Annotated in this window: 52 protein-coding genes and 1 tRNA gene (2 of these 53 cut by a window edge); 26 read left to right on the top strand and 27 right to left on the bottom strand. The window is 66.1% G+C overall.

What is annotated here, in order from left to right:
- A protein-coding gene (locus LZ605_RS10175) for an alpha/beta hydrolase family protein (protein WP_249844712.1) crosses the window boundary here: on the top strand, positions 1-504 show its 3' portion. The gene continues 1,485 nt to the left of window position 1, outside the view; only the last 504 of its 1,989 coding nucleotides appear in the window; the start codon falls outside the window, past its left edge; the stop codon is at positions 502-504.
- Between the two features lie 57 nt (positions 505-561).
- Here the strand turns inward: LZ605_RS10175 and LZ605_RS10170 are convergent, their stop codons facing one another.
- Positions 562-2,316, bottom strand: coding sequence for a peptide MFS transporter (locus LZ605_RS10170; RefSeq protein ID WP_249844711.1), 1,755 nt, complete (start codon positions 2,314-2,316; stop codon positions 562-564).
- A gap of 255 nt (positions 2,317-2,571) precedes the next feature.
- On the opposite strand from LZ605_RS10170, the gene LZ605_RS10165 reads away from it, so the two are divergent.
- The 3 genes from LZ605_RS10165 (at position 2,572) to LZ605_RS10155 (ending at position 8,194) form a co-directional block, all read left to right on the top strand.
- Positions 2,572-4,536: an OPT family oligopeptide transporter gene (locus LZ605_RS10165; RefSeq protein ID WP_249844710.1), complete on the top strand. Its 1,965-nt coding sequence runs from the start codon at positions 2,572-2,574 to the stop codon at positions 4,534-4,536.
- 229 nt (positions 4,537-4,765) lie between these two features.
- A complete protein-coding gene (locus LZ605_RS10160; protein ID WP_249844709.1) occupies positions 4,766-6,844 on the top strand; it encodes an alpha/beta hydrolase family protein in 2,079 nt (692 codons plus the stop codon).
- 93 nt (positions 6,845-6,937) lie between these two features.
- Positions 6,938-8,194, top strand: a complete 1,257-nt coding sequence (locus tag LZ605_RS10155) for a DUF819 domain-containing protein (RefSeq protein ID WP_409461097.1) — start codon at positions 6,938-6,940, stop codon at positions 8,192-8,194.
- An 88-nt stretch (positions 8,195-8,282) separates the two neighbouring features.
- On the opposite strand, the gene LZ605_RS10150 is transcribed toward LZ605_RS10155, so the two are convergent.
- From LZ605_RS10150 to LZ605_RS10130, 5 genes are read right to left on the bottom strand one after another with little or no spacing between them, the layout of a single operon-like run.
- Positions 8,283-8,762 (bottom strand): hypothetical protein, encoded by a 480-nt coding sequence (locus LZ605_RS10150; protein WP_249844708.1) that lies wholly within the window; start codon positions 8,760-8,762, stop codon positions 8,283-8,285.
- Between the two features lie 46 nt (positions 8,763-8,808).
- Positions 8,809-9,069, bottom strand: a complete 261-nt coding sequence (gene minE, locus LZ605_RS10145) for a cell division topological specificity factor MinE (RefSeq protein ID WP_053516176.1) — start codon at positions 9,067-9,069, stop codon at positions 8,809-8,811.
- Between the two features lie 2 nt (positions 9,070-9,071).
- Positions 9,072-9,881 carry a septum site-determining protein MinD gene (gene minD, locus LZ605_RS10140; RefSeq protein WP_107230195.1) on the bottom strand — a complete coding sequence of 270 codons (810 nt, stop codon included), beginning with the start codon at positions 9,879-9,881 and terminating at the stop codon, positions 9,072-9,074.
- 37 nt (positions 9,882-9,918) lie between these two features.
- The gene (minC, locus tag LZ605_RS10135) at positions 9,919-10,761 is read right to left on the bottom strand and encodes a septum site-determining protein MinC (protein WP_249844707.1); all 843 of its coding nucleotides are present in this window, start codon (positions 10,759-10,761) and stop codon (positions 9,919-9,921) included.
- A complete protein-coding gene (locus tag LZ605_RS10130; RefSeq protein WP_010483371.1) occupies positions 10,707-11,303 on the bottom strand; it encodes a GNAT family N-acetyltransferase in 597 nt (198 codons plus the stop codon). Before LZ605_RS10130 ends, minC begins: the two co-directional genes overlap by 55 nt.
- Before the next feature lie 150 nt (positions 11,304-11,453).
- On the opposite strand from LZ605_RS10130, the gene LZ605_RS10125 reads away from it, so the two are divergent.
- The 4 genes from LZ605_RS10125 to LZ605_RS10110 all read left to right on the top strand — a co-directional run bounded on the left by LZ605_RS10125 (position 11,454) and on the right by LZ605_RS10110 (position 15,075).
- Positions 11,454-12,650 (top strand): sensor histidine kinase, encoded by a 1,197-nt coding sequence (locus tag LZ605_RS10125; protein ID WP_107230197.1) that lies wholly within the window; start codon positions 11,454-11,456, stop codon positions 12,648-12,650.
- Positions 12,650-13,291 carry a response regulator gene (locus LZ605_RS10120; RefSeq protein WP_249844706.1) on the top strand — a complete coding sequence of 214 codons (642 nt, stop codon included), beginning with the start codon at positions 12,650-12,652 and terminating at the stop codon, positions 13,289-13,291. The genes LZ605_RS10125 and LZ605_RS10120 overlap by 1 nt, the downstream gene beginning before the upstream one ends.
- Before the next feature lie 234 nt (positions 13,292-13,525).
- Complete coding sequence (locus LZ605_RS10115; protein WP_107230198.1) at positions 13,526-14,599, top strand: SRPBCC family protein; 1,074 nt, start codon at positions 13,526-13,528, stop codon at positions 14,597-14,599.
- A gap of 104 nt (positions 14,600-14,703) precedes the next feature.
- Positions 14,704-15,075 (top strand): DUF423 domain-containing protein, encoded by a 372-nt coding sequence (locus LZ605_RS10110; RefSeq protein WP_019659313.1) that lies wholly within the window; start codon positions 14,704-14,706, stop codon positions 15,073-15,075.
- An 81-nt stretch (positions 15,076-15,156) separates the two neighbouring features.
- On the opposite strand, the gene LZ605_RS10105 is transcribed toward LZ605_RS10110, so the two are convergent.
- From LZ605_RS10105 to LZ605_RS10080, 6 genes are read right to left on the bottom strand one after another with little or no spacing between them, the layout of a single operon-like run.
- Positions 15,157-15,966, bottom strand: coding sequence for a M15 family metallopeptidase (locus tag LZ605_RS10105; RefSeq protein ID WP_249844705.1), 810 nt, complete (start codon positions 15,964-15,966; stop codon positions 15,157-15,159).
- Between the two features lie 9 nt (positions 15,967-15,975).
- The gene (locus tag LZ605_RS10100; RefSeq protein ID WP_249844704.1) at positions 15,976-16,569 is read right to left on the bottom strand and encodes a PH domain-containing protein; all 594 of its coding nucleotides are present in this window, start codon (positions 16,567-16,569) and stop codon (positions 15,976-15,978) included.
- Complete coding sequence (locus LZ605_RS10095; RefSeq protein ID WP_249844703.1) at positions 16,566-17,855, bottom strand: alpha/beta hydrolase family protein; 1,290 nt, start codon at positions 17,853-17,855, stop codon at positions 16,566-16,568. Before LZ605_RS10095 ends, LZ605_RS10100 begins: the two co-directional genes overlap by 4 nt.
- A 2-nt stretch (positions 17,856-17,857) precedes the next feature.
- Positions 17,858-18,037: a DUF4177 domain-containing protein gene (locus LZ605_RS10090; protein ID WP_107230201.1), complete on the bottom strand. Its 180-nt coding sequence runs from the start codon at positions 18,035-18,037 to the stop codon at positions 17,858-17,860.
- Positions 18,037-18,216 (bottom strand): Arc family DNA binding domain-containing protein, encoded by a 180-nt coding sequence (locus tag LZ605_RS10085; RefSeq protein WP_249844702.1) that lies wholly within the window; start codon positions 18,214-18,216, stop codon positions 18,037-18,039. Before LZ605_RS10085 ends, LZ605_RS10090 begins: the two co-directional genes overlap by 1 nt.
- Positions 18,217-18,261: 45 nt before the next feature.
- A complete protein-coding gene (locus tag LZ605_RS10080) occupies positions 18,262-19,143 on the bottom strand; it encodes an SPFH domain-containing protein (protein WP_057496216.1) in 882 nt (293 codons plus the stop codon).
- A 142-nt stretch (positions 19,144-19,285) separates the two neighbouring features.
- On the opposite strand from LZ605_RS10080, the gene purT reads away from it, so the two are divergent.
- On the top strand, positions 19,286-20,473 hold the full coding sequence (purT, locus tag LZ605_RS10075; protein WP_249844701.1) for a formate-dependent phosphoribosylglycinamide formyltransferase: 1,188 nt from the start codon (positions 19,286-19,288) through the stop codon (positions 20,471-20,473).
- Between the two features lie 129 nt (positions 20,474-20,602).
- On the opposite strand, the gene LZ605_RS10070 is transcribed toward purT, so the two are convergent.
- Together LZ605_RS10070 and LZ605_RS10065 are read right to left on the bottom strand one after the other, a co-directional pair.
- Entirely contained in the window at positions 20,603-21,808 is a 1,206-nt protein-coding gene (locus LZ605_RS10070; RefSeq protein WP_249844700.1) for an endonuclease/exonuclease/phosphatase family protein, read from the bottom strand.
- A gap of 37 nt (positions 21,809-21,845) precedes the next feature.
- Positions 21,846-22,601 (bottom strand): arginyltransferase, encoded by a 756-nt coding sequence (locus LZ605_RS10065; protein WP_249844699.1) that lies wholly within the window; start codon positions 22,599-22,601, stop codon positions 21,846-21,848.
- 156 nt (positions 22,602-22,757) lie between these two features.
- On the opposite strand from LZ605_RS10065, the gene LZ605_RS10060 reads away from it, so the two are divergent.
- A complete protein-coding gene (locus tag LZ605_RS10060; RefSeq protein ID WP_249844698.1) occupies positions 22,758-23,333 on the top strand; it encodes an EF-hand domain-containing protein in 576 nt (191 codons plus the stop codon).
- A 59-nt stretch (positions 23,334-23,392) separates the two neighbouring features.
- On the opposite strand, the gene LZ605_RS10055 is transcribed toward LZ605_RS10060, so the two are convergent.
- The 4 genes from LZ605_RS10055 to LZ605_RS10040 all read right to left on the bottom strand — a co-directional run bounded on the left by LZ605_RS10055 (position 23,393) and on the right by LZ605_RS10040 (position 27,104).
- Entirely contained in the window at positions 23,393-24,610 is a 1,218-nt protein-coding gene (locus LZ605_RS10055) for an RNA polymerase sigma factor (protein WP_249844697.1), read from the bottom strand.
- A 107-nt stretch (positions 24,611-24,717) separates the two neighbouring features.
- Positions 24,718-25,227 carry a pathogenicity-like protein gene (locus LZ605_RS10050; RefSeq protein ID WP_249844696.1) on the bottom strand — a complete coding sequence of 170 codons (510 nt, stop codon included), beginning with the start codon at positions 25,225-25,227 and terminating at the stop codon, positions 24,718-24,720.
- Between the two features lie 4 nt (positions 25,228-25,231).
- A complete protein-coding gene (gene tesB / locus LZ605_RS10045) occupies positions 25,232-26,152 on the bottom strand; it encodes an acyl-CoA thioesterase II (RefSeq protein WP_409461101.1) in 921 nt (306 codons plus the stop codon).
- 175 nt (positions 26,153-26,327) lie between these two features.
- Complete coding sequence (locus LZ605_RS10040; protein WP_249844695.1) at positions 26,328-27,104, bottom strand: enoyl-CoA hydratase/isomerase family protein; 777 nt, start codon at positions 27,102-27,104, stop codon at positions 26,328-26,330.
- Positions 27,105-27,138: 34 nt separating this feature from the next.
- On the opposite strand from LZ605_RS10040, the gene LZ605_RS10035 reads away from it, so the two are divergent.
- Complete coding sequence (locus LZ605_RS10035) at positions 27,139-27,585, top strand: copper chaperone PCu(A)C (RefSeq protein ID WP_249844694.1); 447 nt, start codon at positions 27,139-27,141, stop codon at positions 27,583-27,585.
- 71 nt (positions 27,586-27,656) lie between these two features.
- On the opposite strand, the gene LZ605_RS10030 is transcribed toward LZ605_RS10035, so the two are convergent.
- From LZ605_RS10030 to uvrA, 3 genes are all read right to left on the bottom strand, one after another.
- A complete protein-coding gene (locus LZ605_RS10030) occupies positions 27,657-28,382 on the bottom strand; it encodes an enolase (RefSeq protein ID WP_249844693.1) in 726 nt (241 codons plus the stop codon).
- A gap of 97 nt (positions 28,383-28,479) precedes the next feature.
- Positions 28,480-28,887 carry an acyl-CoA thioesterase gene (locus LZ605_RS10025; protein ID WP_188218600.1) on the bottom strand — a complete coding sequence of 136 codons (408 nt, stop codon included), beginning with the start codon at positions 28,885-28,887 and terminating at the stop codon, positions 28,480-28,482.
- Positions 28,887-31,886 (bottom strand): excinuclease ABC subunit UvrA, encoded by a 3,000-nt coding sequence (gene uvrA, locus LZ605_RS10020; RefSeq protein WP_249844692.1) that lies wholly within the window; start codon positions 31,884-31,886, stop codon positions 28,887-28,889. Before uvrA ends, LZ605_RS10025 begins: the two co-directional genes overlap by 1 nt.
- A gap of 316 nt (positions 31,887-32,202) precedes the next feature.
- Between uvrA and rplU the strand changes: the two genes are divergently transcribed.
- The 3 genes from rplU to cgtA all read left to right on the top strand — a co-directional run bounded on the left by rplU (position 32,203) and on the right by cgtA (position 34,039).
- Positions 32,203-32,511 carry a 50S ribosomal protein L21 gene (rplU, locus tag LZ605_RS10015; RefSeq protein WP_005408557.1) on the top strand — a complete coding sequence of 103 codons (309 nt, stop codon included), beginning with the start codon at positions 32,203-32,205 and terminating at the stop codon, positions 32,509-32,511.
- 18 nt (positions 32,512-32,529) lie between these two features.
- Positions 32,530-32,793 (top strand): 50S ribosomal protein L27, encoded by a 264-nt coding sequence (gene rpmA, locus LZ605_RS10010; protein ID WP_005415704.1) that lies wholly within the window; start codon positions 32,530-32,532, stop codon positions 32,791-32,793.
- Between the two features lie 193 nt (positions 32,794-32,986).
- On the top strand, positions 32,987-34,039 hold the full coding sequence (cgtA, locus tag LZ605_RS10005) for an Obg family GTPase CgtA (RefSeq protein ID WP_107230214.1): 1,053 nt from the start codon (positions 32,987-32,989) through the stop codon (positions 34,037-34,039).
- Positions 34,040-34,258: 219 nt separating this feature from the next.
- On the opposite strand, the gene rpsT is transcribed toward cgtA, so the two are convergent.
- Entirely contained in the window at positions 34,259-34,528 is a 270-nt protein-coding gene (gene rpsT / locus LZ605_RS10000; protein ID WP_005408560.1) for a 30S ribosomal protein S20, read from the bottom strand.
- A 117-nt stretch (positions 34,529-34,645) separates the two neighbouring features.
- Here rpsT and murJ point away from each other — a divergent pair, with 117 nt between their 5' ends.
- The 7 genes from murJ to LZ605_RS09965 all read left to right on the top strand — a co-directional run bounded on the left by murJ (position 34,646) and on the right by LZ605_RS09965 (position 44,382).
- The gene (gene murJ / locus LZ605_RS09995; protein WP_249844896.1) at positions 34,646-36,250 is read left to right on the top strand and encodes a murein biosynthesis integral membrane protein MurJ; all 1,605 of its coding nucleotides are present in this window, start codon (positions 34,646-34,648) and stop codon (positions 36,248-36,250) included.
- Between the two features lie 75 nt (positions 36,251-36,325).
- A complete protein-coding gene (locus tag LZ605_RS09990; RefSeq protein ID WP_249844691.1) occupies positions 36,326-37,273 on the top strand; it encodes a bifunctional riboflavin kinase/FAD synthetase in 948 nt (315 codons plus the stop codon).
- Positions 37,270-40,101, top strand: a complete 2,832-nt coding sequence (ileS, locus tag LZ605_RS09985; RefSeq protein WP_249844690.1) for an isoleucine--tRNA ligase — start codon at positions 37,270-37,272, stop codon at positions 40,099-40,101. The genes LZ605_RS09990 and ileS overlap by 4 nt, the downstream gene beginning before the upstream one ends.
- Positions 40,101-40,625, top strand: a complete 525-nt coding sequence (gene lspA, locus LZ605_RS09980; protein ID WP_249844689.1) for a signal peptidase II — start codon at positions 40,101-40,103, stop codon at positions 40,623-40,625. Before ileS ends, lspA begins: the two co-directional genes overlap by 1 nt.
- Before the next feature lie 27 nt (positions 40,626-40,652).
- On the top strand, positions 40,653-41,603 hold the full coding sequence (ispH, locus tag LZ605_RS09975; RefSeq protein ID WP_249844688.1) for a 4-hydroxy-3-methylbut-2-enyl diphosphate reductase: 951 nt from the start codon (positions 40,653-40,655) through the stop codon (positions 41,601-41,603).
- A 227-nt stretch (positions 41,604-41,830) separates the two neighbouring features.
- A complete protein-coding gene (locus LZ605_RS09970; RefSeq protein WP_249844687.1) occupies positions 41,831-43,714 on the top strand; it encodes a M61 family metallopeptidase in 1,884 nt (627 codons plus the stop codon).
- Positions 43,711-44,382, top strand: coding sequence for a lysoplasmalogenase (locus LZ605_RS09965; protein ID WP_249844686.1), 672 nt, complete (start codon positions 43,711-43,713; stop codon positions 44,380-44,382). Before LZ605_RS09970 ends, LZ605_RS09965 begins: the two co-directional genes overlap by 4 nt.
- Positions 44,383-44,454: 72 nt before the next feature.
- On the opposite strand, the gene LZ605_RS09960 is transcribed toward LZ605_RS09965, so the two are convergent.
- From LZ605_RS09960 to LZ605_RS09950, 3 genes are read right to left on the bottom strand one after another with little or no spacing between them, the layout of a single operon-like run.
- Positions 44,455-47,244 (bottom strand): TonB-dependent receptor, encoded by a 2,790-nt coding sequence (locus LZ605_RS09960; RefSeq protein ID WP_249844685.1) that lies wholly within the window; start codon positions 47,242-47,244, stop codon positions 44,455-44,457.
- 11 nt (positions 47,245-47,255) lie between these two features.
- Complete coding sequence (locus tag LZ605_RS09955; protein ID WP_249844684.1) at positions 47,256-48,224, bottom strand: FecR family protein; 969 nt, start codon at positions 48,222-48,224, stop codon at positions 47,256-47,258.
- Positions 48,221-48,682 carry an RNA polymerase sigma factor gene (locus LZ605_RS09950; protein WP_249844683.1) on the bottom strand — a complete coding sequence of 154 codons (462 nt, stop codon included), beginning with the start codon at positions 48,680-48,682 and terminating at the stop codon, positions 48,221-48,223. The genes LZ605_RS09955 and LZ605_RS09950 overlap by 4 nt, the downstream gene beginning before the upstream one ends.
- Positions 48,683-49,045: 363 nt before the next feature.
- Here LZ605_RS09950 and LZ605_RS09945 point away from each other — a divergent pair, with 363 nt between their 5' ends.
- On the top strand, positions 49,046-50,050 hold the full coding sequence (locus LZ605_RS09945; RefSeq protein ID WP_249844682.1) for a 2-hydroxyacid dehydrogenase: 1,005 nt from the start codon (positions 49,046-49,048) through the stop codon (positions 50,048-50,050).
- Positions 50,051-50,100: 50 nt separating this feature from the next.
- Positions 50,101-50,176 (top strand) — tRNA-Thr (locus LZ605_RS09940).
- A gap of 286 nt (positions 50,177-50,462) precedes the next feature.
- Here LZ605_RS09940 and LZ605_RS09935 read toward each other — a convergent pair.
- Positions 50,463-52,046: a TIGR04141 family sporadically distributed protein gene (locus LZ605_RS09935; RefSeq protein WP_249844681.1), complete on the bottom strand. Its 1,584-nt coding sequence runs from the start codon at positions 52,044-52,046 to the stop codon at positions 50,463-50,465.
- A gap of 525 nt (positions 52,047-52,571) precedes the next feature.
- On the opposite strand from LZ605_RS09935, the gene LZ605_RS09930 reads away from it, so the two are divergent.
- Positions 52,572-52,919 carry an Arm DNA-binding domain-containing protein gene (locus tag LZ605_RS09930; protein WP_249844680.1) on the top strand — a complete coding sequence of 116 codons (348 nt, stop codon included), beginning with the start codon at positions 52,572-52,574 and terminating at the stop codon, positions 52,917-52,919.
- Between the two features lie 399 nt (positions 52,920-53,318).
- Here LZ605_RS09930 and LZ605_RS09925 read toward each other — a convergent pair whose 3' ends face one another.
- On the bottom strand, positions 53,319-53,579 hold the full coding sequence (locus LZ605_RS09925; RefSeq protein ID WP_249844679.1) for a hypothetical protein: 261 nt from the start codon (positions 53,577-53,579) through the stop codon (positions 53,319-53,321).
- Positions 53,580-54,413: 834 nt separating this feature from the next.
- Between LZ605_RS09925 and LZ605_RS09920 the strand changes: the two genes are divergently transcribed.
- Entirely contained in the window at positions 54,414-54,770 is a 357-nt protein-coding gene (locus tag LZ605_RS09920; protein WP_249844678.1) for a hypothetical protein, read from the top strand.
- Positions 54,771-55,121: 351 nt separating this feature from the next.
- Positions 55,122-55,988, top strand: the 5' portion of a protein-coding gene (gene cyoA, locus LZ605_RS09915) for a ubiquinol oxidase subunit II (RefSeq protein WP_107230228.1). 174 nt of this gene lie beyond the right edge of the window; only the first 867 of its 1,041 coding nucleotides appear in the window; its start codon is at positions 55,122-55,124; the stop codon falls past the right edge of the window.

Genomic DNA, 55,988 nt, shown 5'->3' with positions numbered 1-55,988 from the left:
ATCGCCGATGGCCGCCGAATCTGCATCTACGGCGCCAGCTACGGTGCCTATGCGGCGATGATGGGGGCTGCCCGCGAACCCGGGCTGTACCAGTGCGCGGCCGGCTATGTGGGTGTCTACGATCTGCCGATGATGTACACCCGTGGCGACATCCAGGACCGCGGCTCAGGCGTGACCTACCTGCGCGAATGGTTGGGCGACCCGGCCAAGCTGGGCGCGGTATCGCCGGTGAACCTGGCCGAACGGATCAAGGTGCCGGTGTTCCTTGCCGCCGGTGGTGAAGACAAGCGCGCGCCGATCCAGCACACCGAGCGCATGGAAGCGGCCCTCAAGCGCGCCGGTACGCCGGTGGAAAGCCTGTACTACAAGACCGAAGGCCACGGCTTCTACACCGAGGCGCATCGCAGCGAGTACTACGACAAGCTGCTGGCGTTCCTGTCGCGCAGCCTGGGTGGCAAGACCGCCACCACCACGCCTGCGGCCGGCAAGGACAAGGCGCCCTGAGCTGACAGGGCGGCGGATGATCGTTCCGCCGCCCTGGTTTTTGCGCACGCGCGGGGTTTACTTCACCCCGTGCATCATCTTCTTCAGCAGCGGCGCGGCGATGAAGGCCGCCAGCGCGCAGCCCAGGCCGATCCACATCAGCAGCCAGAACAGGTGCGCGTAGGCACCGGCCGCGGCCACCATGTCCAGTGATTCGCCTTCGGGCACCTCGATCGCGGCCAGCTTGCCGAACAGCGCGGCCAGGGTTTCCGAGAACGCGGTGGCCAGGAACCAGGTGCCCATCATCAGGCTCATCACCCGTGGCACCGCCAGCTGGGTCACCGCCGACAGGCCGACCGGCGACAGACACATTTCGCCGCTGGCCAGCAGGAAGTAGGCCAGCACCAGCCACCACACGCTGGCCATCTCGCCGGTGGCACCAACCTGCTGTGCGGCCAGTGCCAGCGGCACGAACGACAGCGCGCCGATCACCAGGCCCCAGGCCGACTTCACCGGCTTGCCGGGTTCCCACCCGCGGCGGTCCATCCAGGTCCACAGCGCGGCGAAGGCCGGTGCCAGCAGCACCAGGAACAGCCCGCCCAGATAGGTGAGCGAGCCGGCGGTCTGCGGAATCACCAGGCAGTCGCGCACCAGCAGCACCAGCATCAGCACGACGATGGCGGCGAAGAAGGTACGTGGTGCGGCTGAGCCCGGGCGGCGCTCGGACAGCCGCGCGCTGACCACAAAGCCCAGCGGTGCCAGCAGCAGCGAGAGGATCGACCACGGCAGCGGCGTGCCGCCGGTGATCACCAGCGACGGCACGATGTCCTTGGTCAGCAGGCGGTCGGTGAAGGTCACCCACGAGCCATAGGACTGCTCGTACATCGTGAAGAACACCAGCGCCATGAAGATCAGCACCATCAACGCGATCATCTGCTGGCGCTGTACCGGCGTGCACTTGGTGCCGGTGAACCAGGCAAACCAGACCAGCACGCCGCCCAGCACCACCAGCATCAGCATCAGCGCCAGGCTGATTTCACCGCCCAGCGCGAACGCACCGTTGCCGGCGGCCCACATCAGCCACGCCACCGGCAGCACACCGAGCACCGCGCACAGATAGATGAGCCATTCGCGTGGCAGGCCCAGCACCTTCTGCTTCAGCGCGGCCGGCTGCGGCGGTTCGGCGTGGCCCTGCAGGTATTTCTGGCCCCACAGGAACATCGCCAGGCCGGCCAGCATGCCGATACCGGCCGCGCCGAAGCCGTACTTCCAGCCGTAGGCCTCGCCGAGGAAGCCGCACACCAGCGAAGAGAACAGCGCGCCCAGGTTGATGCCGGCGTAGAACAGCGAGAAACCCGAATCGCGGCGCGGGTCGTCCTTGGCGTACAGCTTGCCGACGATGGTGGAGATGTTCGGCTTGAGGAAGCCCACGCCCATGATGATCAGCGCCAGCGACAGGTAGGTCACTGCCAGCGCCGAGGTATCGCGTACCACTTCGCCATTGACCCGGTACGCCGCGTGGCCCTCGAATGCCATGCCGAGGTGGCCCAGCACCAGCAGGATGCCGCCGAACAGCACCGCCCGGCGCATGCCCAGCCAGCGGTCGGCCAGCATGCCGCCGAACACCGGGATGCAGTAGACCAGGCCACCGTAGGCGCCGAGCAGGTCCAGGCCGGCCTTGTCGCCGAACAGGTGGTACTTGGTCAGGTACAGCAGCAGCAGCGCCTTCATGCCGTAGAAGGAGAAGCGCTCCCACATTTCGGTGAAGAAGCAGACGTAGACGCCCTTGGGATGGCCCAGGAAGTCGTCGGAGGCGGTGGCGGCAACGGTCATCGACGGCGGGGACAGCGGAAAGGGCGCGATTATAGAAGGGGATGGCGCGGGGCATGGCGCTTATGCCAAATGCGACTTAATCCCCTCCGTCCCCTTTTTGCCGCAGGTGTTGGCCGGCCTTGCCGGATCGGCCGGTTGGCCTTGCCATACCGGCCGGAGAGGGTGGCAGGCCCTGGGCGGCGGTGACCAACCGCACTGGACTTGCCGCCCCCTGAACGCTAGCGTGCAAGGGATTTTTTGCCAGCAGGGGCTTCCATGAACCACGACGCTGCGCCCAAGCAGCTCACCTTCCGCGCAGTGGCCCTGGCCATCGTGCTGGCGGTGGTGCTGTCGGCGGCCAACGCCTACCTCGGTCTGTTCGCAGGCCTGACCATCGCCACCGCCATTCCCGCCGCGGTGATCTCCATGGGCGTGCTGCGCCTGCTGGGCGGTGGCTCCATCCTCGAAAACAACATCGTGCAGACCGGCGCCTCGGCCGGTTCGTCGATCGCCGCCGGCGTGATCTTCACCATCCCCGCCCTGGTGATCATGGGCTACTGGCCGGACTTCAAGTACTGGTGGGTGCTGGGCATCGCCGGCCTCGGTGGCCTGCTGGGCGTGCTGTTCTCGGTGCCGCTGCGCCGTTCGATGATCGTTGAAGACCCGCTGCCGTTCCCGGAAGGCAAGGCCGCCGCCGAAGTGCTCAAAGCCGGTGAGAACCCGGGCCCGGGCCTGAAGATCCTCGGCCTGTCGGCGGTGATCGGCGCCTTCGTCAAGCTTGCCGCGGAAAGTGGCCTGCGCCTGATCCCCGATGCCTGGGCCACCTCGGCCTATGTCGGCAGCTCCAAGGTCACCGCCTTCATCGGCACCAACCTGTCGCCGGCGCTGCTGGGCGTGGGTTACATCGTCGGCCTGAACGTCGGCATCGTGGTGGTGTCCGGCTCGATCCTGACCTGGCACATCGCCATTCCGATCTACCAGGCGTTCTTCATGAACACCGATCCGGGCCTGGCGGCCTCGGTCGCCACTGCTTCGTCCACCGAGGCCGCGTTCGCCATCTGGGGCGCGAAGATGCGCTACCTGGGCGTGGGCGCGATGCTGATCGGTGGCATCTGGACCCTGATCTCGCTGCGCAAGTCGCTGCTGAACGGCGTCAAGAGCGGCTTTGCTGCCGCCCGCAAGAGCGGTGGCCCGGCGCTGGCGCACACCGAGCGCGACCTGCCGATGAAGTGGATGCTGGTCGCGCTGGTGGTGTTCGTGCTGCCGTTGCTGGCCCTGTACCAGGCCATCGTCGGCCAGTGGCACGTGTCGATCCCGATGACCCTCATCATGATCGTCGCCGGCTTCCTGTTCGTCTCGGTCTCGGCCTACCTGGCCGGCCTGATCGGCTCGTCCAACAACCCGGTCTCGGGCATCACCATCTCCACCATCCTGTTCGCCTCGGCCGTGCTGGTCGTGCTGCTGGGCGCCGATGGCCTCAAGCCGGTCGGTGCCTACGGCGCGCCGCTGGGCGCGGTGGCGGCGATCATGATCGGCGCGGTGGTGTGCTGCGCCGCCGCAGTCGGTGGTGACAACCTGCAGGACCTCAAGGCCGGCTACATCGTCGGCGCCACCCCGTGGAAGCAGCAGTTGATGCTGGGCATCGGCGCGTTCTCGTGCGCGCTGATCATGGCGCCGGTGCTGAACCTGCTGGCCACCGCCTACGGCATCGGTGTGAAGTCCGAGCTGCATCCGAACGCGCTGGCCGCGCCGCAGGCCAACCTGATGGCCTCGGTGGCCAAGGGCCTGTTCGGCGGCGAACTGCCGTGGACCTTCATCGGCATCGGTGCCGTGGTCGGTGCCGTCATCATCGCCTTCGACAGCTGGCTGAAGTCGCGCAACGCCCGCTTCCGCGTGCCGGTGCTGGCGGCTGCCATCGGCATCTACCTGCCGCTGGAACTGATGGTGCCGATCTTCCTTGGCGGCCTGATCGCCTACCTGGTCGAGCGCTTCCACAAGGTGCGCGCCGACGATGAAGAAGGCCGTGACCGCGTGCACAAGCCGGGCGTGCTGTTCGCCGCCGGCCTGATCACCGGCGAGGCGCTGATGGGTATCGCCATCGCGATTCCGATCGTGGTCAGCAGCCGCGCCGACGTGCTGGCCGTGCCGTTCCACCTGCCGGGCGCACAGTGGATCGGCCTGGCCGTGCTGTTCCTGGTCGGCTGGCTGATCTACCGCACCGGCAAGCACGCCAAGGCGTAAGCAATGGGGTCGGATCCCCAATTCAATGGGTAGTGCCGGCCGCTGGTCGGCAACGCCGGAATTCGGTGATACCCCTGGTTGCCGGCCAACGGCCGGCACTACAGCAAACCCCGCCACGGCGGGGTTTGCTGTTTCTGGCCGCTGCCCACCCGCAGGCATGACCGATGGCCTTGGCAGCCCTGGCCACGCGGGCCTACCATCGGTTTTTTGCCGTCCTGCGGAGACCCCGATGAAACTGCGTCATGCCCTGCTGCCACTGAGCCTGCTGGCCGCCCTGCCCAGCGTTGCCGCTGCCCGTGGCCTGGAAGTCCGCGACATGGTGGCGATGGACCGCGTTTCCGCGCCGGTGCTCACTGCCGACGGTGGCACCGTGGTGTTCGCCAAGCGCAGTGTCGATGCCAACCTGAAGGCCTCCACCGCGCTGTTCGCGCGCAACCTGCGTACCCGCGACGCGGCGCCGCCGAAGCAGATCACCCCGGCCGGCTGGAACGTCAATTCCGCTTCGCTGTCGGCCGATGGCCAGACCGTGTATTTCCTCAGCGCCAAGAACGGCAGCCAGCAGCTGTACGCGCAGCCGCTCAACGGCGGCACGCCGCGCCAGCTGACCGATTTCGCGGTCGATGTGGACAGCTACCACGTGTCGCCGCAGGACGACCGCGTGCTGTTCAGCGCCGGCGTGTTCCAGGCCTGCGCCTCGGACCTGGCCTGCACCGCAACCAAGCTGAAGGAAAAGAAGGACGCCAAGGCCAGCGGCCAGGTCTGGGATTCGCTGTTCGTGCGCCACTGGGATACCTGGAACGACGGCCGTCGCAACACCCTGTTCGTGGCACCGCTGCCGGCGGCCAAGGCCGGCCCGGTCAAGGGCGCTTCGGCGCTGAGCGCCTCCATTGACGGGGATGCACCGTCCAAGCCGTTCGGTGGCAACGATGATTTCGTGTGGTCGCCGGATGGCGCCAGCGTGGTGGCCAGCATCCGCGTGGCGGGCAAGCAGGAGCCGTGGTCGACCAACTTCGACCTGTACCGCTTCGACGCCGCCGGCAAGCAGGCGCCGGTCAACCTGACCGCGTCCAATCCGGCCTGGGATGCCGGCCCGGTGTTCAGCGCCGACGGCAAGACCCTGTTCTATCGTGCGATGAAGCGTCCGGGCTTCGAGGCCGACCGCTTCGGCCTGATGGCGATGGACCTGGCCAGCGGCAAGGCCCGCGAGATCGCCCCGCAATGGGACCGTTCGGCCGGTGGCATCGCCCTGTCCGCCGACGGCGCCAGCATCTACACCACCGCCGACGACCTCGGCGAACACCCGCTGTTCCAGATCGACGTGGCCAGCGGCAAGGCCACCAAGCTGATTGGCGACGGCAGCGTCACTGCGGTCGACGTGGCCGGCAACAGCGTGGCCATCACCCGCAACAGCCTGAAGAGCAACGACCAGGTGCTGGTCGGCCTGCTGCCGGCCGCGGGCCAGCCGATCGGCGAGCTGCGCGCGCTGACCCCGGCCGCCGGCGACGTGCTCAAGGACGTGTCCTTCGGTGACTACGAGCAGTTCGAGTTCAAGGGCTGGAACAACGACACCGTGCACGGCTACGTGGTCAAGCCGCACAACTACCAGGAAGGCAAGTCCTACCCGGTCGCGTTCCTGATCCACGGCGGCCCGCAGGGCAGCTTCGGCAACGGCTGGAGCTACCGCTGGAACCCGCAGACCTATGCCGGCCAGGGCTACGCGGTGGTGATGATCGACTTCCACGGCTCCACCGGCTACGGCCAGGCCTTCACCGATGCGATCAGCCAGCACTGGGGCGACCGCCCGCTGGAAGACCTGCAGAAGGGCTGGGACGCGGCGCTGAAGAAGTATTCCTTCCTCAACGGTGACAAGGCCTGTGCGCTGGGCGCCAGCTACGGCGGCTTCATGGTCAACTGGATCGCCGGCAACTGGAACAGCCCGTTCAAGTGCCTGGTCAACCATGACGGCGTGTTCGACCAGCGCATGATGGGTTACGCCACCGAAGAGCTGTGGTTCACCGAGTGGGAGCAGGGCGGTACCCCGTACCAGAAGGCGGCGAACTACGAGAAGTTCAACCCGGTCAACCACGTCGCCGACTGGAAGAAGCCGATCCTGGTCATCCATGGCCAGCAGGACTTCCGCATCCCGGTCGAGCAGGGCCTGGCTGCGTTCACCGCCGCCCAGCGCCAGGGCATCGAATCGAAGTTCCTGTACTTCCCGGACGAGAACCACTGGGTGCTGAAGCCGAACAACAGCATCCTGTGGCACGACACCGTCAATGCCTGGCTGAAGCAGCACATCGGCAACTGATGGTTGCAGCGCCGCCCTTCGGGGCGGCGCTTCTGTTTTCGCCGGTGGGTGCCGACCGTTGGTCGGCACACCTTCCACCAACAGCAGCCGAGCATGGCTCGGCTCTACAAGAGCACCTGCATGATCCAGAACGACATCGTCGTCTTCGGTTTGATCGCCGCCACCCTCGGTGCCGTGTTCTGGACCGCCTCGCGCGAGCAGGGCCTGTGGAAACGCTTCTACACCTTCGTGCCGGCGCTGCTGCTGTGCTACCTGATTCCCGGCATCTACAACACCGTCGGCCTGATCGACGGGCAGAACACCAAGCTCTACAACCCGATCGCGCGCGACATCCTGCTGCCGGCGGCGCTGATCCTGCTCACCCTGGCGGTGGACATCAAGGGCATCCTGCGGCTCGGCCCGAAGCTGGTGCTGATGTACCTGGGCGCGTCGGCCAGCATCATGCTCGGCGCGGTGGTGGCCTTCCTGCTGATGCGCGCGGTGCATCCGGAAACCGTGGCCGGTGACACCTGGGCCGGCATGGCCGCGTTGGCGGGCAGCTGGATCGGTGGCGGCGCCAACATGCTGGCCATGCGTGAAGTGTTCGACGTCAACGCGACCACGTTCGGCCAGTTCGCGGTGGTCGACGTGGGTGTCGGTTACGTGTGGATGGCCGCGCTGATCTTCCTGGCAGGTCGTGCCGCGAAGATCGATGCACGCAGTGGCGCCGATACCTCGGCCATCGACGAGCTGAAGGAGCGCATCGCGCGCTTCCAGGCCGAGCACGAGCGCATTCCCAGCCTCACCGACCTGATGCTGATCGTGGCGGTGGCCTTCGGCGGCGTCGGCCTGGCCCACGCCATCGGCGCGCCGCTGGCGGCCTGGTTCAAGCTCAACGTCAGCTGGGCGGCGCAGTTCAGCCTGGACGCACCGTTCGTGTGGGTGGTGGTGTTGTCCACCACGCTGGGCCTGGGCCTGAGCTTCACCCGCGCACGCACCCTGGAGGGCGCCGGCGCTTCGCGGCTCGGCTCGCTGCTGCTCTACTTCCTGATCGCCTGCATCGGCATGCAGATGGACCTGCTGGCGCTGCTGGACCGGCCGTGGCTGTTCCTGCTGGGCATCATCTGGATCAGCGTGCACATCGCGCTGCTGTGGTGCCTGGGCAAGCTGCTGAAGGTGCCGTTCTTCTACTTCGCCATCGGTTCGCAGTCGAACATCGGTGGCCCGGCCTCGGCACCGGTGGTGGCCGCCGCGTTCCATCCGGCGCTGGCGCCGGTCGGCGTGCTGCTGGGTACGATGGGCTATGCCACCGGCACCTACCTGGCCTACATCGTCGGCATCACCCTGCGCGCGCTGGCCGGGCAGGGGTGATTCCGTTAGTGCCGGCCGCTGGCCGGCAACCGGGTGATGCTCCACCGGTTCATGAGGTTGCCGGCCAGCGGCCGGCACTACCGATGCTCTATGCCACCGGCAACCCGCGTTCGATCAACCACGCTCTCGCGTCTTCGGCGTCCTGCTCGAACCACGCCTTCGTAGACCCCAGTCGATACGTATACCCCCACGCATCCATGTCGGCCATCAACTGCTGGCTGCCGACACCGGGCAGCTGCGCGGCCAGCACGATCTGCAGGTAGCAGGTGGCGTCTTCTTCGGGCACCGAATCGGTGGCGTCGGTGTGCACCTGCGCGCGCCGCTCCGGCGGCAGCACGATCAGGTGGCAGGCTTCGTGCAGCATCGAATGCACGGGGGTGTCATCGCGCACGTACACGTTGCTGGCGATGATGCCCGCCTCGGGCTCGCCCCAGTAGCTGCCGGGAATCGGCTCGCCGTCGGCCACGTGGTGCAGCTGCAGGCCGTGCGCGGCGAGCAGGCGCTGCGCATCGGCGAAGGCGATGGCGCCGACGCGGGTGACGTTCGGTTCGGGTGTCGTGTCGGTCATGCGGGTCAGCCGGCCCCGCCCATGCTGGCACGGGCGGGGCAGGGGATCAGGGCTTTTCCGGGCCTTCGGGCAGCGCCACGGAGATGTCCAGCACATCGTGCTGGCCATCCTTCACCAGGTCGACCTTCACCGCATCGACGTCGATGTTCACGTACTTCTTGATCACTTCCAGCAGCTCACGCTGCAGCAGCGGCAGGTAGTCCGGGCCACCGCGGTGGCTGCGTTCCTGCGCGATGATGATCTGCAGGCGGTTCTTCGCGGTTTCGGCGGTGGTCTTCTTCGCTTTGAGGAAATCGAACAGGCCCATGCTTACCCTCCGAACAGCTTGCTGAAGAAGCCCTTCTTCTCGACGGTGGTGAAGCGCATCGGGCGATCTTCGCCGAGGATGCGCGCGACGGCGTCGTCATAGGCCTGGCCGGCAGCGGATTCGACATCCAGGATCACCGGTTCGCCCTTGTTGGACGCGTTGAGCACGTCGCCCGACTCGGGGATCACGCCGATGGCCTTCAGGCCCAGCACTTCCTCGACGTCGGCGATGCTCAGCATCTCACCGGTTTCCACGCGCAGCGGGGTGTAGCGGGTCAGCAGCAGGAAGGCGGGCACGTTCTGGCCGGATTCGGCCTTGTGGGTCTTCGAGTCCAGCAGGCCGATGATGCGGTCGGAGTCGCGCACCGAGGACACTTCCGGGTTCACCACCACCACCGCACGGTCGGCGAAGTACATCGCCAGGAAGGCACCCTTCTCGATACCGGCCGGCGAGTCGCAGATGATGTAGTCGAAGCCGTCGGCGGCCAGGTCCTTCAGCACCTTGCCTACGCCTTCCTGGGTCAGTGCATCCTTGTCGCGGGTCTGCGAGGCGGCCAGCACGTACAGGTTGTCAAAGCGCTTGTCCTTGATCAGTGCCTGCTTGAGGGTGGCTTCGCCGTGCACGACGTTGACGAAGTCGTACACCACGCGGCGTTCGCAGCCCATGATCAGGTCGAGGTTGCGCAGGCCGACGTCGAAGTCGATCACCGCCACCTTCTTGCCGCGCCGCGCCAGGCCACAGGCCAGGCTCGCGCTGGAAGTGGTCTTGCCCACGCCGCCCTTGCCGGAGGTGACTACGATGATTTCAGCCAAAGGACTTCTCCTGGTTCTGCATTGATTTGGGGCTGCGTCAGTCCAGCGCAGCGATCTTGATCTGGTCCTGTTCCAGCCACACCTGCACGGCCTTGCCGCGCAGGGTGTCCGGGACATCGTCCAGTACCTTGTAGTGGCCGGCAATGGCCACCAGTTCCGCATGGAAATCACGGCAGAAGATGCGTGCCGCGGTGTTGCCCTGGGCCCCTGCCAGCGCACGGCCGCGCAGGGTGCCGTAGATATGGATGCTGCCATCGGCGATGACTTCGGCGCCGGCGCCGACGGTGGCCATCACGGTCAGGTCGCAGTTTTCCGCATACAGCTGCTGGCCCGAACGCACGTTGCCCAGCTGCATGCGGCCCGGCTGCGGTGCGGCGGCATCGGCCACCTTGGCCACCGGCGCGGCCGGGGCCGGCTTCGGTTCGGCGCGGGGCGCGCGGCGGGGTTCCGCTGCGGGCGGCGGCGCCGGTTCGGCCTCGGCGCGCTCGTACTGGGCGCGGAACTTGGCCAGCAGCGGCAGGCCGAGCTGCTGCGAGAGCAGGTCGACCGCACTGGTGCCATAGGCCAGCGCCACCGGCAGCACGCCGGCGCTGCGCAGGCCATCCACCAGCGCCTGCGCGGTGGCCACGTCCGGCACCTGGCTCAGGCCACCGAAGTCGAGGATCACTGCAGCGCGGCCGAACAGCTTCGGCGCGCGGGTCACGCGCTCGCGCATTTCCTGCACGAGGCGTTCGACATCAAGGGTGCGGATGCGCAGGTTGGCGATGCCCACCTGGCCGATCTTCAGTTCACCGGCCTGTTCGTAATCGAAATTCACCGCCACGCTCAGGTCCCCGTCGGCCGCTGTGCCTGCGCCGGCAGCTGCCGGGCGCGTGTCCATGCCACATCCGGCAGCTTGCCGCCATAGGTCTCCTGCACCCACGGGTAGCTGCACAGTTCCTTGGCCAGCATGCTGGCGCGCACATCGACCTGCGGCATGGTGTTCTGGCCCAGCTCGCGGAAACCGAAGCTGCCATGGAAGAGCAGGGCGGCATCGGCGCCATGGTCGAGGAAGACTTCGCAGGTCATCTGCGGGTAGCGCAGCTCGGCAAAGCTCTGCGCGTCGGCATAGAACGCACGGCCGACACCACCGCCACGGCGGCGGCTGGCGACCACGATGCGGTCGATGTAGAAGAACGGGGTGTCCAGCTGCTGCTTGAACCAGGCGAAGTTGCTGCTGTCGTGCTGGCTGTCGCTGCCGAAGCCGATCAGGAAGCCGGCCAGGTTGCCGTCGCGCTCGGCGACGCGGAAATACTCAGCGGTTTCATAGAACAGGCGCAGCCGGGCAGCATCCAGGGGAAGGATGGCCAGGCCAGCGTTGTTGTTCAAAGCCAGGACGGAATCGAGCTCGTGCTCGCGCACGTCGCGGATGACAATCGACATTGTGACTCCGTGGGGTAACGCGGTTGGTCCATCAAGGGACCCTGCGCACGATTATTGCATGCCCGGGGTGGGCTGCGGCATGAACAGGCGACCGGGCAGGCATGACTTCCGTGGGGTGCGGCGCGCAGGCCGGGCCCGTAGAGTGCTGGCATGTTGGGAGCCCTCAGCCATACCCGCGTCCTCCGCCTGGCCGGCCTGTTCACCTGGGTCATGGTCGGCCTGCCGCTGGCCTATTCGCAGTTCGAGAACCTGCACAGCCGCAACGACATGGGCGGCTGGGCGATCCTGCTGTTCGTGGCCTACCTGTCCTTCGGCACGGCGTACTACTGGTTGACCCGCATCCTGCGCAGCGACAGCCACACCAGCTGGCTGGACCGTGGCCTGCTGTTGCTGCTGACGGTCTCGGCACTGGGGGTCAGCTTCCTCAGCGGTTCGGGCCTGGGCAGCATCCTGATGATGGTCGCCGCCGGCGTCATTCCGTGGATGCTGTCGGTGCGGCTGGGCGTGCTGTGGCTGCTGGTCAGCCAGCTGGCCGTCGCGCCGGTGTACTACATGCTGCTGCGCTTCCCGTTGTTCGAGGCGGTGATGCAGTCGCTGCTGTATGGCGGCTTTTCCATGTTCATCTTCGTGACCAGCCTGGTCGCCCGGCAGCAGACCGAGGCCCGTGACGAGCAGCGCCGGTTGAACTCCGAACTGCGCGCGACCCGGGCCCTGCTGGCCGAGAGTGCGCGCGTCAACGAGCGCACCCGCATCTCGCGCGAGCTGCACGACCTGCTCGGCCATCAGCTGACCGCGCTGACCCTGAACCTGGAAGTGGCCGGACACCTGGCCGAGGGCCAGGCGCTGGAGCACGTGAAGCGCTCGCACGCACTGGCCAAGCTGCTGCTGGGCAACGTGCGCGAGGTGGTCAGCCAGCTGCGCGAGACCGGTGCCATCGATCTGGCCGCGGCGCTGCGTCCGCTCACCGAGAACGTGCCTTCGCTGGACATCCAGCTGGAGATCGACGACCCGCTGAACGTGGAAGACCCGCAGCGGGCGCACGTGCTGCTGCGCTGCACCCAGGAGATCATCACCAACGCGGTGCGCCACGCCGGCGCCCGCCATCTGTGGATCAAGGTGTACCGTGAAGCCCCCGACCGGGTGGTGGTGGAGGCCCGCGACGACGGTGTCGGCGCGGATATGGTCAATGTGGGCAACGGCTTGCGCGGGATGCGCGAGCGCCTGCAACAATGTGGTGGCCAGCTGCAGATCGAGACCCGTCCCGGCGAAGGCTTCCGGGTACGCGCGACGGTTCCGGCAACGGTGCTGGTGGCGGCCCTTACCAAGGTTCCTGAAGGAGTGCGTTGATGATTCGCGTCTGCCTGGTCGACGACCAAACCCTGGTGCGGCAGGGAATCCGCTCCCTGCTGGCGCTCGACGACGGCATCGAAGTGGTGGCCGAGGCCGGCGACGGCCGGCAGGCGGTCGAGCTGATACCGCAGGTGCGCCCGGACGTGGTGCTGATGGACATGCGCATGCCGGCGATGTCCGGTCTGGAAGCGCTGCAGGTGCTGTCGCGGCAGGAACAGCTGCCGCCGACCATCATCCTCACCACCTTCGACGATGACCAGCTGGTGCTGGCCGGGCTCAAGGCCGGTGCGAAGGGCTACCTGCTCAAGGACGTCACCCTGGAGCAGCTGGTCGGTGCCATCCGCACCGTGGCCGACGGCGGCTCGCTGGTGCAGCCGGCGGTGACCCAGCGCCTGCTGTCCGGGCTGGAGCACATGCGCAACGAATTCGTCAGCCTGGACCGCCCCGATCCGTTGACCGACCGCGAGACCGAGATCCTGCGCCTGATGGCCAGCGGCTTCTCCAACAAGGAGATCGCCAACTCGCTGGGCGTGGCCGAGGGCACCATCAAGAACCACGTGTCCAACATCCTTTCCAAGCTGGGCGTGCGCGACCGGACCCGTGCCGTGCTGAAGGCGTTCGAACTTCAGCTGGTCTGAGGAAAATCGTTTTCATACAAAGACTTGGGTGGCCATGCGGGGGTCGGGCCGGCGGCCCCCCCTACATGCCGGGTAGCGGTATGCGTTACCCTTCGAACTCTTTGTCCATACAAATACGCAGCCGGCAGGGAAACCGGTGCGCCAATCCCGATAAACAATGCCCGCGAAGCCTGCTAGGATTGGCGCTTCGCTTCAATCAACCCGGCCGTGGGATCGGCCCCGGAGACTCTCTGAATGACCCGTATTATCGAGTTCCTGATCGCCTTGGGGATCGTGGCTGGCCTGTTCGTCATCATTGGCGTGTGTCTGCCGGGCGAGCGTCACATCACCGAAAGCATCGAGACCAACCGCAAGATGACGATCGTGTACGACACGGTCAGCAGCCTGCGCCGCTTCAAGGACTGGAACCCGCTGGTACTGCGCGATCCCGCCGTTGAACTGAAGCTGTCCGGCCCGGCCTCCGGCAAGGGCGCCACCCTCGACTTCACCTCCAAGGACCTGGGCACCGGTTCCTGGAAGATCACCGACGCCGAAGAGAACAAGCGCGTTGCGATCGCCATCGAAGACGCCACCAAGGGTCACGACAAGGTCACCACCTTCACGCTGGAGCCGACCGGCAAGGGTGGCCGTAACGTCAAGATCACCCAGGACTACTCGGTGAAGTACGGTTTCGACCTGTTCGGCCGTTATGCCGGCCTGTATGTCAGCCGCCAGATCGGCGACGACATCAAGATGGGTCTGTCGCGCATGGCCAACATGCTCGCCACCGTCCCGAACGTCGACTACCGCACCCCGGAAGCGCCGCTGACCGATCTGGCCATTGTTGAAGTGCCGGCCGAGGATCTGCTGGTGGTCAACGCCGGTAACGTCGATCGTGGCCAGGACACCATCACCAAGTCCATCAAGGACAACCAGGAGTGGATCAAGCGCGTGATGGAGGCCAATGGCCTTGAAGCCGCTGGCCCGTTCCGCATCATCACCACCGACTTCGGTCAGGAGAAGTACGCCTTCGACATCGCCCAGCCGGTGAAGAAGAAGGGTGCTGAGGGTGCCACCGCTGAAGCCCTGACCGTCAAGATCGACGGCGGCGCTCCGGTCAAGTACCTGCACGTGGCTCCGCACCGTTCGGCGCATGCGGCCTACACCGGCCACATGGCAGGTCTGGACGTGGCCCGCAATGGCCTGCGTGCCTGGGCCGTGACCTCGGGCAACGAAGTCATCGACCGTCCGTATGAATCCTGGAAGGACGGCATCGACAAGTCGTTCACCCCGGAAGGTACCTACGACATCTACTGGGCCGTCAAGTAAGCTTCGGCTGGCCCATGTAATGTTGGACACGAAAACGCGCCGCTCATTGCGGCGCGTTTTTTTTCATCCGGCGCCCGGCAAGCGGCGCTGCGCAAGGAGCCCTCATGTTCAATCTGGAACGCCGCGCACGTAAGCCCTCCCTGCTGGCCTGCCTGGGCGCGCTGTTGGCCGCGGCCTCGATCGGCCTGTCTGCCTATGCCTCGCATGGCGTGGCCGATCCGCTGGCGCAGCAGCATCTGAACATGGCAGCGCTGTATGCGTTCGCGCATGGTGCGGTGCTGGTGGCGCTCGGGCCGCGCGCACAGGGGGCGATCGCACACCTGGCGCTGTATGTGCTGCTGCTGGGCGTGCTGCTGTTCTCCGGCAGCCTGGTCGGTGGTGCGTTGTGGCAGTGGCCGACGCGGATGGCGCCGATCGGCGGCACCAGCATGATGGCCGGATGGGTATTGCTGGCGATCAATGCGTTGCGTCGTTGAGCCAGCGCCGGGCTCGCGCATTTGTAGAGTCGAGCCATGCTCGACTTCGACAAGTGCAGCCGAGCATGGCTCGGCGCCACCTCAGCCGTTGGCCGGCTTCCAGCACCAGTGCCACGGCTCGTAGACGATGCCGTGCGGGTTATCGCGCGGGTAGCTCAGCTGGAAGCCGTGTTCACCGGCATGGGCCTGCAGCCAGGCGAATGCGTCGGTCGCTTCGAACGATTCCTCGGCGGGCGCGTCCCCGGGCGTGCCGATATCCAGTGCATGGCCGCTGTGGTGCTCGCTGAAGCCCGGTGCCGCATTGACCTTCAGGATGTCGGCCACGCTCAGCCCGCGAGCGCGCTTTCGTTCGAAGATGCCCAGCTGATAGGCGTGGCTGCGGAAACCGGAAATGGCATCCAGCGCAACGCCCTCCCGCGCGGCATGCACGCGCATCCGTCGCCAGCCTTGTGCCGCGCCACGGCGCAGCCACAGCGGGCGGCCGAACCGGTCGTGGCCGGCCAGATGCAGCAGGCAGGGCTCAGGTTCCAGCGGCAGGCCACTGTCGTCGGCGTAACGCTGCGGGTCCAGGCCGAGCTGCTGCAGGCGCTGCTGCAGACCGGCCAGCGCCAGCCACTGTTCTTCCAGCGTCGCGGCGAACGGCCGTGCCAGCGGCGCATCCAGCAGTGACAGCGCTTCCTCCACGCCCGGCTCGCGCGCCAGCCGCGGCACCATGGCATGTACCCCGTGCACCAGCACGGCTGCCAGGTAGCGGCCATCGCGCTTGCGCCGCAGTACCCAGTGCGCCCGCGCCAGCAGGCGCGCATCGAGGTTGCTGCGCGCGCGCAGCAGGCCGGCCGGCCATGCTTCGATGGCCTCGGTATTGATCAGCAGGGGCGGGCGTCGTTGCATCGCCGCAGCTTACTGCCGTGGCACGGTCACGGCCACCTTGCGCAGGGCGTCCAGCAGCGCCTGCGGCCGTTCCAGGCTGAGCAGCAGCGTGCTGCCATCGCGCACCGGCAGCACCAGCACGCGGCTGCGGTCGGTCACCAGGGCAAAGCCCTTGCCGCCGCCCTGCAGGCGGAAATGGCCGGAATGGAACCCCGGCATCGAATAGCCGTTGGTCTTGAAGCGGATGGCGTAGCGCCGGTCACGGCCGAGATCGACCACTTCGGCGCGGTCCAGCTTCAGCTGCGCCACCGGCACGCGACGCCGGTACATCGTTGAACGGACGTCCAGCACGCTGCCATCGAACTCCACCCGGCGCCGGAAGAAGGCCAGGCCCAGCCCGATGCCGAGCGCGGCGATCACCACCAGGCTCCATGCCGCGCTGCCGCCCATCCGGAACCACGGCGGTGACAGGGTCACCTCCATCCACGGCGCGTTGGCACGCACCGTGTGCAACTGTGCGTAGACGCTGATGGCAAAGGCCAGCATTAGCGGCAGGACCACCCACAGCACGCGGAAGGGCGAGCTCTCCGCCACGTCGAAGCGCTTCGGGTCGCTGCCGTTCATCGCTGTGCCTTTATCCACGTGGCCACGTCATCGATCAGCGTTGCATCGACATGGCCCGGTTGCGTGTACTCCTGCAGCGAGCTGCGGCCAGTGCCGGCAATGCCGATATGGTTCAGGGCCGGATACGTGCGCCACTGCACGTTGTTGCGGGTGGCCAGCGCCTTCTGCCAAAGCATCCAGTCGGTGTCCGGCACCTGGAAGTCGCGGCCGCCGTGCAGCATCAGCAGCGGCGTGCGCAGTGCCTGTGCATCGGCGCGTGCATCAACGGCTTCGATGCTTTTCCAGAATGACTGCGGCACTCCCAGCGGCAGCTCGCTGGCGGCCACCGGCGCGGTGCCCCGTGCGGCGGCGATCTGCCTGTCGAGCGCCTCCAGGAAGGCCTGCTCCGACGCAGTGATGTCACCGTCCAGGCCCAGCAGGTAGCGGTTCTGTTCCGGCAGCAGGTCCAGCAGCGTGCGTGCCGGCGCCGCCCACAGGATCGCGCCACGCGCCTGCGGCCAGTGCCGGGCAATGCGCGGGGCGAGCATGCCGCCCTGGCTGTGGCCGAGTACGAACACGCGGCGCCCGTCGATGCGCGGGTCGGCAGCCAGTGCGGTCAGCGCGGCCACGGCATCGTCGGTGGTTTCGTCATCAACGGTGAACGTGCCGCCCTGGAAATCCTGCGGGCGGGCGAAGGTGCGTTTGTCGAAGCGCAGCACGACGATGCCCTGGCTGGCCAGGCCGCGGGCGATATCCAGGAACGGGCGGTTGCCGCCGATCGTCTCATCGCGGTCCTGCGGCCCCGAGCCATGCACAAGGACCACCGCCGGGAACGGACCCTTGCCGTTGGGCAGCGCCAGCGTGCCCGGTAGTGCGCCGCGCGGCTGCGGCACGCTGAATTCACTCTCGCCATAGTTCGCATCGGCGGGCGGCGGCGCTGCCTTGGCCGCCGGAGCCGGGCGCAGCATCAGGCCGGCCACCTTGTCCTGTGCATCCACTGCCACCTGCGCGACGACCCGGCCGCTGGCGAACTGCAGCGGCACCACCACCAGGTGCATGCCCTGCTGCGTGCTCACTTCGGCGGCACCTCGCTGCTGCAGGGTGCCCAGCGACTTCCACAGCACGCCGAGCCGGTCGGCGGGCACGGCCTGGGCCATCTGCGCGGTCAGCATCGCTTCGGCATCGGCAATCTGGCCAGCCTGCAGGTGATCCAGCAGCTGGTTGGCGACCTGCTGCGGTTCGGCGGCCAGGGCGGGGCCGGTGAGCAGGGCCAGTGACAGCATCAGCGCTCTGCGTTGCGCGGTCATGGTTACTGCTCCTTCTTGAAGACCAGCATGGCCGGGCGCATCGGCGCCGGGATGATGATGTTGACCAGCTCCCAGCCGAGCATGCCCTGGCGGGTCAGCTCGCTCTGGATGTCCTCGGCCTTGAGGACGCCCATCATCGTGGTCTTCACTTCAACGGTCTGGTAGCTCCAACGCGTGCTCATCATTCCTTGTCCTCGGCTGATGTCTTCGGTTTTGGCAGGCGCCCTGCCTTGCGCAATGCGTCGCGCAGTACGTATTCGATCTGCGCGTTGAGGCTGCGCAGCTCGTCGTCAGCCCAGCGCTGTGCCGCGGCCAGGACCTCGGCATTGATGCGCAGCGGATAGGCTTTCTTCTCACTCATGAAAACTCCTGGCGGGGCGGTGGGGCGCCCCGTTGCGAGGATGGCTCAGTACAGCGAACCGGCGTTGACGATCGGCTGGGTGCCGCGATCGGAGCACAGCACGGTCAGCAGGTTGCTGACCATGTGCGCCTTGCGTTCTTCGTCCAGCTGCACCACGCCGTTCTTCTGCAGTTCGGCCAGGGCCATTTCCACCATGCCGACGGCACCGGCCACGATGCGCGTGCGTGCGGCGATCACGGCATTGGCCTGCTGGCGCTGCAGCATCGCCTGGGCAATTTCGGCGGCGTAGGCCAGGTGGCTGATGCGGGCATCGAGCACCTGCACGCCGGCATCGGCCAGGCGCTCGGCCAGCTCGTTCTTCAGGTGCTGGGAGATCTCGCTGGCGTGGCTGCGCAGGGCCAGCTGGCCGTCCTCGTGCTGGTCGTAGGGATAGCTGGTGGCCATCGCGCGCAGTGCCGACTCGGACTGGATGTGCACGAAGCTCTCGTAGTCGTCCACGTTGTAGACCGCTTCGGAGGCGTCGACCACCTGCCAGACGATCACGGCGGCGATCTCGATCGGGCTGCCGTCCAGCTCGTTCACCTTCAGCTTGCCACTTTCGAAGTTGCGCACGCGCTGGCTGACCCGGCGCTTGGCATAGAAGGGGTTGTTCCAGCGCAGGCCGTTGTCCTTGACCGTGCCCACGTACTTGCCGAACAGGCTCAGCACGGCGGCCTGGTTGGGCTGGATGGTGTAAAGGCCGGCCAGGATGAAGACCGCAGCGACGATCACCAGCACCCCGGCCAGCATCATCAGCAGGTTCGGCGCGCCGGTGCTGGCCTTGGCCGCCACTCCCAGCACGAACAGCGCTGCGCCGGCCAATGCGGCCAGCAGGGATCCAGCCAGGGTGCCCAGGCCGTTGAGGGAGGCAAGCGACTTCTCTTTCATGGCGGTACGTCCTTGAGGGTTCGATGAAAAGATATCAAAGTGATATCAGATGTGGCGACCGTTCGTCGGAAGATCCGGGCCGGGGGCGCAGGCCGGACCGGCTAGAATGCCCACCCGTCTTCACATCGCTGCTGGAACCGCCATGGCCAAGCTTGGAACCCCGTTGTCTCCCTCCGCGACCCGTGTGCTGCTGCTGGGCTCGGGTGAACTTGGCAAGGAGGTGGCCATCGAGCTGCAGCGGCTGGGCGTGGAAGTGATCGCCGCCGATCGCTATGCCAACGCCCCGGCCATGCAGGTCGCGCACCGCTCGCACGTGATCGACATGCTCGATGCGATGGCGCTGCGCGCGCTGATCGCGCAGGAGCAGCCGCACCTGGTGGTGCCGGAGATCGAGGCGATCCACACCGAGACCCTGGTCCAGCTGGAACAGGAGCAGGGCCTGCGGGTGATCCCGACCGCACGCGCCGCACGCCTGACCATGGACCGCGAGGGCATCCGCCGCCTCGCCGCCGAGACTCTGGGCCTGCCGACCTCGCCGTACCGCTTCGTCGATACCGAGGCCGAGTACCGCGCCGCGGTCGCGGCGATCGGCCTGCCGTGTGTGGTCAAGCCGGTGATGTCCTCTTCGGGCAAGGGCCAGAGCACGCTGCGCAGCGAGGCCGACATCGCCCCGGCCTGGGACTATGCGCAGACTGGTGGCCGAGCCGGTGCCGGCCGCTGCATCGTCGAAGGTTTCATCGACTTCGATTACGAGATCACCCTGCTGACCGTGCGTCATGCCGGTGGCACCTCGTTCTGCGCGCCGATCGGCCACCTGCAGAAGGACGGTGACTACCGCGAAAGCTGGCAGCCACAGCCGATGTCGGACAAGGCACTGGCGCGCGCGGAAGAGATCTCGCGCGCGATCACCGATGACCTGGGCGGTTGGGGCCTGTTCGGCGTCGAGCTGTTCGTGAAGGGCGACGAGGTGTGGTTCAGCGAAGTGTCGCCGCGCCCGCATGACACCGGCCTGGTGACCCTGGTCTCGCAGGAACTGAGCGAGTTCGCCCTGCACGCGCGCGCCATCCTCGGCCTGCCGATTCCGCTGATCCGCCAGAGCGGTCCGTCGGCGTCGTGCGCGCTGCTGGCGCACGGTGAGGGCGTGCCGTACTTCAACAACGTCGCTGCCGCGCTGCAGGTGCCCGATACCGCCGTGCGCCTGTTCGGCAAGCCGAGCGTGCACGGCCATCGCCGCGTCGGCGTGACCCTGGCGCGCGCGGAGACCATCGACCAGGCGCGTGCCATCGCCCGCGATGCCGCCGACGCCATCGGCGTCGAACTGCGCCCTTGAAGCAAAAAGGGGACGGAGGGGATTAAGTCGTTTGTGGCACAAACGACTTAATCCCCTCCGTCCCCTTTTTCCGGTGGGTACCGACCGTTGGTCGGTACAGATTTCCGTGCAGTCGACTAACAGTCGACTTTACCGCACATCCACCCACACCAGGTGGTGGTCGCTGCCGTCGGCGATCTTCGCCTCCGGGCTTTCATTGGCCGGCCAGAAGATGCCGCTGCCGACGTACTCGAAACCGGTCGAGGGAAGTACGTAGTCCAGGCGCATGGTGCCGGACTTCGGGCCGAAATCGCCGGTGGCGTGGAACGGTGCGCCCCTGCGCGTGATGCCCTTGGCCGCATAGGCCAGACTGGTCTGCTCGCCACCGATGCTGCGCGGGGTGGGGTAGCGCAGCACACGGGCGTTCTCGATCAGTTCCACTATGGCCTCATGGCGGCCATCGCCATCGACCGGGTCGTTGTTGAGGTCACCGAGGATCACGAAGCGCGCGTCCTGCGCCAGGCCACCGCACTGGCCCTTGTCATCGCACAGCCAGGGCTTGTCACCCTTGGACAGGTATTCCTGCCACAAGCGCAGTTCGTCGTGGTTGCGCGCGGCATTGCGCTTCTCCGGACCATCGAACACCGGCGGCGTCGGGTGCGAGACCAGCGCATGCACCACGCCGGCCGGGGTCTTTACCGGCACGTCCCAATGCGACTTCGACGACAGGCGCAGCTGCGACCACACCGCATCGTTGTAGAAGCTCTGGCCGGTGCGCGGATCGACCGGGCGGATCGCACCAGGCATCGCACTCCACTTCAGCAGTTGGAAGCTGCGCACCTTGGCTTCATCGATCGGGTAGCGCGACAGCACCAGCATGCCGTACTGGCCCGGGTGCAGGCCGTAGCCCCAGGCATCGTTGCCGCGGCTGCGGCCTTCGCCGCCGACCACGCCGTTGTTGTCCAGGTCCAGCCCACTGGGCACGCCGGTGTTGACCGGAGCCAGGTAACGGTAGGCGAAGTGCAGCGGCTTGCCGCCGCCGGGCTGGGCCACTTCCAGGTAACGCTTCTGGAACAGGTCGGCAGCGCGATGGGCGTCGTCGAAGTCGAACTCGTTCAACAGCACCAGGTCCGGGCGCACCTGCTGCAGCACCGCCGCGATCTTGCGCGCGTGCTCGCTGTCACCTTCCAGTTCCTTGATCAGGCCACCGGTCTGGTCGGAGTACAGCGAGGTGTTGTAGGTGGCCAGGCGCAGCGCAGCGGACGGCTTTTCGGTCATCGCGGGGGACTTGGCGAAGGCGGGGGCGGTGGCGCCGCAGAGCAGGGCCAGGGCGAGGATCAGGGGTTTGGCGTTCATGGCCCTATTCTGCACCCGCTCCGGTGTCAGCGGTTTGTCAGCGCCCGTCCAGATCGTTGTCGAAATCGTGCCAGCGGCGGCCGTCGTAGGCCTCCAGTGGATGGAAGCGGCGCTTGTAGTCCATTTTCTGATGGCCACGGATCCAGTAGCCCAGGTACACATGGGGCAGCCCCTCGCGGCGGGCCCATTCGATCTGCTGCAGGATCGCGAAGGTGCCCAGCCCGCGCGCGGCGTGCTCCGGTTCGAAGAAGGTGTAGACCGCCGACAGGCCGTGCTCGGTGACGTCGGTCACCGCCACCCCCAGCAGCTGGCTGGGCTGACCGTCGTGGCCGGGCAGGCGCATCTCCATGAAGCGGGTGTGCGACCAGCTGCCGATCAGGAACTGCTCGAATTCGTGCGGGCCGTGGTCGTCCATGCCGCCATTGGCGTGGCGGTGCACCAGATAACGGTGGTACAGCGCGAACAGATCATCGCGGGCCGTGGCGGCGGTGATCCGCACCTCCAGGTCGGCATTGCGGGCGGCACAGCGGCGCTGGCTGCGGTCCGGGGCGAAACGCGCCACCGGGATACGCACGGCCACGCAGGCCTGGCAGTGCGCGCAGTGGGGCCGGTAGACCAGGTCGCCGCTGCGGCGGAAGCCCCAGCTCAGGGCCAGCGGGTACAGGCCGCCCAGGCGGCGGTCGTGGGGGTCCAGCACCAGGTCGCGCGCCACCCGGTCCGACCAGTACCCGCAGGGGTGCTCGCCGGTCTGGAAAAGCCGCAGTTCGTCGTCTCTGTCGCCGTGTATCGCCATGGGCACAGCATAGCCCCAGCCCGTCGCAGTAGCGGCGACTGTCCGCCGGATGAATGGAACCGGCCGCGGCGTCAACCGATGTCGCCCCCGGGCGTTGTTGTCCCCCGAGGGTGAAGTGATCACCCCGACGCAATTCCCACCCCCAGGAGTGACCTCATGATCCGTACCCCCCTGCTGCTGGCCCTGCTGCTCGGCACCTCCGCTTCCGGTATCGCGCTGGCGGCCGACACCCCGACCGCACCGGCGCAGCGCCCGGTCAAGCTGGATACCAACGGCGACGGTGTCATCGACCGCAGCGAAGCCGCTGCCAACCCGCGCCTGGCCGCGAAGTTCGACGAGCTGGACAAGAACAAGGACGGCAAGCTCTCGCGCGATGAACTGCCGCGCTGGAAGCACGGCCGCCGTGGCCATGGTGGTGAGCGCTGGGCCAAGCTGGACGTCAACAAGGACGGCCGCATCAGCCGCGAGGAAGCCAAGGCCGATCCGCGCCTGGCCGCGCGCTTCGACCAGCTTGACGTCAACAAGGACGGCTACCTGGACAAGGCCGACCGCGAACTGCGCATGAAGCAGATGCGCGATGCCTGGTTCGCCGCCGCCGACACCAACAAGGACGGCCAGTTGAGCAAGGCCGAGTTCGATGCCGCCAAGGGCCCGATGCACGGTGGCCAGCGCCACGGTGGCCAGCGTGACGGTGGCCACCGTGACGGCAGCGCGCCGAAGCCGCAGCGCTGATTCATCGCACGCTGATCGATCACGACGCCGGCGTACTGCCGGCGTCGTGCATTGCGGCCCTAGCGGCCGCCGGTATGGGCCACCGCATACAGCACGACGCCCAGCACCATGATGTTCATGGCGATGACCCCGGTACGCCCATAGAGCGATTCATACACCCAGTTGGTGCCGGTGCGCCCACGCCGCGCCGAATCGCGTGCGATCAGCGGCGCCATGATCTGCTGCAGCGGCCCCAGGCACTGGTAGTTCACCAGGCCCAGGCCGAGCACCAGCACCAGCAGATGCACCCACGTCGGGGTCTGCAGCAGTACCACCGCCAGCACCGCCAGGCAGCAGGCCATGGCGGTCCAGGTGTTCATGCGCACAAAGCGCCAGACCTGCGCACGTTCGGCATCGGTCTTGGCATAGGACAGCAGGAATCGACCGCCCAGGTAGCTGCCGATCACGCCACCGGCCACGCCACCGGCGAAGGCGCCCCACGTGCTGGCCGGAATCATGTGCAGGTAGCCCAGGGTGGCCGTGACCGAGCCCATGGCTGTACCCCCGGCCACGCTGGCGCCGCCCAGGCCCAGCTTGCTGCTGCCCACACCGACGCCGGCGCTCAGCAGGATCGCCGCGCTGGCGGTCCCGGGGGCCGCCACCAGCACCATCGACACCACGGCGGTGGCGAACGCTGCACTGGGTGCGCTGCTGCGGGCGAACTCGCCGAAGCGCTGCAGCAGGCCTTCGCGGACCTGGCCGCGGGCGCGTGACAGGCGCTTGCGCACCGCCGCGTCGCTGAGCCCGAGCAGATCGGCCACCTGCTGCGAGCGCTGCCCTTCGCGGTAGTACAGCAGCAGCACCTCACGGCTGTCGGCGGGCAGGGCGGAGATGATGTCCTCGGCGGCGATCTCTTCTTCCACACGCTGCAGCCGGTCGGCTGTGCTCGGCGACGGATCGGCGGCCATGCCCAGCGCCACTTCGGCCGCCTCACCGGTGAGGGGCCGGCCACGTTGCGCACGCAACCAGTCGCGGGCCAGGTTGCGGGTGATCTGCCGCAGCCACGGCAGGAAGCTGGTCGAGCTGCGCAGCTGGTGCAGCTGCTGCCAGCCTTTCACGAAGGCTTCCTGGGCGATGTCCTCGCTGGCCTGGCGGTCACGGGTGATGGCCAGGGCGATGGCGGTGACCGTGTTCTGGCAGGCCAGCACGATGCGCCCATAGGCGTGCTGGCAGCCGCTGGCGGCGGCCGGCAGTTCGCGTTCCAGGGTCTGGTCGATCGATGCGGCGAACGTCGTCATGGCAGCGGTTCTCCTGCTGGGATTGTGTCCCATGACGGAGCCGCGCGCTCAATGTGACCGGCCGTCCACACGGTTAATGCCGGCCAGCGGCCGGCATTAACCGTGAGTCAGGTCGAGGGCTGGATGCGGACCCGGACTTCTTCCTCTTCCGGCGCGGCCTGCGGGGCCGGTTGTGCCTGCTGCGGCTGGGCCTGCGGGGCAGGGGCGGGCGCGGCCGGTGCCGGGGCGCCACGGTGGCGCAGGCCGATCACCAGCGCCACGCCGGCGATCACCACCAGCAGCGCGATGCGGATGCGCCAGGCCCAGCTGCGGCCACCGCCACCCTGTTCCGGCGCGTCGCGGAAGGCGAATTCGGCGGTCGGGTGGTCGCGACGGGTGGTATCGAGCAGGCGCGCCTCGCGCAGGATTTCGCGCGCGCGTGGCTGGTCGTCGGCACGTACGATCCACACCGCCGGATAGGCGCTGGCATTGCCCAGATCGGTATAGCTGAACTGGCCCCGGCGGCGGGTCTTGTACGAGCGCCCGTTGGTCACCTTGACCTCGATACCGTGCCCGCGCAGGAGCTCGGCCACGCCTTCGACGGTTTCCACGCGCTGGCTGCTGAAAATCTGGCGCATCGGTTTACTCCTTGGCCGGCACGGCGGCGGCCGCGGCCTGGTCCGGAACGACCCGGATCAGGCCTTCCTGCGCGGTGCTGGCCACCAGCACGCCGTTGCGGGTAAAGAACTGGCCACGGGCCAGCCCGCGCGAATCCTGCGCGCTGGGGCTGTCCAGCGAGTACAGCAGCCAGTCATCGGCACGGAACGGGCGGTGGAACCAGATGGCGTGGTCGAGCGAGGCCATCTGCACGTGCGGGTGGTAGTAGCTGATGCCGTGCGGGAAGGTCGCCGTGCCGAGCAGATGGAAATCGGACGCGTAGGCCAGCAGTGCCTGGTGCAGTTCGGGCGCATCGCCGACCGGCTCGCTCAGGCGCATCCACACCTGGTGATAGGGTGGGCGCTTGGGTGGGTTCAGTTCGTCACGTGGGTAGACATGGCGGAACTCGAACGGGCCACCGCGCGACAGCCAGCGCTGCACCTTGATCGGCAGGCGTTCGAGCACTTCGGCCGGCAGCGGGCGGTTCGGCTCGATGTCTTCCGGCTGCGGCACTTCAGGCATCTTGTGCTGGTGCTCAGCACCGGTCTCGGCCTGCTGGAACGAGGCGGCGCAGAAGAAGATCACCTTGCCGTGCTGGATCGCGGTGACCCGGCGCACCGAGAAGCTGCCACCGTCGCGGGTGCGGTCCACGTCGTAGACGATCGGGTGGTCGATGTTGCCGGCGCGCAGGAAATAGGCGTGCAGCGAATGCACGTGGCGGCCGTTGTCGACCGTGGCCTGTGCAGCGGCCAGCGCCTGACCCAGCACCTGTCCGCCGAACACGTACTTGGTTCCGATATCGCGGCTCTGCCCGCGGAACAGGTTGTCCTCCAGCCGCTCCAGCGTGAGCAGGTCGATCAGCTCGGAGACGACGGGTTCGGGCGTGTCGTTCAAGGGGGCGGCCACAGCAGGGAAAGAGAGCCTGATTATACCGGTCAGGGGTCAGATCCCTTTCGCATCGCGAAAGGGATCTGATCCCGCCGCCGTGCGCCGGCCGATCATCGGTAGTGCCGGCCGCTGGCCGGCAACCTCATGATTCTCTTGGGGGGCGTGGTTGTCGGCCAGCGGCCGGCACTACCGTTTACTTGCCCAGCCGGGCCACCAGCGCCTGCAGTGCGTTCTGTGCGTCCGGGGCGAACCAGGCTTCGACAAAGCGGTCGAGCTGGATCAGGTCCGGGTGCAAGGCTTCGTGCAGATCGGCGCGGGCGACCGCGCGGGTCAGCAGCATCGGCTGGCGCGGCTGCTTCAGCAGGTTCTGCAGCCAGGCCACCGCGCGCGCCACCACCAGGTCGCCCTCGGCCAGCTCATCGACCAGGCCGATCTGCAGTGCCTGTTCGGCCGGCACCAGCGAGCCGGTGGTCAGCAGCACGCCGGCACGGTGCACGCCGACCGCACGGCGCAGCAGGCGCTGGATGCCTTCCGGCGCGATCAGGCCCACCTGCACTTCGTTCAGGCCGATGGCATACGGACGCGACGGATCGGCGCTGCGCGCCATCACCCGGTAGTCGCAGCACAGGGCCAGCACGCAGCCGCCGGCCGGCGCATGGCCGGTGATCGCCGCGACCACCGGAATGCGGCTCTCGGCCAGGGTGCGCACGGCGCCGAAAAATGCGTTCCAGGTGTCCAGCAGCTTGTGCTTGTCATCGCCGTGCGAGAGCAGGTGCGGCACGTCCATGCCGCCGGTGAAGACGCGCTCGCTGCCCGAGAGCACGATGCCGTGCGCGTCTTCGGCCATGGCCAGCTCGATGGCGTGGATCAACTGCCGGCACAGTTCGGTATCCAGGGCATTGACCGGCGGCCGCGCCAGGCGCAGTTCGCGGATGGGGCCATGGTTGATCACCTCGATGAGCGTCGTCATGCTGCGGTCTCGTTGCGAAGAAGGAACCTGGGCGATGATAACCAAACCATTCGTTGGCGTATTGTTGATGATGTGTGCGGCCGCAGCATCGGCGTCCGCCGCCGGGACGACGTGTGTCACCGTCGAGCGGGGCTGGGCGCGGTTGCCGCCGAATCCGGCGATGCCGATGACCGCCGGCTACGGCGTGATCCGCAACGGCTGTGGCAAGGCGGTGGTGATCACCGGCGCAAGCAGCGCGGTGTTTGGTGATGTGTCGCTGCACGAAACCACCATCGTCGATGGGGTCAGCCGGATGCGCGCGATCGAACGCCTGCCGCTGGCACCGGGTGCGCGTGCCGAACTCAAGCCCGGTGGCCTGCACCTGATGCTGATGCAGGGCCAGGGCGCGCTGAAGGAGGGGCAGGCGCTGCCGCTGCGGTTGCAGCTGGAAGGCGGCGGCGAAGCGAGTACAACGTTGATCGTACGCAAGGCCGCGCCGTAGCGCGACGCCCGTTTCGCCGGGCATGGCCCGGCGCTACCGGTGATGATCCGGTGGTCATGCCCGGCGGGGTGTTACGTCCAGTCGTACGAGAACAGCACCGTGCGGCTCACCGGTTCGTACAACATCACGATGGCATCGGCACCGGTTGCGCACCAGTTGTAGCCAGCTACGTCGGCCACGGCGAAGAACTTGTTGCCATTGCGGGTGATGATCACCGTTTCTGCATCGTCCGCAGCGTTGGGGTCATCGGCAGCGTCGGTGAAGCCAAGCTCGAAGGCGGCGGGAATCTCTGCGGTCTCGGTCCAGTTGCCGAAACCAATCTGTCCACCCAGCGTATCCAGGTAGTCACGCTCGCTGGCCTCGCCCTTGCCGTAGCGCGAGTAGCAGGCCAGGCGGCCCTGCGCGGCATGGTAGTCACGCGCCTTGGCGTAACTCTCGCGCATCTGCGCGATGTGCTCCTGCGCGTCCTTGTCCTGCGCGGCATCGCCGATGAAATAGCCCTCATTGCCGAGGAAGCGCATCTGGTTGCCGGCGGTCAGCTCGAAAGCGATCCAGTTGCTGCCGGTAAATTCGTTGTGGTGTTCTTCGGTGTCGTCACCGATGCAGCCTTCATACGGCTCGATAGGGCACAGCATCGTCGCTACCTGGCCGGCCAGTTCCGGCCGCAGCACACCCAGATCGATCTTCAACAGCGGCAGCAGGTGCTGGCCGAGCCACGACTGATCGTCAGGGAAGACATCGGTGGGGAAGGCGACCATGTCGGGCAGCAGGTCGCGCAGTTCGGTGTGGTGGATCATGTCAGTCCTTTGAACAGAGTGGGTAGTGCCGGCCGCTGGCCGGCAGCCTCATTGCCGCCGAAGCGTGCCGACCCAGGTCGGCACCCACCAGGGCATTTCAGGTGGACGCGCTGCGGATCGCGTCCGGCAGCGGTGCGCTCTTGCCGGTCTGGGTATCCATCCAGACCACCACCACGTTGCCGTCCGAATACAGCTTCGAATCGTCCTGCTGGTCGACGATGCGGTGGCCGATGGTCACGCTGCTGTTGCCCAGGCGCTCGACGAACAGTTCAACGAGGATGTCGTTGGGCCACACGATCGGCAGGCGGTAGTTGACGTTGGTCGCGGCCACCACCGGGGCGATGCGGTCGGTCATCGACACGCCGTCCACGCCCAGCATCCAGCGCACGCGCGCTTCCTCCAGGTAGGAGATGTACTTGGCGTTGTTGACGTGGCCCATGCTGTCCATGTCGCGCCAGCGCACACTGATCGGGATGCGGGCCAGGATCTTGTGTTCGCTGCTCATCATGCGTCCTTCTTCTTGCTGGCCGTGGCACTCTTGCTGGCCTTGCCGGTGCTTTTGGCGGCCACCGCCTTCTTCGCCGGCTTGGCGACCTTCTCAGGCTTCACCTTGCGCGGCGGGCGGGCGTCGGGCTTGTTGGCCACGGCGGCCGGCTGCTCCGGGCGCGCGCTGGTGGAGGGCAACATGCGCGCCAGGAACTGGCCGGTGTACGACTGCGGGCAGGCCGCCACGTCTTCCGGCGTGCCGGTGACCAGGATGGTGCCACCGCGATGGCCACCTTCCGGGCCCAGGTCGACGATCCAGTCGGCAGTCTTGATCACGTCCAGGTTGTGCTCGATCACCACCACCGTGTTGCCTTCGTCGCGCAGCTTGTGCAGCACGCCCAGCAGCGCTTCGATGTCGTGGAAGTGCAGGCCGGTGGTCGGCTCGTCGAGGATGTACAGGGTGCGGCCGGTATCGCGGCGCGACAGTTCCTTGGACAGCTTCACGCGCTGCGCTTCACCACCGGACAGCGTGGTCGCGCTCTGGCCCAGCTTGATGTAACTCAGGCCGACGTCGACCAGGGTTTCCAGCTTTCGTGCGATCGACGGCACCGGCTCGAACAGCTTCAGTGCATCCTCGACGGTCATTTCCAGCACGTCGTTGATGTTGAAGCCCTTGTACAGGATCTCCAGCGTCTCGCGGTTGTAGCGCTTGCCGTGGCAGACATCGCACGGCACGTACACGTCCGGCAGGAAGTGCATCTCGACCTTGATCAGGCCATCGCCCTGGCACGCTTCGCAGCGGCCACCCCGCACGTTGAAGCTGAAGCGCCCCGGCGAATAGCCGCGCGCACGTGCTTCGGGCACCTGCGCGAACAGTTCGCGCAACGGGGTGAACAGGCCGGTGTAGGTGGCCGGGTTCGAACGCGGAGTGCGGCCGATCGGCGACTGGTCGATGTCCACCACCTTGTCGAACAGGTCCAGGCCATCGATCTCCTTGTAGGGAGCGATCGGGTGCGAGGCGCCGTTGATCTCGTTGGCGGCCAGCGAGAACAGGGTGTCGTTGATCAGGGTCGACTTGCCCGAGCCGGACACGCCGGTCACGCAGGTCAGCAGGCCCGACGGAATCGCCAGGTCCACGCCCTTCAGGTTGTTGCCGCTGGCACCGCGCAGGTGCAGGGTCATCTTCGGGTTCGGCTTGTGCCGGCGCGCCGGAATCTCGATCGCGCGCTTGCCCGACAGGTACTGGCCGGTCAGCGAGCGCGGTGCCTCCAGGATGTCCTGCAGGGTGCCCTGGCCGACGATCTCGCCGCCGTGCACACCCGCGCCCGGTCCGATGTCCAGCACGTAGTCGGCCAGCCGGATCGCGTCCTCGTCGTGCTCGACCACGATCACCGTGTTGCCGAGGTCGCGCAGGCGGGTGAGGGTGCCGAGCAGGCGTTCGTTGTCGCGCTGGTGCAGGCCGATCGACGGCTCATCGAGCACGTACATCACCCCGACCAGGCCGGCGCCGATCTGGCTGGCCAGGCGGATGCGCTGCGCCTCGCCACCGGACAGGGTGTCGGCCTTGCGCTCCAGGGTCAGGTAATCCAGGCCCACATCGACCAGGAAGCCGAGGCGTTCGCCGATTTCCTTGACGATCTTCGAGGCGATTTCGCCGCGCCAGCCCGGCAGGCTCAGTTCACTGAAGAACTTCAGCGCTTCATCGATCGGCAGCACCACCAGATCCGGCAGCGGACGATCGGCCACGAACACGTTGCGCGCCGCCTTGTTCAGGCGCGCACCATGGCATTCCGGGCACGGCTGTTCGCTGATGTACTTGGACAGTTCCTCGCGCACCGCCGGCGACTCGGTTTCCTTGTAGCGGCGTTCGAGGTTGGGAATGATGCCCTCGAAGCGGTGCTTGCGCTGGGTGCGGCCACCGGCTTCGGTGAAGTAGGTGAAGGTGATCGCCTCATCGCCGCTGCCATACAGCACGGCCTGCTGCACGTTCTCCGGCAGCGAGTTCCACGCCGCGTCGACGTCGAACTTGTAGTGCTTGGCCAGCGAGGCGATCAGCTGGAAGTAGTAGGCGTTGCGGCGGTCCCAGCCGCGCACCGCACCGGCGGCCAGCGACAGCTCGGGGTGCACCACCACGCGCGAGGGATCGAAGAATTCGGCCATGCCCAGGCCATCGCAGCCGGGGCAGGCGCCCATCGGTGCGTTGAACGAGAACAGCCGTGGTTCCAGTTCCGGCAGCGAGTAATCGCAGACCGGGCAGGAGTACTTGGAGGAGAACAGCGTCGGCGCGGTACCGGCGTTGTCCAGGCTCTGCACCGAGGCCATGCCGTCGCCCAGTTTCAGCGCGGTCTCGAAGCTCTCGGCCAGGCGCTGCTTGATGTCCTCGCGCGGGCGGAAGCGGTCGATCACCGCCTCGATGGTGTGCTTCTGGCGCAGCGCCAGCGGCGGCACCGCGTCGATCTCATGCAGCTCGCCATCCACGCGTACGCGCACGAAGCCCTGTGCACGCAGCTGGTCGAACACCTGCGCATGCTCGCCCTTGCGGTCGCGGATGACCGGCGCCAGCAGCATGTAGCGCTGTTCCGGGTCGAGGGTTAGCACCTGGTCGACCATCTGGCTGACCGTCTGTGCTTCCAGCGGGTAGCCGTGGTCGGGGCAGCGCGGGGTGCCGACGCGCGCATACAGCAGGCGCAGGTAGTCGTAGATCTCGGTGATCGTGCCGACCGTCGAACGCGGGTTGTGCGAGGTCGACTTCTGCTCGATCGAGATGGCCGGGGACAGGCCTTCGATGTGGTCCAGGTCCGGCTTTTCCATCACGCTCAGGAACTGGCGCGCATAGGCCGACAGCGACTCGACGTAGCGGCGCTGGCCTTCTGCATAGATGGTGTCGAACGCCAGCGAGGACTTGCCCGAGCCGGACAGGCCGGTGATCACGATCAGCTTGTCGCGGGGCAGGTCGAGGTCGAGGTTCTTCAGGTTGTGCGTCCGCGCGCCGCGGATGCGGATGAAATCCATCGCCATGGGGGATCCGGTTGTGGGGGCGTTGGCTGGGTGCCGGGCCAGCGGGGAACGGCAATCGGTCAGCCTACCGAGGTGACCAGATGGGGGCAATGGGCGACAATGCCAGCCCGGTGTCTCACCCTGTGAGACAGGCCGACAGGCAGGGGTCAGATCCCTTTTCACAACGTGAAAAGGATCTGACCCCGTTCTGGCCCGCGCCCCAAGCCCGTTCAGGGGTTGACTTGACCCCCGCCCGCTGATCTGCGTACAATCCCGCTCCTGTCCGCCCTCGATGGCGGCAGCTCAGACCACAATAACTACAGAGGAAGGCCTGGTCATGTACGCAGTACTGGTCACCGGCGGTAAGCAATACCGCGTGGCGCAGGGCGAAAAGCTCCGCATTGAAAAGCTCGAAGTCGAAGTCGGCAGCGAGATCAAGTTTGACAACATCCTGATGCTGGGTGACAGCGACGGCGTGAAGCTGGGCGATGCGCTGAAGGGCGCTGCCGTCACCGCCAAGGTCCTGTCCCAGGGTCGTGCTGACAAGGTCCGGATCATCAAGTTCCGTCGCCGCAAGCACCACATGAAGCGTCAGGGTCACCGTCAGTACTACACCGAAATCGAGATCACCGGCATCGCCGGCTAAGTATCAGGAGAAGCAGTCATGGCACATAAAAAGGGCGTAGGCTCCTCGCGCAACGGTCGCGACTCCAACCCGAAGTACCTGGGCGTCAAGATCTTCGGCGGCCAGGCCATCGAAGCCGGCAACATCATCGTGCGTCAGCGCGGCACCCAGTTCCACCCGGGTTCCGGCGTTGGCCTGGGCCGTGACCACACCCTGTTCGCCCTGGTGGACGGCAAGGTGGAGTTCTCGGTCAAGGGCGCCAAGAAGCGCCGCACCGTCAGCATCGTCTCGGCCGACGCCTGATCCAGGCATCGCCGGCACCCGTGCTACGGCAGGGTGGTGCTGGATGAAGAGCACGTTGCATGGAGAGCCCCGCTTCGGCGGGGCTTTTCGTTAGAGTGAACGCAAGACCGGCTGTGCCGGGTTGCCGGCCCGCGGCCGGCATGACATTCAAGGCGGCGGCCCGCAGGCTGCGCCCATCGCAGGCATCGAAACAATGAAACTGGTAGACGAAGCAGAAATCGAAGTGTTCGCCGGCAACGGCGGCAACGGCTGCATTGGCTTCCGTCGCGAGAAGTTCATTCCGCTCGGCGGCCCGGACGGCGGCGACGGCGGTGCCGGCGGCAGCGTGTACATCCGCGCCGACGAGAACCTGAACACCCTGGTCGACTTCCGCCATGACCGCATCTTCAAGGCGCAGCGCGGCGAGAACGGCATGGGCCGCCAGGCCTATGGCAAGGGCGGCGAAGACCTGACCATCACCGTGCCGGTAGGCACCGTGGTGATCAACGTCGCCACCGACGAAGTCATCGGCGACCTGACCCAGCACGGCGATCGCCTGCTGGTGGCCAAGGGTGGCCGTGGTGGCCTGGGCAACATGCACTTCAAGAGCTCGACCAACCGCTCGCCGCGCCAGGCGCTGCCGGGCGAGCCGGGCGAAGAGCGCACCCTGAAGCTGGAACTGAAGCTGCTGGCCGACGTCGGCCTGCTGGGCTTCCCCAACGCTGGCAAGAGCACCCTGATCCGTGCCGTTTCGGCGGCGACGCCGAAGGTGGCCGATTACCCGTTCACCACGCTGTACCCGAACCTGGGTGTGGTGAAGGTGGAGAATTACCGCAGCTTCGTGATCGCCGATATTCCCGGCCTGATCGAAGGCGCGGCGGATGGCGCCGGCCTCGGTGCGCAGTTCCTGCGTCACCTGCAGCGCACGCGCCTGCTGCTGCACCTGGTGGACATTTCACCGATGGAAGGTGGCGTGGAAGGTATTTCGCCGGTGGAGCAGGTGCGTGCGATCGAGCGCGAGCTGGAGAAGCACGACCCGGAGCTGCTGGAAAAGCCGCGCTGGCTGGTGCTGAACAAGGCCGACCTGATGTTCGAGGACGAGGCCAAGGCCGCGGCCGAGCAGATCGTGGCCGAGCTGGGCTGGAAGGAGCCGTGGTTCCTGGTCTCCGCGCTGGGCCGCGAAGGGACCTTCCCGATCATGAGCCGGATCATGGCGTTCTTCGATCGCCAGAAGGAAGACGAGCTGGAAGCCCGCAACGCGCAATGATGCCGTTGTGGTTCCGTGCAAGAAACCCGGCTTCGGCCGGGTTTTTTTGTTGGTAGTGCCGGCCGCTGGCTGGCAATCCCGGTGAACTGCCGGCCAGCGGCCGGCACTACCGGTCCTGCGGACCCCGGGGATCGCACGAATCGCAGGCAACAAAAAACCCGGCCGGGGCCGGGTTCTTGTCTGCTGCCCGGCCCCGAAGGGCAGGGCGGCAACGCCGGATCAGGCGGCCTTGAGGGCCTTGATGCGGTCGTTCAGGCGGCTCTTATGACGAGCAGCCTTGTTCTTGTGGATCAGGCCACGCGCGCTGAAGCGATCCAGGATCGGCTGGGCAACGGCGAAGGCGGCTTCGGCGCCGGCGGCATCGTTGGCGTCCAGCGCCTTGATCACTTTCTTGACAGCGGTGCGCAGCATCGAGCGCTGAGCCACGTTGCGCGCGTTGCGCACGACGGTCTGCTTGGCGCGCTTCTTGGCGGACTTGATATTGGCCACGGTGGTGGTTTCCTGAAAAAATCGGTGTTATGGGAACAGCAAGCTAGCTAGTATGATGGCGTAAGAAATGCACGTCAAGTCGATTGTCAAGAGGGACGCTGAGTGAGTTCACCCAAGTTGTTGCGGGGCCTGCTGTCGTTCAGCAGCATGACCATGGTCTCGCGCGTTCTCGGACTTGTCCGGGACTTCGTGGTGACCACCACGTTCGGCACCAACGCCATCACTGATGCTTTCTGGGTCGCGTTCAGGGTACCCAATTTCCTGCGCCGTTTGTTCGCTGAGGGCTCCTTCGCCACCGCTTTCGTGCCGGTGTTCACGGAAGTGAAGGAGACCCGCAGTCACGCCGAGCTGCGTGAACTGATGGCCCGCACCGCCGGCACCCTGGGCGGGGTGTTGATGCTGGTCACCGCGCTGGCGCTGATCTTCGCGCCGCAGCTGGCCTCGGTGTTCTCCAGTGGTGTTGATACCGACCCGGTCAAGCAGGGCCTGCTGGTCGACCTTTTCCGCCTGACCTTCCCGTTCCTGCTGTTTGTCTCGCTGACCGCACTGGCCGGTGGCGCGCTGAACAGCTTCCAGCGCTTCGCGATGCCGGCGCTGACCCCGGTCATCCTCAACCTGTGCATGATCGCCGGTGCGCTGTGGCTGGCGCCGCGGCTGGGCGGCACTCCGGAGAAGCAGATCCTGGCGCTGGGCTGGGCGGTGCTGGCCGCGGGCATCCTGCAGCTGCTGTTCCAGCTGCCGTCGCTGAAGGGCATCAACCTGCTGACCCTGCCGCGCTGGGGCTGGAGCCATCCGGGCGTGCGCAAGGTGATGACACTGATGGTGCCGACCCTTTTCGGTTCGTCGGTGGCGCAGATCAACCTGCTGCTGGACACGGTCATCGCGGCCAAGCTGACTGACGGCTCGCAGTCCTGGCTGTCGCTGGCCGATCGCTTCCTGGAGCTGCCGCTGGGCGTGTTCGGGGTGGCGCTGGGCACGGTGATCCTGCCGGCACTGGCCCGTCACCATGTCAGCACCGACCGCGAAGGCTTCTCGCGCTCGCTGGACTGGGGCCTGCGCATGACCCTGCTGATCTCGGTGCCGGCGATGCTGGGCCTGCTGCTGCTGGCCGAGCCGCTGATCGCGACGATCTTCCAGCACGGCCAGTTCAGCGCCTTCGATACCCGCATGACGGCGCTGTCGGTGTACGGCCTGAGCTTCGGCCTGCCGGCGTTCGCGCTGCTGAAGGTGGTGCTGCCGGCCTTCTACGCCCGCCAGGACACCAAGACCCCGGTACGCGCCGGCGTCGCCGCGCTGGTGGCCAACATGGTGTTCAACTTCGCTCTGCTGGCGGTGCTGTACCAGGTGATGGTGCCGGACGAGTTGAAGGCGCAGGGGGTGATGGCGGCCATCGGCAAACAGCCGGGCCTGCACCTGGCGCTGGGCATCGCCAGCGCGCTGTCCAGTTACCTGAACCTCGGCCTGCTCTGGTATTGGCTGGGCAAGACCGATGTCTACCAGCGCCGACCGGGCTGGGGCGGCTACCTGGGCCGCCTGCTGCTGGCCTGCGTGGCGATGGTTGCCGCGCTGCTGGCCCTGCTGCACTGGCTGCCGGCCTTCTCGGCGATGGGCGTGTGGGAGCGGATCGGCAGCCTGTCGCTGCTGGTCGGCGGTGGCGGTGCCACCTACGCGGTGGCCATGCTGGCGCTGGGCTTCCGCCCGCGCGACCTGCGCGGGCATTGATCACCGCTTGTGGCGGCTATACTTCAGGGTTACACCATTGAAGCGGCGGCCCCGGGTGGGCCGGAACGAGAGTTGATGAGCAGGCTGTTCAGAAGCGTCGAGGGCGGGGAGCTGTTCCCCAACGGAAGCGTGGTCTGTATCGGCGCATTCGACGGCCTCCACCTGGGGCATCGTGCGCTGGTCCGCCACGCGGTCGCCCGCGCGCGCGCCTTGGGCGTGGCCGCAGTGGCGGTGGCCTTCGAGCCGCTGCCACGTGAATTCTTCGCCCAGGGCACGCCGCCGCCGCGGCTGACCCTGGCGCGCAGCAAGGTCGAGATCCTGCGCGAGCTGGGTGTCGATGCGGTCGGCCTGCTGCGCTTCGACGCGGCGATGGCAGCGATGCCGGCCGAGACCTTCGTACGCCAGCTGCTGGTGCAGCGCCTGAACGCCCGCGAAGTCTGGATCGGGCCGGAGTTCTGCTTCGGCAACCGCCGCCGTGGCGATCTGGCCCTGCTGCAGAAGATGGGCGCCGAGCTGGGCTTCAGCGCCGGCGAGATCGAAGCGGTCGACCTGCATGGCGAGCGCATCTCCAGCACCCGCATCCGCCAGCTGCTGCAGGAGGGCGACTTCGCCCGTGCCGGCGACCTGCTCGGCCGTCCGTACGCGATCAGCGGGCGGGTGGTGCGCGGGCGCCAGCTCGGCCGTACGCTGGGCTTCCCCACCGCCAACCTGCGTTTCCCGAAGACTCCGGCGCTGTCGGGCATCTACGCGACCTGGGTGCACGGGGTGTTCGATCAGCCGTGGCCGTCGGTCTCCAGCTTCGGCACGCGGCCGACAGTGGACGGCGTGGAGCCGCTGCTGGAAGCGCACCTGTTCGACTTCCAGGGTGACCTGTACGGTCGCCACATCGACGTGGAGTTCGTCGCCAAGCTGCGCGACGAAGAGAAATTCAATGATCTGGCGGCGCTGACCGACCAGATGCACCGCGACGCCGAACAGGCGCGCGCCATCCTTTCCGAACATAGATTGCGAGCCACTGCGTGAGCCAGGACTACAAGACCACCCTGAACCTGCCAGCCACCGAATTCCCGATGCGCGGCGACCTGCCCAAGCGCGAGCCGGGCATTCTGGCGCAGTGGGAAGCGCAGGGGCTCTACCAGCAGCTGCGCGACAACGCCGCCGGCCGCCCGCTGTTCGTGCTGCATGACGGCCCGCCGTACGCCAACGGCCGCATCCACCTCGGCCACGCGGTCAACAAGATCCTGAAGGACATCATCGTCAAGTCGCGCTACCTGGCCGGCTTCGATGCGCCCTACGTGCCGGGCTGGGACTGCCATGGCCTGCCGATCGAGATCGCGGTCGAGAAGAAGTGGGGCAAGGTCGGCACCAAGCTCGACGCCGTTGAATTCCGCCAGAAGTGCCGTGAGTTCGCCGAAGAGCAGATCAACATCCAGCGCGTGGACTTCAAGCGCCTGGGCGTGACCGGCGACTGGGACAACCCGTACAAGACCCTGAGCTTCGACTTCGAGGCGAACGAGATCCGTGCGCTGGCCAAGGTCGTGGCCAATGGCCACCTGGTGCGCGGTGCCAAGCCGGTGTACTGGTGCTTCGACTGTGGCTCGGCGCTGGCCGAAGCCGAAATCGAGTACCAGGAAAAGGAATCGCCGGCGATCGACGTGGCCTACGCCGCGCGTGATGCGCAGGCCATCGGCCAGGCATTCGGCGTGAGCGTGCCGGCCGACGTCGAAGTGGCGGTGCCGATCTGGACCACTACGCCGTGGACGCTGCCGGCCTCGCTGGCGGTGTCGCTGGGTGCGGAGATCAACTACGTGCTGGCCGAAGGCCCGGCGCACAACGGCAAGCGCCGCTGGCTGGTGCTCGCCGCCGCGCTGGCCGAGCGCGCACTGCAGCGCTACGGCGTTGAGAGCGTGGTGCTGCATGGTGAAATCGCCGGCGCCGCGTTGGAAAACCAGCTGCTGGCGCATCCGTTCTACCCCGAGCGCGAGATCCTGGTGCTCAACGGAGACCACGTCTCCGACGAGGACGGTACCGGTGCGGTGCACACCGCCCCCGGCCACGGCCAGGAAGACTTCGTGGTCAGCCAGAAGTACGGCCTGCTGGACAAGTACAACGCCGGTCAGGTGACCCCGATCGACGGCCGTGGCGTGTACCTGGAATCGACCCCGCCGGCCGGTGACGTAGTGCTGGCCGGCCAGCACCTGTGGAAGGCGCAGGAAGCCATCGTCGGCGTGCTGCGCGACAACGGTGCGCTGCTGGCCTTCCATCCGATCCGCCACAGCTACCCGCATTGCTGGCGCCACAAGACGCCGGTGGTGTTCCGCGCCACCCCGCAGTGGTTCATCTCGATGGACAAGGCCCACCTGCGCCGCGATGCGCTGGCGGCCATCGACACCGTCGGCTGGTTCCCGAGCTGGGGCAAGGCGCGCATCCAGAGCATGGTCGACGGTCGCCCGGACTGGACCATCTCGCGCCAGCGCACCTGGGGCGTGCCGATCGCCCTGTTCACCCATCGCCAGACCGGCGAGATCCACCCGCGTTCGGTGGAGCTGATGCAGCAGGTCGCCGATCGCGTCGAAGCCGAGGGCATCGACGTGTGGTACTCGCTGGACGCTGCAGAGCTGCTGGGCGCTGAAGCGGCCGACTACGAGAAGGTCACCGACATCCTCGACGTCTGGTTCGATTCGGGCGTCACCCATGAAGGCGTGCTCGCGGCGCGTGGCTTCGGCAAGCCGGCCGACCTGTACCTGGAAGGTTCCGACCAGCATCGCGGCTGGTTCCAGTCCTCGCTGCTGACCGGCGTGGCGATCGACAAGCGCGCGCCGTACAAGCAGTGCCTGACCCACGGCTTCACCGTGGACGAGCACGGCCGCAAGATGTCCAAGTCGCTGGGCAACGGCATCGAGCCGCAGGACATCATGAACAAGCTGGGCGCGGACATCCTGCGCCTGTGGATCGCCTCGGCCGACTACAGCAACGAGATGTCGCTGTCGCAGGAGATCCTCAAGCGCAACGCCGACGCCTACCGTCGCCTGCGCAACACCGCACGCTTCCTGCTCGGCAACCTGGACGGTTTCGATCCGGCCCAGCACCTGCGCCCGCTCGACCAGATGGTCGCGCTGGACCGCTGGATCGTGCATCGCGCCTGGGAGCTGCAGGAGAAGATCAAGGCGGCCTACGACGGCTACAACATGGCCGAGATCGTGCAGCTGCTGCTGAACTTCTGCAGCGTCGACCTGGGTTCGCTGTACCTGGACGTGACCAAGGACCGCCTGTACACGATGCCGACCGATTCGCACGGTCGCCGTTCGGCACAGAGTGCGATGTACCACATCGCCGAAGCGTTCACCCGCTGGGTCGCACCGATCCTGACCTTCACCGCCGACGAGCTGTGGGGCTACCTGCCGGGCGAACGTGCCGGCCACGTGCTGTTCACCACCTGGTACGACGGCCTGGCGCCGCTGCCGGCCGATGCCCAGCTCGACGCGGCTGATTTCGACCAGTTGCTGGCCGTGCGCGAGCAGGTGGCCAAGGTACTCGAGCCGATGCGTGCCAACGGTGCAATCGGCGCTGCGCTGGAAGCGGAGATCACCCTCGCCGCCAGCGAAGCGCAGGCCGCCAGGTGGCAGCCGCTGGCCGATGAGCTGCGCTTCCTGTTCATCAGCGGCGACGTGCAGGTGCGCCCGGCGACCACCGACGAGGTGTTCGTCAGCGCGCAGCCGACCAGCAAGGCCAAGTGCGTGCGCTGCTGGCACCACCGCGCCGATGTCGGCAGCAACGCCGATCACCCCGAACTGTGCGGCCGCTGCGTGAGCAACATCACCGGCGCCGGCGAACTGCGGAGCTGGTTCTGATGGCCGCGCCCCGTCCGCATCCCAATGCCCTGGTCTGGCTGCTGCTGTCGGTGGTCATCATCGGCCTGGACCAGTGGTCCAAGGCCTGGGTGCTGTCGAGCCTGCCGGAGTTCCAGCCGGTGGTGGTCATCGATGGCTTCTGGAACTGGTACCGCACCTACAACACCGGTGCGGCGTTCAGTTTCCTGAGTGACGCCGGTGGCTGGCAGAAGTACTTCTTCACCGCGCTGGCGATCGCCATCAGCGGCCTGATGGCCTGGTGGCTGCGCGGCACTGCCCGTGGCAACTGGAAGGCCGCGGTGCCGTATGCGCTGATCATCGGCGGTGCCATCGGCAACGTGATCGACCGCCAGGTGCACGGCCACGTGGTCGATTTCATCCAGTGGTACGTGGGCAGCTACACCTGGCCCTCGTTCAACATCGCCGATTCGGCCATCGTGGTCGGTGCCATCGGCATCGCCCTGTTTGGCCTGTTCGACGGCAAGTCCGCCAAAAAGGCGGATAATGCCAACCCGAAACCGTAAGCCGGCCGCCGCCGGGAGACTGAACTGATGGATGTGCTGCTCGCCAACCCGCGTGGTTTCTGTGCCGGTGTCGATCGTGCGATCGAGATCGTCAAGCGCGCGATCGAAACGCTGGGCGCGCCCATCTATGTCCGCCATGAAGTGGTGCACAACCGCTTCGTGGTCGATGACCTGAAGCAGCGCGGTGCGATCTTCGTCGAGGAACTGGACGAAGTGCCGGACAACAACACGGTCATCTTCAGCGCGCACGGCGTGTCCCAGGCCGTGCGCCAGGAAGCCGAACGCCGTGGTCTGAAGGTGTTCGACGCCACCTGCCCGCTGGTGACCAAGGTCCACTTCGAGGTTGCCCGCCACTGCCGTGCCGGCCGTGACGTGGTGCTGATCGGCCATGCCGGCCATCCGGAAGTGGAAGGCACCATGGGCCAATGGAACCGCGAAGCGGGTACCGGCCAGATCTATCTGGTCGAGGACGTCGAGCAGGTAGCCACGCTGCACATCAACCAGCCGGAAAACTTCGCCTACACCACCCAGACCACGCTGTCGGTGGATGACACGCGCGGCATCATCGATGCGCTGCGCGAGCGTTTCCCGGAAATGCAGGGCCCGAAGAACGACGACATCTGCTACGCCACGCAGAACCGCCAGGATGCCGTGCGCGACCTGGCCAAGCGCTGCGACCTGGTGCTGGTGGTGGGTTCGCCGAACAGCTCCAATTCCAACCGCCTGAGTGAACTGGCCCGCCGCGAAGGCGTGGAGTCGTACCTGATCGACGGTGCGCACGAGATCGACCCGCGCTGGGTGGAAGGCAAGCAGCACATCGGTGTGACCGCCGGTGCCTCGGCGCCGCAGGTGCTGGTTGATGGCGTGCTGGCGCGGCTGGCCGAGCTGGGTGCCAACGGCGTGTCCGAGCTGGATGGCGAGCCGGAATCGATGGTGTTTGCACTGCCGAAGGAACTGCGCCTGCGCCTGGTCGACTGACCGGGCCTGACTCTGCTGGGTGCGAACCCGCACAAGGTGGGTGCGGACCTTGGTTCGCACTGCTTTTGCATGCACCCCATCCACGCACGGCGTGGATCTACCGCTCACGGCCTTGTTGCCGGGTTTGTCGCTTCTGGTGGGGTTCGGGCGCCCATGACCTTTGGCCATGGGGCAGGGCACTCTACAGGCCTAGCATCGGAGGATTCTCCGTTGTTGGATGCCGCCCGATGAAGACCCGTGCCCTGGTGATGTCCGTGCTGTTCGCGCTGGGCGCAACGCCCGCACTGGCGCAGACCTCGCCGCCGGCCAACGCCGCCGCCCCCGGCCTGCTGCGCATCGATGTGGACGCGCGCGACCTGGCCCGGCGCATCTTCAAGGTCACCGCGACCGTGCCGGCCAAGCCTGGCCCGATGACGCTGCTGTATCCGCAGTGGATTCCCGGCAACCATTCGCCCACCGGCCCGATCGACAAACTGGCCGGCCTGCGCGTCACCGCCAACGGCAGGCCGCTGGCCTGGCAACGAGATCAGTTCAACGTCTACGCATTCAAGGTGGAGGTGCCCGAAGGCGTGAGCGAGATCGTCGCCCGCTTCGATTTCCTGTCCTCGCAGGGCGGCAGCCAGGGCCGGGTGGTAATGACCCCGGAAATGCTCAACCTGCAGTGGAACGCCAACTCGCTGTATCCGGCCGGTGTCGATGCACGCCAGTTGCAGGCGCAGGCCAGCGTGACCCTGCCCAAGGGCTGGTCGTTCGCCACCGCACTGGAAACCGCGCGCCGCGACGGCGACACCGTGGTGTTCAAGCCGATTTCCTATGACCACCTGGTCGACTCACCGCTGTTCGCCGGCGAGCACTACCAGCGTATCGATCTCGACCCGGGTGCGAAGGTGCCGGTGCACCTCAACGTGTTCGCCGACGAGGCCAGGTCGCTGAAGCCGACCGACGCGCAGATCACGATGCACCGCGCGCTGGTGCAGCAGGCCGACAAGCTCTACGGTGCGCGTCACTACAACCACTATGAATTCCTGCTGGCGCTGACCGACCGCCTCGGCGGCATCGGCCTGGAGCACCACCGTTCCAGCGAGAACAGTGCCGATCCGGGCTACTTCACCGAGTGGGATGCCAACGCCTGGATGCGTGACCTGCTGCCGCACGAGTACACCCATTCCTGGAACGGCAAGTACCGTCGTGGCGCCGATCTGGCCACCGCCAACTTCAACGTGCCGATGGGCGACAGCCTGCTGTGGGTGTACGAAGGGCAGACCCAGTTCTGGGGCCAGGTGCTCGCAGCGCGCTCGGGTCTGTGGTCCACCGCGCAAGCGCGCGACATGCTGGCCAATGTGGCCGCCACCTATGACCGCGGCCGTCCCGGCCTGGCCTGGCGTCCGCTGCAGGACACCACCAACGACCCGACCATCGCCCAGCGCCGCACGTTGCCGTACCGCAACTACCAGATGAGCGAGGACTACTATTCCGGCGGGCAGATGCTGTGGCTGGAAGTGGAGGGCAAGCTGCGCGAGCTGAGCGGCAACCGCCGCAGCCTGGATGACTTCGCGCGCGCGTTCTTCGGCATCGGTAATGGCGATTGGGACGTCAACCCGTACACCTTCGACGACGTGGTAGCGACCTTGAACGGCATCGCTCCGTATGACTGGGCGACCTTCCTGCGCGGCCGACTGGACGGGCATGGTTCGCTGACCGGCGGCCTGGCGCTGGCCGGCTGGACGCTGGTCTACCGCGATACCCCGAACGAGGCCTACAAGGCGCAGGAGAAGCGCGCCAAGGCGGCATTGCTGGCCTACTCGCTGGGCGCGACTGTGCTCGACAGCGGCACGGTCGGCGACGTGATCTGGGACAGCCCGGCGTTCAACGCAGGGTTGGCCCCGGGCATGAAGGTGATCGCCGTCGGCGGCCGCGAGTACAGCAGCCAGCGGCTGAAGGATGCGGTCGCGGCCGCGGCAAAGGACAAGGCGCCGATCGTGCTGCTGGTGAAGCAGTTCGACCGCATCGAGACGATGAACATCGACTACCACGGTGGCCTGCAGTACCCGGTGCTGGAGCGCATTGCCGGCAAGCCTGACCGCCTGGCCGAGCTGTGGAAGGCCCGATGAAACTGCGCATGCGCGACGGCGTGATCCTGCTGATGGCGGTCCTCGCCATCGTTGGCGGGTTCCTGCACGGCGATGGGCGCTGGCTGCACTGGTTGACCAAGCCGGCGACGACGCTGCTGATCGCGGCCATCGTCTGGCAGGCGCGCGATTCCGCGCGGCCGTTCTACCGGCGCGCGGTGCTGGCCGGCATGCTGTTGTCGTGCCTGGGCGACATCGCGCTGATGTTGCCGGTGGATGCGTTCGTGCCGGGCCTGATTGCCTTCCTGCTGGCGCACCTGTGCTACATCAGCGCCTTCCGGGAGGGCCTGCGCGCGGGCCGTGGGCTGCTCGCCGCCACCCTGTTGCTGGGCGCATTCGCCGTGCTCAACGTGATGGGCCTGTGGCCGCACCTGCCGGCGCCGATGCGTATTCCGGTGCTGGCGTATGTGGTGGTGCTGGCATCGATGGCGGTGCTGGCCCTGGCACGGCAGTGGCGCCGACCGCAGCCTGATGCGGTGGAAGCGTGCAGTGCGCGTTGGGCCGCGGCCGGCGCGCTGCTGTTCGTGGCCAGCGATTCCCTGCTGGCCTGGGACCGCTTCGGCGGCGGCCTGCCGTTGGCCAGCCTGCTGGTGCTGTCCACCTACTATGCCGCGCAGTACGCGATCGCCCGCTCGGTGAAACAGCAATAAGGGGACGGAGGGGATTAAGTCGTATCCGGCATCCATGGCAGAAACGACTTAATCCCCTCCGTCCCCATTTTCTCAGCGGAACTGCAGGGTCAGCAGCATGTAGCGGCCGAGGGGATCATCCAGTCCCGGCATCTGCCCACCGTTGCCGACCAGGTAGTTCACTGGTTGTGCGTCCAGCACGTTGTGCACATCCACGGCCGCGACGATCCGAGGGCCGAGCCGGCGTGCCAGGTGCAGGTTCCAGCGTAGCTGCCGGGGGTTCATGCAGTGGTTCAGTTCGCGCTGGTCGTCCGGGCATTCCGCGCCGGGCAGCCAGGCGCGCGTTCGCCCCACCTGGTTGCCGCGCAGGGCGACATCCCAGTTGCTGTTCTGCCATTGCACGTTGAGTACGGCGGCCGTCGTCGGGGTGGCGTGGCCGCGCAGGTCCACCGCCGCGTCCTGGCCGCGGTCGCGGCGAAGCGCTTGTTGCTTCAGTGCATCCAGCGAGAACAGCCACTGGCCGTTGCCACCGGCATCAATGCGGTACTCGCCGCGCATCACCCAGTTGCGTGAGGTGGTGCGGCCGATGTTGTCGAAGGACAGGCGCAGGCTGCGCAGGTGGCCGTCCTCATCCAGTTCCCAGGTGCTGCTGTTCCATACCGCATCGGCCGGTTGCAGGGCCAGGATCTCGTTGCGCAGCTCGACGATGTTGTGGGTCAGCGACAGCGAGACCGTTTCGGTGGGCGTCCACGATGCGGCCAGCGAATGGCTGCGTGATCGCTCCGGCTTCAATGCATCGTTCTCGAACACCTCGGCGGTGACACTGCAGCGGCCACCGCCGGCGAGCTGTGCGCATTCGGGCAGGGCACTGGATGCTGGCAGCTCGATTGAACCGAAGTAACCGGGCGGTCGGCGCTGCTCGAACAGGCTGGGGGCTCGGTAGCCGCGTCCGCTGGCCAGCAGGAACGACCAGTGCGCGGTGGGGCTCCAGCGCAGCCCGGCGCGCGGCGAGAACGCACTGTAACCGCCATCGCGATCGGCGCGCGCGGCCAGGTCCATGCGCAGCGTGGGCGCCAGCGGCAGGCCGAGTTCGGCGTAGGCGCCGCCGCTGCGGCGTGACAGTCGCCGCTGTTGCTGCGGCAGCCCCAGCGCCAGGTCGCCCTTGCTCAGCAGCGCGTCGGGATGCGATGTCCAGCGTTCCTGGCGCACATCAACGCCGGTGGCCAGCTGGGCATGCCCCCCGGGCAACGGCATCAGTTCGCGCTGTATGCCCCACCAGCCCTGCCACTGTTCGGTGCGGCCGCGATTGCGGATGGAAGGGAACAGCTGCTGGGCCGCATCCGTGCGCAGCGTGGTGAAGCCGGGCAGGAAGTCGAGCGCTTCGGCCGCCCGCAGCAGTGGCTCGGTACGCACCGTGCCCGACGTGGCCAGCGTGACATCGCTGCGCTGGGCGCTGATGCCGGCGTCCCAGCTGCGCCCACGCTGTTCGCGGCCGAGCCCGAACGCCAGATCCGCATCGGTGGCGCGCACCCGTGGGCGTACATTGCCGGCCTCGCGCAGCACACTGTTGAAGGTGAAACCGTACAGGCCGATCGCCACCGCCGTAGGCCCCAGGTCGAAGCGCTGCCGGTTGTGGCTGGCCCGTGCCTCGGCATAGGCGTAGCGCCCGTCGCCACGCTCATGGCGGTAGCGCAGGTAGGCCGAGGCGGTGTCCGAGGCGGGCTGGATCGAACGCGGGCGTGCGCTGTCGAACCAGCAGCCATCGTCGCGGCGCTGCAGCGGTGCCTCGCAGCTGCGCGCCGGCCAGTAGCGGTTGCCCTGGAACGCGCCGATCAGGTACTGCGAGGTTTCCGCATGCCAGTCGCGGCGATCGCCGGCCACATGCTCGATGCGGTACAGGTCGACGCCGGCAAACCAACGGTCGCCGCCGTCGCGCACACCGCCGGTGGCCGCCTGCACGCGGTACTGGCCTGCGTCACCGCGGCTGCTCAGGCCGGTCTGCAGCATCGCCTCGGGGCCTTCGGCCTGGTCGCGCAGGATGATGTTGACCACGCCGGACATCGCATCGGCGCCATAGATGGCCGAGGCGCCGCCGCGCACCAGTTCGATGCGTTCGACGAAGCTGAGCGGGATGCCGCCCAGGTCGGTGAGGCCGCCCTGTTCCAGCGACACCATCGGATAGCGTGGCAGGCGCCTGCCGTTGACCAGGAACAGCGTGGCGCGCGGCCCCATGCCGTCCAGGCTGGTGGTGGTGGCCGCGCCGACCGGCAGGTACTGCGAATCGCCACTGCGCGAGGTGCTCATCGCCGGGTGACCGTTCATGCCGGGCAGGTGCCGCAGCAGGTCGAACAGGCTGCCGTAGCCGCTGCGCAGGATGTCGTCGCGGTCGATGATGGTCACCGGCAGAGTGGTCTGCACCGACGTGCGTGGCAGCCGGCTGCCAGTGACGTGGATCGGTGCCAGCTCCACCTGCGGCGGTACATCGGGTGCCTTGCGTGGCGCTGACAACGCGGGGCGCGTGGCAACCTCGGCTGGCGCTGGCACGGCGGCACGCGTACGGCGCACCACGAATCCGCCGGAGGGGGTACGCAGGATGGTGACCGGCAGGCCGGCGACCAGTTCCTTCAGTGCCGCCGCCACATCGCGTCGGCCGTGGCTGCCACTGCTGCGCAGACCGTCCAGTTCGCGCGCGTCGAACAGCAGCGCGATGCCACTCTGCCGCGCCCACTGCTGCAATGCCGGGGCCAGCGGCCCAGCCGCAACATCGATGTCCAGTGTGCCGGTGGTCTCGGTCGCGGATGCAGGCAATGCGGCGAACGCGAGAGCGATGCAAAGCAGACTGCGGCGCAGCCCTGCCTGCAGCGTGCCCGGTACTGCCCTCACCGCCGTTCTCCTCAGTAGGTGCGGCGCAGTTCCAGCGCGCCGTCCGGACGCGTCTGGCCAGCCACGGACCACCCCAGTTCCAGCGCCGCCAGCAGTTCCTGTGCATCACCGGCGCGGAAGGTACCACTCACCGCCAGGTCGGCGATCTGCGGATCGGCGATCACCAGCGGGGTACGGCCATAACGGTTCATGCGTTCGACCACGATCGACAACGGCGTGCCGTCGAACACCAGCTTGCCGTGCAGCCAGCCTTCGGCGGCGGCGTTGGACGACAGCGCCGGACCCGGCTCGATGCGCCCGGAAGGCGACACCTGCAGCTGCTGGCCCGGCGCCAGAGTGTGCTGGGCGCTGCCGTTGCTGACTTCCACCGCGCCCTCCAGCAGCGCCACTTCAACCCGGCCATCGCGCAGGCGCTCGACCTGGAAGGTGGTGCCGATATCGCGGATGGTGCTGTCGCCGGCGCGCAGCTGCAGCGCTTTGCTCGACGGTGCAACCTGCAGCTGCACGCGCCCGCGTTCAAGCACCAGTACGCGGTGTCGCCAGCCGAAGCGGGCACCCAGCGTGGTGCCGGCATCGAGGGTGACCACGCTGCCATCGGCCAGCGTCTGCTGCCGGGGTTGCAGGGAGTCATTGGCATAGCGCAGTGGCGTCGGGTTGCCATCGACGGCCACCATCCAGCCGATGCCGATGGCCAGGCAGAGGCCGGCTGCCGCCGCCATTGCCGGCCACAGCGGGCGCCGCGGCGGGCGCGCCGCGCGGGCGGCGGCCGTGCGCAACCACGGATCGGCCGCCAGCGCCTGGCTGCGCTGGAACAGGCGCTCGGCCTGGACCCAGGCGGTCACATGGGCGGGATTCTCGGCCAGCCAGTCTTCGAACGTCTCGCGCTCATCGGCGGTGCAGTCCGGTGCTTCCAGCCGCGCCACCCAGGCGCTGGCGCACTCGAACAGCCGGGCGTCATCCTTGTGCCGGTTGCCGCTCATTCGTTGTCCCTGTCGTTGTGCAACGGATCCGATCCGAGTTCCTGGCGCAGGCCCTGCAGCGCACGGGCGATATGTTTTTCCACGGTCTTGGCGGTAATTCCACAATGCCGCGCGATCTGCGTATAGCTCATGCCGGTGATGCGGTTGAGCAGATAGACCTCACGAGCGCGCTCGGGCAGCTTGAACAGGGCCTGCCGCAGCAGGGACAGCATCTGTCCGGACTCGGCCTGGCGCAATGGATCGGGCGACGAGCTGGACGGCTCGTTGCTCCCTTCGTGCTCGGCCAATGACAGGTGCGGCCGCGACTGCGGCGAACGGCCACGGTCTGCCAGGCGGTTGCGGGCGATACGATACAGCAGCAGGCGCAGTTCGTCGGCGCCGTGCGCACGGTAGCGGATCAACCGTTCCATGCAGTCCTGTGCGATGTCCTCTGCATCGTCCGGTCCCACGCCGCGCATGCGCAGGAACGCGCACAACGGCCCGCGTTCTTCCCGTACGAACGCAATGAATGCATCCGCAGGCGCGGACAGGTCCGGCGCGCGATGGAGCAGAGGAGAGGGGGTGGACAGGGCTGGCCTCGGACAACGGTGACGGGGGCACCTTCGAGTTTTACGCGACCGTGACCGGATGGGGAAGAGTGAGATGGGCCATCGCACGGATCGTGAATGAATTCATGCTTGGCGCAGCCATGGACTGGGGGTGTCCGTGCCCAAAGAACGTTATGCAAACCGGCGGCAGCCGCCGGCTTGGCCGTGCCAGGGGCGTTCCGCCCTGCCAGCAGCTGCGGTATGGTCGGCGCGGACCTTTGCCCAGACCCTGCCATGCAGATTGCCGTCTTCAGCGCCCGCCCCTATGACCGCCGTTTCCTGGACGAGGCCAACCTGCGCGATGCGGTCGGGCAGGGCTTTACGTTCGTGTACTTCGAGGCCGCGCTGGACGTGCATACCGCTGCGCTCGCGCAGGCGTGCGCCGGCGTCTGCGTGTTCGTCAACGACCGTCTGGATGCGCCGGTGCTGCATGCTCTGCATGCGCACGGCGTACGTGCCGTGCTGCTGCGCTGCGCCGGTTTCAACAACGTGGATCTGGCCGCCGCGAAGGCGCTGGACCTGTTCGTGGCACGGGTGCCTGCCTACTCGCCCGAGGCCGTGGCCGAACATGCGCTGGCGCTGGTGATGACCCTCAACCGCCAGACCCATCGCGCCTACAACCGGGTGCGCGAGGGCAACTTCATGCTCGATGGCCTGCTGGGGCGCACCCTGCATGGGCGCACGGTCGGCATCGTCGGTACCGGCAAGATCGGCCTGGCGACCGCGCGGATCTTCAAGGGCATGGGCTGCACGGTGCTGGGGCATGACCCGTATCCGTCGCCAGCCTTCGCGGGTGTCGGCGAGATGGTTGGATTGGACGAGCTGCTGGCGCGCGCCGACATCGTGTCACTGCATTGCCCGCTGACACCTGACACCCACCATCTGATCAACGATGCCTCGCTGGCCCGGATGAAACCGGGTGCGATGCTGGTCAACACCTCGCGTGGCGGCCTGGTCGATACCCACGCGGTGATCCGCGCGCTGAAGTCGCGCCGGCTGGGGCATCTGGCCATCGACGTCTACGAACAGGAAAGCGCGCTGTTCTTCCAGGACCTGTCCGGCGAGATCATCGACGACGAGGCCTTCCAGCGCCTGATGACCTTCCCCAACGTGCTGGTGACCGGCCACCAGGGCTTCTTCACCGTGGAGGCGCTGCAGGAGATTTCGGCGATCACCTTGGGCAACCTGGCCGATTTCGCGGCGGGGCGGGCCTGTGCCAACCGGGTAGGGGCGGGCTGATCCGGGTGGATTGACCGCCGGGGCGCCCAGCCCGTAAAATCGCGGGCTACGCCGGAATAGCTCAGTTGGTAGAGCGGCGCATTCGTAATGCGTAGGTCGCAGGTTCGACTCCTGTTTCCGGCACCAGTTGTAATGAAAAGCCCCGGCCTTGGCCGGGGCTTTTTGTTTGGGTGCGTTGGAGGTCGTTGATGGGAAAGGGATTCGCTGCGAGCTGCTCATTGGTGGGCATCCGTGCTGCCCTCTACGAATGGTTCGCTTCCGCTCCAGCTTCTCCGTTCACTTGGGATGCTCCGGCTTCATGGCGACTTACAAGAGCAACGAAGATGCTCTTTGCGAGGCCCGATGGCAGAGGCTGGTCCCGGGAACAAATGGGAGCTGCTGGCAGAAATTGACTTCTTTCTGGCGAAGATCGTCATGGCACTGCTCGCGGGATCGTTGGAGCGCCCGCAATTGAAACTCGGAAGCCACGTTGGTTGAGGCTCTCAAATGTCTTTGTAAGGTTCACCTTGCTGAAAAACGGTAGGTTCTGCTTGAGTGTTGCGCTCGCTTCGCCAAGAACCAAGAAGACGATCTCATAGTCTGCGGATTTGAGGGAATTCAAGGGAATCAGATCTCTTGCCGCCGGATTCACGTTTCGCAGCACTGTCCGAGCCTTCTTGCGAAATCCCTTGTCGCCAAGCATGATCTCTGCAGCTACGCCTCCCTGTGCAAAGAGGTGGCTAAGTCCCGCAGAGCCTCCCTTCCGATGTTTAACGTGGATAAGGTGCTTGGTTGGAGATAGGAGGTCGCACAGCTCAATGGCAGTTGTCGTGCGGTCCGTCTTAACGAGTTTTTTGTCCAGCAAATAGTAGCCATTTGCCGCAGCTGATCGGATGTTGTAATCGCCCTCTGCTTCAATCTTAGGCTTGCCATTGTCTTCCCAAGTCTCTACTGCCGGGAATGGAAGCTGACAAAGGGGGATGTGAGTCAAAATCTCGGTGATTCGACCGATGAATGTCGCATCGATTTCATACCACTTACCGTCGAAGATGATCTTTGTCTTGTCACCTTCCGTGATTTCAAAGTAGACGCATCGATACACTGAGTGTTCAGTGACGTTGCCGTCGACGTCGTGGACAAAGAGACGGTCCCGCTTGACTGCCTCTATGCTTAGTTTCGGAAGGTCATCAACATTGTTGAGATAGTCGGCGGGATCAATGACGGGTTGTAGGCCCTTCTTGTTTCGAGTGAAGCTAAATCCCAGGATTGAGTCCCATGCTCCTATCTCTGGCAGGGTGATCATCAGCCTGTCGCTGCGCGCGTGCATGGCCGCGATCAATAGTTCGTCAAGTCTCTTAATTTCTGTTTCGTCTTTGAGTCTGCGTACGTTATCGACCCAGGAAAACGACGTCTTATAGGTGTCGCTGTCATAGTAATTCTTGATGCGGCGGCTCAGTGCTGGCAGCTCAGAGGGTTCCATCTCGATGCCAAAGGAGAAGCCGGCGTCTCCTCCAGCGATCTGCACAAGGTCTATGCCCCTTCTGGGCACACCTGTCACTGCGCGGAGAACGTCTCTTAAGATATCGATTCCAAAAACGCTGACCTCTGAGTCTCGAGCAGCCTGGGACTTCTTTTGGACGGGCTGATCTTCAAGGGTGTGAAGATCGACACTCCGCAGTGACTTCTCGTCTAGCGTATTGAGCGCGGTGCGTAGCCCGAAGTCCTGGACGAACAACGACTGCTCAATGAGGTATCGCCCGTATCCGAAAGTGAATGCGAATACATCGTCATCCACTCGTAGAAGCAAAACAGCTGAGCTGGATCTATTTGCGAGTCCTGGAACATCTATGCCACCAATTTCATCAAGAAATGAGCCCCAAGTCGGTCTCTTCTCATCGCTCTTCTTCACGAAGAGAGTGCCGTCCAAGCCTAGGGCGCCCGCTATCGGATATTCATCTACAGGCGCTGCAGTGAGAAGATTGGCCAGTTTTGTGCCTTTCGCCAGTGGCTTTGCCATAAAAAGGTTGAGTCGGCGATATCCTTTTGCCATTTGTTGTGACTCTTGTGCTCTATGAAGGGTCTTCTGCGTGAATTTCCTGCGGGCGCCAGAGGATATGGCTACTTGCTCCAATGACCAAGTACCCATTCCCATTGATGGGTCGAGTAATCCCATCGCCAGTGCGCACGTACCCATTTGGTCTTTCCAAATGGTCGAAATGTCTGGATGTTCTGGGGCCGATCCGGTGGCTTGGGGGGCTTAGGGGGATGGATCTTTCGTATGGTCATAAATCGACTCTCCTATTTCGGAATGGGAGTAGATCGCAACGACTGAAGCTGAGGCGCTTAGCTCTGCGGGAGCTGGTTGGAATCGGCCAAGTTATCGGCCTTATGTCAGAAAGTGTGATGGCGGTCAAGTTGCCAGTTCGATAGGTCCTTGCGTGGGTATCTCGGCAGACGCGAGGCTGCGGACGATCCTCATCCAAACACCACCTCGCATCGTGTCCTAAGTTGGCTCTATCGCCACTTACTGACAACCCGCCCGATGTCATCCGCCCTCACCAAGCGCATCGTTCTTGCAGCAGAACGCCGAGATCGCCCCTACGAGCTCAGAGACGCTCAGGTTCGCGGGCTGATCCTGCGTGTGCAGCCTTCAGGGCATAAGGCTTGGATCGTGACCTGGGCGCACGGTAAGCGTCGTACCCTAGGTTCGGTCGAACATCTGTCGCTTGATCAGGCCCGCGACCAAGCCCGGCAAGCGGTCGCTGAATACGTTCAGTCCGGATCGCCGGCGCTTGCGAAGACCAAGCCCACCAGTTGCACTCTCGAAGTGCTCCTTAACGATCACTTCGAGCCCTGGGTGATAGCTGAGCTCAAGGGTGGTCGCCAGTAACCGGATCGCATCCGATCCGTGTTCCCGTGGCTGTTGCGGCGTCAGATCATTGAGATTGATATGCCGACCATGGAGAGTTGGTGGCTTGGGCGTGTCACTGGTCCTGATGCTGTAACCAAGGCTAATGCAGCGCGCGACTTCACTTGCTTGCGGCCCGCATTGTCTCGAGCCGTTGAGTGGAAGTTGATCGAGACTAATCCTTTGATGGGGACGCGTCAGCGGTCAGCTGCTAGTCGGAAGGTGGTGCGGTTCCCGTCCCCTGATGAGGAAGCGATGCTCCGGGCTGCGCTGGCCGCGCGCGATCTAGCTGGAGTTGAAGGGGCGTCGCTACTTGCCGCCTGAGGGGAGAAGCTGAGCGGACACAAAAGACCCCGCCGAAGCGAGGTCTTTTGAATCGAATTATTTTGCCCGCCAATTCACTTCGTACATCCCTTCCATAACCTCGGCAAAGGCATACCCATCCTTCTTCAGTTCTTCACCTAGGGCTGCGTAGCTTGCTGCGGAGTACTTCGCTTGCCTGGCAAAAGCCAATGACGTGGCACCGATACCTGCCTGACTCTTGATCTGAAGGTACACCTCGTCACGAAGCTCGGAATGGCTGCCCCTTGCTGCTGCTTCTTCACTGATGCGACGCGCTTCTTCTGCATTGATATGTTCCACTGCTGATTCCATTCAGAGCCGGAGGATTCCGGCCTACTGATTCTGCCACGTCAGTCGCGCGTTTGGTGATTCGTGTCGGAGTTGCGCTAGTCACGCGGTAGGCTTCTCGCTTGTTTCTAGGGTGGCAATCGCTCGCTCCGGTGGCGGAAGGGGTTCGTCGGCGGAAGTCTCATCGAACTGTTTCCCAATTCGTTCGATGAGCTTGGCTTGAAGTCTGTGTGCGCTCTGCGCGTTTGCGTCCCGCATCAGTGAGACCACTTCGAAGTCACATTTCCGATGTGCCGACATTTCACCTGTCGTTTTCTGTGCGATAAGTCGGTCGATTGCGTCAGATCGCCCTCAATTATCAGTCTTCCCTGAATTCAGTAGCGCCGCTTCATACAAATAGCATTAATCGAGAAGCATCACGCGCCTCACTCGTTACCGCGCCTTTTGCGGCGCCGAATGTCGCTGCCGCCTTTGCATCAGCGCACTCGCGTCTTCTCGTGTCACTTCCGCCATCTGCCGCGTATGCAACAATTCGTACCGCGCCTTCGACGCATCCGAACCTTTCGGATTTTTCTCATTGAATCGAACGTGCAGGCGTAAACAACATGGCGCGCCATCGAAAGCCGGTGGCCGGGCGTCCAAACCCGAGATACATGCTGTAAACGCTTGCCAGCCGGCACCGTCCTGAAGCGGTGCCGGCTGGCAATCCGTCGGCCTTTATGGCGGGCGGTGCGTGGGGGTCTTCGGACCCGCCGGCATAGCATGTATCCCGGTTTGGAACCCGCACCGTCCGCCACCCCCTTCCGCGCGGTGGCACTGTTAAGTACAGCCACGGAAGCCGACGCCATGACCACTCGCAAGATTCCGCCATTCCCCCTCGATGAACCGAACAACGACGACGACAACCCGTCCATTGACCTCAGCACCTTCCAGGGCTGCCTAAAGCGCATCCGCGATGGCGAAGGTTCCGATGGGATGCTGTGGCCGGAAGAGAACCTGTCAGACGGCCGTCGTCAGTCCTTGGCCAGGATCGACCGCGCAGCCGTCGGTATTCTGACGGCGGTGGAGATGCTGCATGCGGCGAATCGCTGCGAGTCCGTGGCGACGCCTGACCGCCATCTGGACGAGGGCGTCGTTGAGGGGCTGTTCTTCGCGTGCCGTGAACTGGCTGAACTGGTGTGCAGGGAGGTCCGGCCATCCTGAGCTGCCGTGTCAGGGCAATCGCTCATGGCAGCCCGTGGTGAATGGTCATTCCTGAACTTGTTCAGGCTACTTTGCCGAACCCGGGCGCAGCACCCGCCAACGCCCGATGTTTGGACCCCGCCCCCGGGCGTTCTGCCCGGCATGGCCGCGCACTGCGACAACGTGTCGCAGCCAGATTGGCGCCTTTCCTGCGCCCGATCATTGTCAATGTCTTTCTTAAATGGTGGGTGACGGCCTAAAATTGAAAGGCTGACTCGACCCCACCTCACTGCCTGTCTCACCACAGGCGGGACCGGCTTTGCCGGAGCGGGCAGGACGGGGAACGGCATTCCCTCGCAATTGGATCGACCGATGATTCCGTTGAAAACCCTTGGGCGCTGGTTGCGCCCGGGCCTGCTGCTGTCGTTGCTGGTGATGCTCACCGGTTGCGATGCGGTGGCCATCCTCAGTCCGAAGGGCCAGATCGGCCAGGATGAGAAGACCCTGCTGATCACGGCCACCGTGCTCATGCTGCTGGTCGTCATCCCGGTCATCATCATGACCCTGACCTTCGCGTGGAAGTATCGCGCCTCCAACACCAAGGCCCGGTACGAGCCGAAGTGGTCCCACTCGACGGCGATCGAGGTGGTGGTGTGGTCGATCCCCTGCATGATCGTGCTGGTGCTGGCGGTCCTGACCTGGCGTTCGTCGCACGCGCTTGACCCGTACAAGCCGCTGGAATCGGACGTCAAGCCGGTCACCATCGAGGCGATCTCGCTGGACTGGAAGTGGCTGTTCATCTATCCGGAAGAGAAGGTGGCGGTCGTCAACGAAATCAAGTTCCCGGTCAACACCCCGCTGAACTTCAAGATCACGTCCGACACGGTGATGAATGCGTTCTTCATCCCGCACCTGGGCAGCATGATCTACTCGATGGCCGCGATGGAGACCAAGCTCCATCTGATCGCCAACGAGACCGGTGAATTCCCGGGCATGTCCTCGCACTACAGCGGCGCGGGCTTCGCCAAGATGCACTTCACCGCCTACTCGGTCACCGATGCCGAATACCGCCAGTGGCTGGACCAGGTCCGTGCCGGCGAGCAGACCCTGGACAAGGCTTCGTTCAAGGCGCTGGGTGAAGCACGCAACGCCGAGTGGTACCCGGTGACCTACTTCGGCAAGACCGAAGAAGGCCTGTTCAACTGGGTCATCGCCAAGCACATGGGCGACAACAAGCAC

Origin of the sequence: Stenotrophomonas maltophilia (assembly GCF_023518235.1) — a bacterium.
Classification (GTDB): domain Bacteria; phylum Pseudomonadota; class Gammaproteobacteria; order Xanthomonadales; family Xanthomonadaceae; genus Stenotrophomonas.
The sequence above is the reverse complement of the archived record's forward strand: the minus strand, read 5'-3'. Positions and strand labels throughout refer to the sequence as shown.

What these genes read in the sequence shown, in the direction of transcription:
- LZ605_RS10165 (WP_249844710.1), top strand. Translation starts at nt 2,572, where the DNA reads ATGAACCACGACGCTGCGCCCAAGCAGCTCACCTTCCGCGCAGTGGCC.
- LZ605_RS10050 (WP_249844696.1), bottom strand. Translation starts at nt 25,227, where the DNA reads ATGCGCCAGATTTTCAGCAGCCAGCGCGTGGAAACCGTCGAAGGCGTG.
- minE (WP_053516176.1), bottom strand. Translation starts at nt 9,069, where the DNA reads ATGGGCCTGTTCGATTTCCTCAAAGCGAAGAAGACCACCGCCGAAACC.
- LZ605_RS10055 (WP_249844697.1), bottom strand. Translation starts at nt 24,610, where the DNA reads ATGACGACGTTCGCCGCATCGATCGACCAGACCCTGGAACGCGAACTG.
- LZ605_RS10085 (WP_249844702.1), bottom strand. Translation starts at nt 18,216, where the DNA reads ATGAGTGAGAAGAAAGCCTATCCGCTGCGCATCAATGCCGAGGTCCTG.
- LZ605_RS10090 (WP_107230201.1), bottom strand. Translation starts at nt 18,037, where the DNA reads ATGAGCACGCGTTGGAGCTACCAGACCGTTGAAGTGAAGACCACGATG.
- LZ605_RS10155 (WP_409461097.1), top strand. Translation starts at nt 6,938, where the DNA reads ATGGCTCGGCTCTACAAGAGCACCTGCATGATCCAGAACGACATCGTC.
- LZ605_RS09970 (WP_249844687.1), top strand. Translation starts at nt 41,831, where the DNA reads ATGAAGACCCGTGCCCTGGTGATGTCCGTGCTGTTCGCGCTGGGCGCA.
- LZ605_RS10040 (WP_249844695.1), bottom strand. Translation starts at nt 27,104, where the DNA reads ATGACGACGCTCATCGAGGTGATCAACCATGGCCCCATCCGCGAACTG.
- LZ605_RS10095 (WP_249844703.1), bottom strand. Translation starts at nt 17,855, where the DNA reads ATGACCGCGCAACGCAGAGCGCTGATGCTGTCACTGGCCCTGCTCACC.
- LZ605_RS10035 (WP_249844694.1), top strand. Translation starts at nt 27,139, where the DNA reads ATGATAACCAAACCATTCGTTGGCGTATTGTTGATGATGTGTGCGGCC.
- uvrA (WP_249844692.1), bottom strand. Translation starts at nt 31,886, where the DNA reads ATGGCGATGGATTTCATCCGCATCCGCGGCGCGCGGACGCACAACCTG.
- rpmA (WP_005415704.1), top strand. Translation starts at nt 32,530, where the DNA reads ATGGCACATAAAAAGGGCGTAGGCTCCTCGCGCAACGGTCGCGACTCC.
- lspA (WP_249844689.1), top strand. Translation starts at nt 40,101, where the DNA reads ATGGCCGCGCCCCGTCCGCATCCCAATGCCCTGGTCTGGCTGCTGCTG.
- LZ605_RS09955 (WP_249844684.1), bottom strand. Translation starts at nt 48,224, where the DNA reads ATGAGCGGCAACCGGCACAAGGATGACGCCCGGCTGTTCGAGTGCGCC.
- LZ605_RS10160 (WP_249844709.1), top strand. Translation starts at nt 4,766, where the DNA reads ATGAAACTGCGTCATGCCCTGCTGCCACTGAGCCTGCTGGCCGCCCTG.
- LZ605_RS09930 (WP_249844680.1), top strand. Translation starts at nt 52,572, where the DNA reads ATGTCATCCGCCCTCACCAAGCGCATCGTTCTTGCAGCAGAACGCCGA.
- LZ605_RS10070 (WP_249844700.1), bottom strand. Translation starts at nt 21,808, where the DNA reads ATGAACGCCAAACCCCTGATCCTCGCCCTGGCCCTGCTCTGCGGCGCC.
- LZ605_RS10105 (WP_249844705.1), bottom strand. Translation starts at nt 15,966, where the DNA reads ATGCAACGACGCCCGCCCCTGCTGATCAATACCGAGGCCATCGAAGCA.
- LZ605_RS10120 (WP_249844706.1), top strand. Translation starts at nt 12,650, where the DNA reads ATGATTCGCGTCTGCCTGGTCGACGACCAAACCCTGGTGCGGCAGGGA.
- LZ605_RS10065 (WP_249844699.1), bottom strand. Translation starts at nt 22,601, where the DNA reads ATGGCGATACACGGCGACAGAGACGACGAACTGCGGCTTTTCCAGACC.
- ispH (WP_249844688.1), top strand. Translation starts at nt 40,653, where the DNA reads ATGGATGTGCTGCTCGCCAACCCGCGTGGTTTCTGTGCCGGTGTCGAT.
- LZ605_RS09945 (WP_249844682.1), top strand. Translation starts at nt 49,046, where the DNA reads ATGCAGATTGCCGTCTTCAGCGCCCGCCCCTATGACCGCCGTTTCCTG.
- LZ605_RS10150 (WP_249844708.1), bottom strand. Translation starts at nt 8,762, where the DNA reads ATGACCGACACGACACCCGAACCGAACGTCACCCGCGTCGGCGCCATC.
- LZ605_RS09920 (WP_249844678.1), top strand. Translation starts at nt 54,414, where the DNA reads ATGACCACTCGCAAGATTCCGCCATTCCCCCTCGATGAACCGAACAAC.
- LZ605_RS09950 (WP_249844683.1), bottom strand. Translation starts at nt 48,682, where the DNA reads ATGCGCGGCGTGGGACCGGACGATGCAGAGGACATCGCACAGGACTGC.
- LZ605_RS10170 (WP_249844711.1), bottom strand. Translation starts at nt 2,316, where the DNA reads ATGACCGTTGCCGCCACCGCCTCCGACGACTTCCTGGGCCATCCCAAG.
- LZ605_RS09990 (WP_249844691.1), top strand. Translation starts at nt 36,326, where the DNA reads ATGAGCAGGCTGTTCAGAAGCGTCGAGGGCGGGGAGCTGTTCCCCAAC.
- LZ605_RS10130 (WP_010483371.1), bottom strand. Translation starts at nt 11,303, where the DNA reads ATGTCGATTGTCATCCGCGACGTGCGCGAGCACGAGCTCGATTCCGTC.
- LZ605_RS10025 (WP_188218600.1), bottom strand. Translation starts at nt 28,887, where the DNA reads ATGAGCAGCGAACACAAGATCCTGGCCCGCATCCCGATCAGTGTGCGC.
- cgtA (WP_107230214.1), top strand. Translation starts at nt 32,987, where the DNA reads ATGAAACTGGTAGACGAAGCAGAAATCGAAGTGTTCGCCGGCAACGGC.
- LZ605_RS10030 (WP_249844693.1), bottom strand. Translation starts at nt 28,382, where the DNA reads ATGATCCACCACACCGAACTGCGCGACCTGCTGCCCGACATGGTCGCC.
- purT (WP_249844701.1), top strand. Translation starts at nt 19,286, where the DNA reads ATGGCCAAGCTTGGAACCCCGTTGTCTCCCTCCGCGACCCGTGTGCTG.
- LZ605_RS10125 (WP_107230197.1), top strand. Translation starts at nt 11,454, where the DNA reads ATGTTGGGAGCCCTCAGCCATACCCGCGTCCTCCGCCTGGCCGGCCTG.
- minC (WP_249844707.1), bottom strand. Translation starts at nt 10,761, where the DNA reads ATGGACACGCGCCCGGCAGCTGCCGGCGCAGGCACAGCGGCCGACGGG.
- LZ605_RS10110 (WP_019659313.1), top strand. Translation starts at nt 14,704, where the DNA reads ATGTTCAATCTGGAACGCCGCGCACGTAAGCCCTCCCTGCTGGCCTGC.
- LZ605_RS10115 (WP_107230198.1), top strand. Translation starts at nt 13,526, where the DNA reads ATGACCCGTATTATCGAGTTCCTGATCGCCTTGGGGATCGTGGCTGGC.
- LZ605_RS10060 (WP_249844698.1), top strand. Translation starts at nt 22,758, where the DNA reads ATGATCCGTACCCCCCTGCTGCTGGCCCTGCTGCTCGGCACCTCCGCT.
- LZ605_RS10080 (WP_057496216.1), bottom strand. Translation starts at nt 19,143, where the DNA reads ATGAAAGAGAAGTCGCTTGCCTCCCTCAACGGCCTGGGCACCCTGGCT.
- LZ605_RS10100 (WP_249844704.1), bottom strand. Translation starts at nt 16,569, where the DNA reads ATGAACGGCAGCGACCCGAAGCGCTTCGACGTGGCGGAGAGCTCGCCC.
- LZ605_RS09965 (WP_249844686.1), top strand. Translation starts at nt 43,711, where the DNA reads ATGAAACTGCGCATGCGCGACGGCGTGATCCTGCTGATGGCGGTCCTC.
- LZ605_RS09935 (WP_249844681.1), bottom strand. Translation starts at nt 52,046, where the DNA reads ATGGCAAAGCCACTGGCGAAAGGCACAAAACTGGCCAATCTTCTCACT.
- rplU (WP_005408557.1), top strand. Translation starts at nt 32,203, where the DNA reads ATGTACGCAGTACTGGTCACCGGCGGTAAGCAATACCGCGTGGCGCAG.